58 protein-coding genes (2 of these 58 cut by a window edge) are annotated in these 54376 nt (G+C 71.8%); 32 read left to right on the top strand and 26 right to left on the bottom strand.

The window, feature by feature from the left end; all coding sequences use genetic code 11:
• Together DFJ67_RS31245 and DFJ67_RS31240 are read right to left on the bottom strand one after the other, a co-directional pair.
• Positions 1–51 carry the 5' end (the start) of an alpha/beta hydrolase gene (locus DFJ67_RS31245; protein ID WP_147315672.1) on the bottom strand. 1077 nt of this gene lie to the left of the window's left edge, so only the first 51 of its 1128 coding nucleotides appear in the window; the start codon lies at positions 49–51; its stop codon lies beyond the left edge, outside the window.
• Between the two features lie 83 nt (positions 52–134).
• A complete protein-coding gene (locus DFJ67_RS31240) occupies positions 135–359 on the bottom strand; it encodes a hypothetical protein (RefSeq protein ID WP_147315671.1) in 225 nt (74 codons plus the stop codon).
• Positions 360–525: 166 nt separating this feature from the next.
• On the opposite strand from DFJ67_RS31240, the gene DFJ67_RS31235 reads away from it, so the two are divergent.
• Together DFJ67_RS31235 and DFJ67_RS31230 are read left to right on the top strand one after the other, a co-directional pair.
• A complete protein-coding gene (locus DFJ67_RS31235; RefSeq protein ID WP_116071657.1) occupies positions 526–2061 on the top strand; it encodes an alkaline phosphatase D family protein in 1536 nt (511 codons plus the stop codon).
• 88 nt (positions 2062–2149) lie between these two features.
• Entirely contained in the window at positions 2150–2986 is an 837-nt protein-coding gene (locus DFJ67_RS31230) for an alpha/beta hydrolase (protein ID WP_116071655.1), read from the top strand.
• On the opposite strand, the gene DFJ67_RS31225 is transcribed toward DFJ67_RS31230, so the two are convergent.
• Entirely contained in the window at positions 2983–3822 is an 840-nt protein-coding gene (locus tag DFJ67_RS31225; RefSeq protein ID WP_116071653.1) for an aldo/keto reductase, read from the bottom strand. The two genes, DFJ67_RS31230 and DFJ67_RS31225, sit on opposite strands and share 4 nt — an antisense overlap.
• Positions 3823–3867: 45 nt before the next feature.
• Between DFJ67_RS31225 and DFJ67_RS31220 the strand changes: the two genes are divergently transcribed.
• Positions 3868–4242 carry a VOC family protein gene (locus DFJ67_RS31220; RefSeq protein WP_116071651.1) on the top strand — a complete coding sequence of 125 codons (375 nt, stop codon included), beginning with the start codon at positions 3868–3870 and terminating at the stop codon, positions 4240–4242.
• On the opposite strand, the gene DFJ67_RS31215 is transcribed toward DFJ67_RS31220, so the two are convergent.
• Positions 4243–4923 carry a TetR/AcrR family transcriptional regulator gene (locus DFJ67_RS31215; protein WP_203783143.1) on the bottom strand — a complete coding sequence of 227 codons (681 nt, stop codon included), beginning with the start codon at positions 4921–4923 and terminating at the stop codon, positions 4243–4245.
• Between the two features lie 55 nt (positions 4924–4978).
• Between DFJ67_RS31215 and DFJ67_RS31210 the strand changes: the two genes are divergently transcribed.
• Positions 4979–5989: an aldo/keto reductase gene (locus DFJ67_RS31210; RefSeq protein WP_116076849.1), complete on the top strand. Its 1011-nt coding sequence runs from the start codon at positions 4979–4981 to the stop codon at positions 5987–5989.
• Between the two features lie 22 nt (positions 5990–6011).
• Positions 6012–6482: a PPOX class F420-dependent oxidoreductase gene (locus DFJ67_RS31205; RefSeq protein WP_116071647.1), complete on the top strand. Its 471-nt coding sequence runs from the start codon at positions 6012–6014 to the stop codon at positions 6480–6482.
• Here DFJ67_RS31205 and DFJ67_RS31200 read toward each other — a convergent pair.
• Positions 6479–7423, bottom strand: a complete 945-nt coding sequence (locus DFJ67_RS31200) for a sigma-70 family RNA polymerase sigma factor (RefSeq protein ID WP_116071645.1) — start codon at positions 7421–7423, stop codon at positions 6479–6481. The two genes, DFJ67_RS31205 and DFJ67_RS31200, sit on opposite strands and share 4 nt — an antisense overlap.
• A gap of 123 nt (positions 7424–7546) precedes the next feature.
• Here DFJ67_RS31200 and DFJ67_RS31195 point away from each other — a divergent pair, with 123 nt between their 5' ends.
• On the top strand, positions 7547–8122 hold the full coding sequence (locus DFJ67_RS31195; protein WP_116071643.1) for a dihydrofolate reductase family protein: 576 nt from the start codon (positions 7547–7549) through the stop codon (positions 8120–8122).
• Here DFJ67_RS31195 and DFJ67_RS31190 read toward each other — a convergent pair.
• Positions 8100–8804, bottom strand: coding sequence for a phosphatase PAP2 family protein (locus DFJ67_RS31190; RefSeq protein ID WP_170216066.1), 705 nt, complete (start codon positions 8802–8804; stop codon positions 8100–8102). The two genes, DFJ67_RS31195 and DFJ67_RS31190, sit on opposite strands and share 23 nt — an antisense overlap.
• A gap of 79 nt (positions 8805–8883) precedes the next feature.
• Here DFJ67_RS31190 and DFJ67_RS42980 point away from each other — a divergent pair, with 79 nt between their 5' ends.
• Complete coding sequence (locus tag DFJ67_RS42980) at positions 8884–9054, top strand: hypothetical protein (RefSeq protein ID WP_170216065.1); 171 nt, start codon at positions 8884–8886, stop codon at positions 9052–9054.
• On the opposite strand, the gene DFJ67_RS31185 is transcribed toward DFJ67_RS42980, so the two are convergent.
• On the bottom strand, positions 9051–9914 hold the full coding sequence (locus DFJ67_RS31185; RefSeq protein WP_116071639.1) for a LysR family transcriptional regulator: 864 nt from the start codon (positions 9912–9914) through the stop codon (positions 9051–9053). The genes DFJ67_RS42980 and DFJ67_RS31185 overlap by 4 nt on opposite strands.
• A gap of 89 nt (positions 9915–10003) precedes the next feature.
• Between DFJ67_RS31185 and DFJ67_RS31180 the strand changes: the two genes are divergently transcribed.
• A complete protein-coding gene (locus tag DFJ67_RS31180; RefSeq protein ID WP_239096984.1) occupies positions 10004–10900 on the top strand; it encodes a DMT family transporter in 897 nt (298 codons plus the stop codon).
• On the opposite strand, the gene DFJ67_RS31175 is transcribed toward DFJ67_RS31180, so the two are convergent.
• From DFJ67_RS31175 to DFJ67_RS31150, 6 genes are all read right to left on the bottom strand, one after another.
• On the bottom strand, positions 10897–11355 hold the full coding sequence (locus DFJ67_RS31175) for a nitroreductase/quinone reductase family protein (protein ID WP_116071635.1): 459 nt from the start codon (positions 11353–11355) through the stop codon (positions 10897–10899). The genes DFJ67_RS31180 and DFJ67_RS31175 overlap by 4 nt on opposite strands.
• Positions 11356–11405: 50 nt before the next feature.
• Positions 11406–13583: an MMPL family transporter gene (locus DFJ67_RS31170; protein WP_116071633.1), complete on the bottom strand. Its 2178-nt coding sequence runs from the start codon at positions 13581–13583 to the stop codon at positions 11406–11408.
• 85 nt (positions 13584–13668) lie between these two features.
• A complete protein-coding gene (locus tag DFJ67_RS31165; RefSeq protein WP_116071631.1) occupies positions 13669–14427 on the bottom strand; it encodes a YaaA family protein in 759 nt (252 codons plus the stop codon).
• A 65-nt stretch (positions 14428–14492) separates the two neighbouring features.
• Positions 14493–16727 (bottom strand): FtsX-like permease family protein, encoded by a 2235-nt coding sequence (locus tag DFJ67_RS31160; protein WP_116071629.1) that lies wholly within the window; start codon positions 16725–16727, stop codon positions 14493–14495.
• Positions 16724–17389, bottom strand: coding sequence for an ABC transporter ATP-binding protein (locus DFJ67_RS31155; protein WP_116076847.1), 666 nt, complete (start codon positions 17387–17389; stop codon positions 16724–16726). The genes DFJ67_RS31160 and DFJ67_RS31155 overlap by 4 nt, the downstream gene beginning before the upstream one ends.
• Positions 17390–17409: 20 nt before the next feature.
• A complete protein-coding gene (locus tag DFJ67_RS31150) occupies positions 17410–17931 on the bottom strand; it encodes a PadR family transcriptional regulator (protein ID WP_116071627.1) in 522 nt (173 codons plus the stop codon).
• 103 nt (positions 17932–18034) lie between these two features.
• Between DFJ67_RS31150 and DFJ67_RS31145 the strand changes: the two genes are divergently transcribed.
• The 3 genes from DFJ67_RS31145 to DFJ67_RS31135 all read left to right on the top strand — a co-directional run bounded on the left by DFJ67_RS31145 (position 18035) and on the right by DFJ67_RS31135 (position 20898).
• Positions 18035–18397 (top strand): BlaI/MecI/CopY family transcriptional regulator, encoded by a 363-nt coding sequence (locus DFJ67_RS31145; RefSeq protein WP_116071625.1) that lies wholly within the window; start codon positions 18035–18037, stop codon positions 18395–18397.
• Positions 18394–19317, top strand: coding sequence for a M56 family metallopeptidase (locus tag DFJ67_RS31140; RefSeq protein ID WP_116071623.1), 924 nt, complete (start codon positions 18394–18396; stop codon positions 19315–19317). The genes DFJ67_RS31145 and DFJ67_RS31140 overlap by 4 nt, the downstream gene beginning before the upstream one ends.
• A 120-nt stretch (positions 19318–19437) precedes the next feature.
• Positions 19438–20898, top strand: coding sequence for a CehA/McbA family metallohydrolase domain-containing protein (locus tag DFJ67_RS31135; protein ID WP_116071621.1), 1461 nt, complete (start codon positions 19438–19440; stop codon positions 20896–20898).
• 38 nt (positions 20899–20936) lie between these two features.
• Here DFJ67_RS31135 and DFJ67_RS31130 read toward each other — a convergent pair whose 3' ends face one another.
• Both DFJ67_RS31130 and DFJ67_RS42975 read right to left on the bottom strand, forming a co-directional pair.
• The gene (locus DFJ67_RS31130) at positions 20937–22499 is read right to left on the bottom strand and encodes a glycosyltransferase 87 family protein (protein WP_116071619.1); all 1563 of its coding nucleotides are present in this window, start codon (positions 22497–22499) and stop codon (positions 20937–20939) included.
• 10 nt (positions 22500–22509) lie between these two features.
• Positions 22510–22659, bottom strand: coding sequence for a hypothetical protein (locus tag DFJ67_RS42975; RefSeq protein WP_170216064.1), 150 nt, complete (start codon positions 22657–22659; stop codon positions 22510–22512).
• A gap of 388 nt (positions 22660–23047) precedes the next feature.
• Between DFJ67_RS42975 and DFJ67_RS31125 the strand changes: the two genes are divergently transcribed.
• From DFJ67_RS31125 to DFJ67_RS31105, 5 genes are all read left to right on the top strand, one after another.
• Complete coding sequence (locus tag DFJ67_RS31125) at positions 23048–24496, top strand: dihydroxyacetone kinase subunit DhaK (RefSeq protein WP_203783148.1); 1449 nt, start codon at positions 23048–23050, stop codon at positions 24494–24496.
• 8 nt (positions 24497–24504) lie between these two features.
• A complete protein-coding gene (locus DFJ67_RS31120) occupies positions 24505–25125 on the top strand; it encodes a DAK2 domain-containing protein (RefSeq protein WP_116076846.1) in 621 nt (206 codons plus the stop codon).
• Positions 25126–25318: 193 nt separating this feature from the next.
• On the top strand, positions 25319–26002 hold the full coding sequence (locus tag DFJ67_RS31115) for an RNA polymerase sigma factor (protein ID WP_308442477.1): 684 nt from the start codon (positions 25319–25321) through the stop codon (positions 26000–26002).
• Positions 25995–26573 carry a hypothetical protein gene (locus DFJ67_RS31110; RefSeq protein WP_116071613.1) on the top strand — a complete coding sequence of 193 codons (579 nt, stop codon included), beginning with the start codon at positions 25995–25997 and terminating at the stop codon, positions 26571–26573. The genes DFJ67_RS31115 and DFJ67_RS31110 overlap by 8 nt, the downstream gene beginning before the upstream one ends.
• 21 nt (positions 26574–26594) lie before the next feature.
• Positions 26595–27203, top strand: a complete 609-nt coding sequence (locus tag DFJ67_RS31105) for a TMEM175 family protein (RefSeq protein ID WP_116071611.1) — start codon at positions 26595–26597, stop codon at positions 27201–27203.
• Here DFJ67_RS31105 and DFJ67_RS31100 read toward each other — a convergent pair.
• Positions 27157–27975: a class I SAM-dependent methyltransferase gene (locus DFJ67_RS31100; protein ID WP_116071609.1), complete on the bottom strand. Its 819-nt coding sequence runs from the start codon at positions 27973–27975 to the stop codon at positions 27157–27159. The genes DFJ67_RS31105 and DFJ67_RS31100 overlap by 47 nt on opposite strands.
• A 19-nt stretch (positions 27976–27994) precedes the next feature.
• Positions 27995–28912 (bottom strand): LysR family transcriptional regulator, encoded by a 918-nt coding sequence (locus DFJ67_RS31095; RefSeq protein WP_116071607.1) that lies wholly within the window; start codon positions 28910–28912, stop codon positions 27995–27997.
• A gap of 70 nt (positions 28913–28982) precedes the next feature.
• On the opposite strand from DFJ67_RS31095, the gene DFJ67_RS31090 reads away from it, so the two are divergent.
• Genes DFJ67_RS31090 through DFJ67_RS31080 form a run of 3 tightly spaced genes read left to right on the top strand, consistent with a single transcriptional unit; the run spans position 28983 to position 30684 of the window.
• Positions 28983–29867: a DMT family transporter gene (locus DFJ67_RS31090; protein ID WP_116071605.1), complete on the top strand. Its 885-nt coding sequence runs from the start codon at positions 28983–28985 to the stop codon at positions 29865–29867.
• An 11-nt stretch (positions 29868–29878) separates the two neighbouring features.
• Positions 29879–30424, top strand: coding sequence for a hypothetical protein (locus DFJ67_RS31085; RefSeq protein WP_116071603.1), 546 nt, complete (start codon positions 29879–29881; stop codon positions 30422–30424).
• Complete coding sequence (locus DFJ67_RS31080) at positions 30421–30684, top strand: hypothetical protein (RefSeq protein ID WP_116071601.1); 264 nt, start codon at positions 30421–30423, stop codon at positions 30682–30684. The genes DFJ67_RS31085 and DFJ67_RS31080 overlap by 4 nt, the downstream gene beginning before the upstream one ends.
• A gap of 3 nt (positions 30685–30687) precedes the next feature.
• Here the strand turns inward: DFJ67_RS31080 and DFJ67_RS31075 are convergent, their stop codons facing one another.
• Positions 30688–31506 carry a cyclase family protein gene (locus tag DFJ67_RS31075; protein WP_203783150.1) on the bottom strand — a complete coding sequence of 273 codons (819 nt, stop codon included), beginning with the start codon at positions 31504–31506 and terminating at the stop codon, positions 30688–30690.
• A 188-nt stretch (positions 31507–31694) separates the two neighbouring features.
• Between DFJ67_RS31075 and DFJ67_RS31070 the strand changes: the two genes are divergently transcribed.
• Positions 31695–34403 carry a cellulose-binding domain-containing protein gene (locus DFJ67_RS31070; protein WP_116071597.1) on the top strand — a complete coding sequence of 903 codons (2709 nt, stop codon included), beginning with the start codon at positions 31695–31697 and terminating at the stop codon, positions 34401–34403.
• A gap of 46 nt (positions 34404–34449) precedes the next feature.
• Here DFJ67_RS31070 and DFJ67_RS31065 read toward each other — a convergent pair whose 3' ends face one another.
• Positions 34450–36006: an alkaline phosphatase D family protein gene (locus tag DFJ67_RS31065; RefSeq protein ID WP_116071595.1), complete on the bottom strand. Its 1557-nt coding sequence runs from the start codon at positions 36004–36006 to the stop codon at positions 34450–34452.
• A 153-nt stretch (positions 36007–36159) separates the two neighbouring features.
• Between DFJ67_RS31065 and DFJ67_RS31060 the strand changes: the two genes are divergently transcribed.
• The 6 genes from DFJ67_RS31060 (at position 36160) to arfA (ending at position 42811) form a co-directional block, all read left to right on the top strand.
• Entirely contained in the window at positions 36160–37410 is a 1251-nt protein-coding gene (locus DFJ67_RS31060) for an ArsB/NhaD family transporter (protein WP_116071593.1), read from the top strand.
• Positions 37407–37946 (top strand): universal stress protein, encoded by a 540-nt coding sequence (locus DFJ67_RS31055; RefSeq protein ID WP_116071591.1) that lies wholly within the window; start codon positions 37407–37409, stop codon positions 37944–37946. The genes DFJ67_RS31060 and DFJ67_RS31055 overlap by 4 nt, the downstream gene beginning before the upstream one ends.
• Positions 37947–38086: 140 nt before the next feature.
• A complete protein-coding gene (locus tag DFJ67_RS31050) occupies positions 38087–39406 on the top strand; it encodes an ABC transporter substrate-binding protein (protein ID WP_116071589.1) in 1320 nt (439 codons plus the stop codon).
• A 28-nt stretch (positions 39407–39434) separates the two neighbouring features.
• A complete protein-coding gene (locus tag DFJ67_RS31045; protein ID WP_239096985.1) occupies positions 39435–40382 on the top strand; it encodes a carbohydrate ABC transporter permease in 948 nt (315 codons plus the stop codon).
• 2 nt (positions 40383–40384) lie between these two features.
• Positions 40385–41248: a carbohydrate ABC transporter permease gene (locus tag DFJ67_RS31040; RefSeq protein WP_116071587.1), complete on the top strand. Its 864-nt coding sequence runs from the start codon at positions 40385–40387 to the stop codon at positions 41246–41248.
• Between the two features lie 60 nt (positions 41249–41308).
• Positions 41309–42811, top strand: coding sequence for an arabinosylfuranosidase ArfA (arfA, locus tag DFJ67_RS31035; RefSeq protein ID WP_116071585.1), 1503 nt, complete (start codon positions 41309–41311; stop codon positions 42809–42811).
• Here arfA and DFJ67_RS31030 read toward each other — a convergent pair.
• From DFJ67_RS31030 to DFJ67_RS31020, 3 genes are all read right to left on the bottom strand, one after another.
• Positions 42798–43190, bottom strand: coding sequence for a GNAT family N-acetyltransferase (locus tag DFJ67_RS31030; protein ID WP_116071583.1), 393 nt, complete (start codon positions 43188–43190; stop codon positions 42798–42800). The genes arfA and DFJ67_RS31030 overlap by 14 nt on opposite strands.
• Positions 43191–43587: 397 nt before the next feature.
• Positions 43588–44601, bottom strand: coding sequence for a LysR substrate-binding domain-containing protein (locus DFJ67_RS31025; RefSeq protein ID WP_116071581.1), 1014 nt, complete (start codon positions 44599–44601; stop codon positions 43588–43590).
• Between the two features lie 221 nt (positions 44602–44822).
• Positions 44823–45626, bottom strand: a complete 804-nt coding sequence (locus DFJ67_RS31020; RefSeq protein ID WP_116071579.1) for an SDR family NAD(P)-dependent oxidoreductase — start codon at positions 45624–45626, stop codon at positions 44823–44825.
• A gap of 84 nt (positions 45627–45710) precedes the next feature.
• On the opposite strand from DFJ67_RS31020, the gene DFJ67_RS31015 reads away from it, so the two are divergent.
• From DFJ67_RS31015 to DFJ67_RS31000, 4 genes are read left to right on the top strand one after another with little or no spacing between them, the layout of a single operon-like run.
• Positions 45711–46307, top strand: coding sequence for a class I SAM-dependent methyltransferase (locus tag DFJ67_RS31015; RefSeq protein ID WP_116071577.1), 597 nt, complete (start codon positions 45711–45713; stop codon positions 46305–46307).
• A 13-nt stretch (positions 46308–46320) separates the two neighbouring features.
• The gene (locus tag DFJ67_RS31010; protein ID WP_116071575.1) at positions 46321–47136 is read left to right on the top strand and encodes an alpha/beta hydrolase; all 816 of its coding nucleotides are present in this window, start codon (positions 46321–46323) and stop codon (positions 47134–47136) included.
• 21 nt (positions 47137–47157) lie between these two features.
• Positions 47158–48102, top strand: coding sequence for an NAD-dependent epimerase/dehydratase family protein (locus tag DFJ67_RS31005; protein WP_116071573.1), 945 nt, complete (start codon positions 47158–47160; stop codon positions 48100–48102).
• Positions 48102–48455, top strand: coding sequence for a nuclear transport factor 2 family protein (locus tag DFJ67_RS31000; protein ID WP_116071571.1), 354 nt, complete (start codon positions 48102–48104; stop codon positions 48453–48455). The genes DFJ67_RS31005 and DFJ67_RS31000 overlap by 1 nt, the downstream gene beginning before the upstream one ends.
• On the opposite strand, the gene DFJ67_RS30995 is transcribed toward DFJ67_RS31000, so the two are convergent.
• The 4 genes from DFJ67_RS30995 to DFJ67_RS30980 are packed head-to-tail and all read right to left on the bottom strand — an operon-like array spanning position 48418 to position 52323.
• Positions 48418–48888 carry a MarR family winged helix-turn-helix transcriptional regulator gene (locus DFJ67_RS30995; protein ID WP_116071569.1) on the bottom strand — a complete coding sequence of 157 codons (471 nt, stop codon included), beginning with the start codon at positions 48886–48888 and terminating at the stop codon, positions 48418–48420. The genes DFJ67_RS31000 and DFJ67_RS30995 overlap by 38 nt on opposite strands.
• Positions 48878–49222, bottom strand: coding sequence for a VOC family protein (locus DFJ67_RS30990; RefSeq protein ID WP_116071567.1), 345 nt, complete (start codon positions 49220–49222; stop codon positions 48878–48880). Before DFJ67_RS30990 ends, DFJ67_RS30995 begins: the two co-directional genes overlap by 11 nt.
• A 34-nt stretch (positions 49223–49256) precedes the next feature.
• Positions 49257–50903: a RecQ family ATP-dependent DNA helicase gene (locus tag DFJ67_RS30985; protein WP_116071565.1), complete on the bottom strand. Its 1647-nt coding sequence runs from the start codon at positions 50901–50903 to the stop codon at positions 49257–49259.
• A 10-nt stretch (positions 50904–50913) separates the two neighbouring features.
• Positions 50914–52323 (bottom strand): short-chain fatty acyl-CoA regulator family protein, encoded by a 1410-nt coding sequence (locus tag DFJ67_RS30980; RefSeq protein ID WP_116076842.1) that lies wholly within the window; start codon positions 52321–52323, stop codon positions 50914–50916.
• 172 nt (positions 52324–52495) lie between these two features.
• Between DFJ67_RS30980 and aceA the strand changes: the two genes are divergently transcribed.
• A complete protein-coding gene (aceA, locus tag DFJ67_RS30975; RefSeq protein ID WP_116071563.1) occupies positions 52496–53761 on the top strand; it encodes an isocitrate lyase in 1266 nt (421 codons plus the stop codon).
• Positions 53761–54376 carry the 5' end (the start) of a malate synthase A gene (gene aceB / locus DFJ67_RS30970; RefSeq protein WP_116071561.1) on the top strand. It continues 926 nt past the right edge of the window, so only the first 616 of its 1542 coding nucleotides appear in the window; its start codon is at positions 53761–53763; its stop codon lies off the right edge, out of view. Before aceA ends, aceB begins: the two co-directional genes overlap by 1 nt.

Below are 54376 nucleotides of genomic sequence, written 5' to 3'. Positions count from 1 at the left end.
CGCGGCCGCCAACGCGCCGCCGACGATCCGCCGCCGGGTCACCGCCGCCATCACCACATCGGCAACATCATCACAAAACCGAAGATCATGCGACGGTACGGTGACCGACGTCCCACCGCTCGCCCGGAGGCGGATCAGTAGCGCCGGCGGCGCAGCAGCACCACGGCGCCGCTGGTGACGATCACGGCGAGGGCGGTCAGCGCGACCATCGGCACGTGCTCCCACAGGTCGCTGTCGGGTCGGACGGCGACCCGGGGGTGGCCGTCGGCCGACGGCGCGAAGAACAGCACAGTGACCGCGACCACCGCGATCGCGATGGCGCCCGCCCGCAGCAACCGGCGGATGACCATGGAACGCATGGATCGACGTTAACGGCGCCGGGCCGGGATCAACGCCGAATTAACGGCTATCTAATCCAGACTTGCGAATGTTCTATTCCACGCCGTCATCGCGCGGCCACCCGGCGGTCGCCCGGGGCCGGTAGGCAGGGCACGAACAGTTGATCCCCATCGGAGGGAGCACGACGTGGCATCGCAGAACTGGAGCCGCCGGGGCCTGCTCGGCGCCGCCGCCGCACTCGGCACCACCGCCGCGCTCGGCGGCGCGCCGGCCGTCGCGGGCACACCCACCCTCGCCCGCCGCCGCCCGGTGCTGACACACGGTGTGCAGACCGGCGACGCCGTCGGCGGCGCGGCCAACGTGTGGACCCGCGCCGACCGGGCCGGCCGGCTGCTGGTCGACGTCAGCGACCGCCCCGACCTGCGGCACGCCCGCACCGTCGCCGGGCCGCTGCTGGGGCCCGACACCGACTTCACCGGCCGGGTGCGGCTGCGCGGCCTGCGCGAGGGCCGCAAGACCTACTACCGGGTCCGCGTGGTCGGCGAGCGCGGTGTCGCGAGCGAGCCGATCACCGGGTCGCTGACCGTTCCCGGTGGCCACGACGGCATCCGGTTCGTCTGGACCGGCGACATCGCGGGCCAGGGCTGGGGCATCAACCCCGACCTCGGCGGCATGCGGATCTTCGAGGCGATGCGCCGGGTGCGCCCCGACTTCTACCTGTGCAGCGGCGACACGGTCTACGCCGACGGCCCGCTGGTCGAGTCGGTGCCGCTGGCCGACGGGCGGGTGTGGCGCAACCTGGTCACGCCCGAGAAGAGCAAGGTCGCCGAGACCCTGGCGGAATACCGCGGCCAGTTCGCCTACAACCTGCTCGACGCCAACGTGCGCCGGTTCTTCGCCGAGGTGCCGCAGCTCAACCAGTGGGACGACCACGAGGTGACCAACAACTGGTACCCCGGTGAGCTCCTCGACGACGCCCGCTACACCGAGAAGCGGGTCGACGTGCTCGCCGCGCGCAGCCGCCAGGCCTTCTACGAGTGGACGCCGATCACGCCCGGGCCGGTCTACCGGAAGGTCTCCTACGGCCCGCTGCTCGACATCTTCGTGCTCGACATGCGCACCTTCAAAGACGTCAACGACGGCAACGTGTACGCGGACCCGCGCCGCGGCCTGCTCGGCGAGGCCCAGCGCCGGTGGCTGACCGAGGGGCTGCGCCGGTCGACGGCGACCTGGAAGGTGATCGCCAACGACCTGCCGCTCGGCCTGGTCGTGCCCGACGGCGCGACCGCGCAGGAAGGCGTCGCGCAGGGCGACAACGGCGCGCCGCTCGGCCGCGAACTCGAGTTCGCCAGCATCCTGCGCGACGCCCACCGCCACCGGGTGAGCGGCATCGTGCTGCTCACCGCCGACGTGCACTACACGGCCGCACACCACTACGACCCGGCCCGGGCCGCGATCGGCGACTTCACCCCCTTCTGGGAGTTCGTCTCCGGCCCCGCCAACGCCGGCGCGTTCGGCCCCAACGCGCTCGACGGCACGTTCGGCCCGACCGCCGCCTTCGTGCACGCGCCACCGGAGGCCAACACCTCGCCGCTGGACGGTTTCCAGCACTTCGGCGAGGTAAGCATCGACGGCCGCAGCCGCGAGCTGACCGTCAAGCTGCGCGACCTCGACGGCAGTGTGTTGTGGGCCACAACCCTTACGCCGCCTTGGCGTTTCTGACCTCTTCTCGATCGGGCGAAGCGAGAGCAGACTCAGGCGCGGCGACCGTGCTCTCCGGTCGCCGCGCCCCACCACAGGAGGACCGCACATGTCCGACGCTTCCGATCTCCAGCAGATCACCGACGCCAACGCCAGCGGCCGCAAGCCGGTCGTCTTCGTCCACGGGTTGTGGCTGCTGCCCAGCAGCTGGGACCGGTGGGCGGCGCTGTTCGCCGAGGCCGGTTACGCCCCGGTCGCACCCGGTTGGCCCGACGACCCCGACACCGTCGAAGAGGCCAACGCCCACCCCGAGGTGATGGCCAACAAGAGCGTCGGCCAGGTCGCCGACCACTTCTGCGACCTGATCGGCAAGCTCGACCAGAAGCCGGCCATCATCGGTCACTCCTTCGGCGGCCTGCTCGCCCAGATCAGCGCGGGCCGCGGCCTGTCGGCGGCGACGGTCGCGATCGACCCGGCGCCGTTCCGCGGCGTGCTGCCGCTGCCGATCTCGGCGCTGCGCTCGGCCTCACCGGTGCTCAGCAACCCGGCCAACTACCACCGCGCGGTGCCGCTGACCTACGAGCAGTTCCGCTACGCGTTCGCCAACGCGGTGAGCGAGGAAGAGGCCCGCGAGCTCTACGCGGAATACGCCGTGCCGGCACCGGGCGAGCCGCTGTTCCAGGCCGCGGTGGCCAACTTCAACCCGTGGACCGAGGTCGCGGTCGACACCGAGACCCCCGAACGCGGCCCGCTGCTGGTCATCTCCGGCGAGAAGGACCACACGGTCCCGCACGCCATCGCCCACGCGTCCTACGAGCGGCAGGCCCGCAACAAGGCCGCGGTGACCGAGTTCGTCGAGATCAAGGGCCGCGGCCACGCCCTGACCATCGACAGCGGCTGGCGCGAGGTCGCCGACACCGCCCTCGCCTTCGTGCAGCGCTTCTAGAACTCTTCCCAGGTCTTCGGGTCCTGCTTGACGGGCGCGCCGACGTCGAGGGCGGTGATCGCCGCGACGTCGGCGGGCTCGAGGGAAAACTCGAAGATGTCGGCGTTGAGCCGCTGGCGGTCCGGGTTGCTCGAGTGCGGCGTCGTGGTGATGTCGCGCTCGATCAGCCAGCGGAGCACCACCTGCGACGGCGCGACGCCGAGCCGGTCGGCGATGCCGGTCACGGTCGGGTGCTCGAGGATGCCCCCGTTGCGCTCCAGCGGCCGCCACGCCTGCACGACCGTGCCGCCACGGGACACCGCCTCGACCACGTCGACCTGGGCGTGCGTCGGCGAGACCTGGATCTGGTCGACCGCGGGCTGCACCCCGGTCGCCGCGACGATGGCGGCGATGTGGTCGTCGAGGAAGTTGGAGACGCCGACCGAGCGGATCAGGCCCTCCTGCTGGAGCGCGACCATCTCCACGTACGACTCGACGTAGCGGCCCAGCAGCGGCAATGGCCAGTGGATCAGGTAGAGGTCGACGTAGTCGAGGCCGAGCCGCTCCAGCGAGGCGGAGAAGCCCTCCCGCACGTAGGGCTTGCCCTGGTCGCGGCCCGCCAGCTTGGTGGTGACGAAGAAGTCCTCGCGCGGCAGGCCGCTCTCCCGGATGGCCGCGCCGACCGCGTCCTCGTTGCCGTATCTGCTCGCGGTGTCGATCAGCCGGTAGCCCAGCTCGATCGCGGCGAGGATCGAGTCCGTCAACTGGCGCCCCTGCAACGGCCAGGTGCCCAGGCCCAGCCAGGGCATCTGGTAGCCGTCGTTGAGCGTACGCGTCGGAATAGAGATCTTGGCCATGCCCGCCAGCTTAGGCTGTGGCCTCCGGGACGAAAGGATGGCGCCATGGCACAGCCTGTCGTGCACTTCGAGATCATCGGAACGGACCCCTCGGGGTTGCGAGACTACTACGGCAACCTGTTCGGCTGGCGGTTCGACACCAGCAACCCGGTCGTCGAGGAGGTCTCCGTCCCCGACGACTACGGATTCGTCCAGCCGGAGGGCGACGGGATCCCCGGTGGCGTCGGCGGTGGGCCCGGTTACCCGGCCCAGACCGTGTTCTACGTCTTCGTGCCCAACGTCGAGGAGGCGTTGCTGGCCGCCGAGCGGCTCGGCGGCACCCGGCGGATGGGCCCGAGCCGGCGGCCCGACGGCGGCCTGGTCGTCGGCCACTTCACCGACCCGGAGGGCAACCTGATGGGGCTGGCCGGCCCGGAGTGATCAGGGGGCGATCCGGTCCAGCCACTCGCCGAGCAGCACCCGCTCGGCCGGGCTGAACCGGTCGGCGACGGCCGGCAGCGCGGCCTTGAGCGCGACCGCCGGCGACCCGACCCCGTCGCTGGTCGGCGCCGCCAGCACCGCGGCCAGGACCGCGTCGCGCAGGTTGTGCGAGAGCGCGCGGTGCTGCTCGAGCGTGCCGGTGCCCTGTGCGGCGATCAGCGCGAGGGTGGCGCCGACGCTGGCCGCGTACACCATCGGGGTCGCGGTTTCGACCGGCACCCGCAGCCGGCCGGCGGCCGCGACCCGGCGCAGGATGCCGGCGAGCAGGTCGTGCCCCTCGCCGCTGATCGCCGAGGGCTGGCTGGGCCGGGAGTCGCTGAAGATCAGCTTGTAGAGGGCCGGGTTGGCCAGCCCGAACTCGACGTGCAGGTCCCAGCCGGCGACCAGGTCGGCCAGCGGGTCGTCATATTTCTCGCCGGAGCGCTTCTGCTCCAAATAGCTGGCCCACGCCCCGTCGGCGACCGCCGCGAACAGGCCGGCCATGTCACCGAACTGCCGGTAGATGGTCTGGGCCTGGACGCCCGCCGCCGCGCTGACCGCCCGCGTCGAGACGGCCTCGCGACCACCGCTGGCCAGGAGGTGGGCCGCCGCGGCGAGGATCCGTTCCCGGGGTGTTGTCACCGCCACATGTTAGCACCGATCACGTTCTGGCGTGAGCGGTGCTAACGTGGCCGGCATGACGACAATCGGCACACGCAAGTTGGGTACGACCGGACCGGTCGTCGGCGCGCTCGGCCTGGGCGCGATGGGCATGTCTGACATGTACGGCCCGGCCGACGAAACCGAAAGTATCGCTACGATCCACGCCGCTCTGGACTCCGGGCTGAACCTGATCGACACCGCCGACTTCTACGGCTCCGGACACAACGAGATGCTGATCTCCCGCGCGCTGCGCGGCCGGCGCCGCGAAGACGTCGTGCTCAGCGTCAAGTTCGGCAGCCGGAAGAACCCGGACGGCTCGTTCCAGCCGGTCCCCTACGACGTGTCGGCGTCGGCCGTGCGCGACCGCCTGGCCCAGTCGCTGCGCCGGCTGGAGACCGACTACATCGACATCTACCGGCCGTCGCGCCTCAACCCCGACATCCCCATCGAGGAGACCGTCGGCGCACTGCGCGACATGCAGGAGGCCGGCTACATCCGCCACATCGGACTGTCCGAAGTGGGCGCCTCCACGATCCGGCGGGCAGCGGCGGTGGCGCCGATCAGCGACCTCCAGATCGAATACTCGCTGCTGTCCCGTGGCCCGGAGCAGGAGATCATCCCGACGTTGCGCGAGCTCGGCATCGGCCTGACCGCCTATGGCGTGCTGTCCCGCGGGCTGCTCAGCGGCCAGTGGACGGTCAACCAGGAGCTCGGCGCGCGCGACTTCCGCTCGGCGCTCCCCCGGTTCAGCGGCGACAACCTGGCCGCCAACCTGCGCCTGGTCGAGGAGCTCGCCCGGGTCGCCGCGGACCTCGGCGCGACCACCAGCCAGGTCGCGATCGCGTGGGTCGCCGCTCAGGGCGCCGACGTGGTGCCGCTGGTCGGTGCCCGCCGTCGGGACCGCCTCGCCGAGTCGCTCGGTGCGGCCGAGCTGACCCTCTCCCCCGAGGTGCTCGCCCGGATCGAGGCCGCGGTTCCGGCCGGTGCCGCCGCCGGCGGCCGCTACATGGACCAGCAGCTCCACTTGCTGGACAGCGAGCGCTGAGCGGCCCGGGTAACCTGATCGGGTGCCCAAGATCGCAACCGCCGACCGGGTCGACCGCGACCAGCTCATCGAGTTCGTCCGCACCCGGCACCGGCTCACCCTGGTGACCTTCCGCCGCGACGGCCGTCCGCAACTGTCCCCGGTTTCGGGCGGCGTCGACGGCGCGGGCCGGATCGTGATCTCCACTTATCCGGACCGCGCCAAGGCGGTCAACCTGCGCCGCAACCCGGCCGCCAGCGTGCTGGTCCACTCCGACGACTGGAACGACCCCTACGTCCAGGTCGACGGCACGGCCGAGGTGCTCGACATGCCGGCGGCGGAGACCGAGGACGCGCTGGTCGACTACTTCCGCTGCATCGCCGGCGAACACCCGGACTGGGCGGAATACCGCGAGGCGATGCGCCGGCAGGGCAAGTCGCTGATCCGCGTCACGATCGACACCTGGGGCCCGATCGCGACCGGCGGCTTCCCGCCGGACCGCGCGCCGGCCTAGATCGACCTCGGCATCCCGAACCTCGCCAGGATGCCGCTCTCGAAGCGGGTCAGCGCGCTGATCCGGCCGCCGTCGACAGTGAGCACGTAAAGGCCGGTGCCGTGGCTGACCCCGTCGGGGCCGTGCACGTAGGCACCGAACGCCGGCTGCCCGTTGGCCCGGGTCGGCACGAGGTCGAACCGGCGGCCGGCCCCGAAGATGGCGGCGCAGAAGCGGGCGACGGCGTCGCGGCCCTCGTACTCGAAAGGCATCGGCGGCATCGACATGAAGACGTCGTCGGTGAGCAGCGCCACCAGCGCCTCGACGTCTGCCGACTGCCAGGCGTCGACGAACTGGGCCACGACGGCTTCCTCGGCGGCCGGCGCGGTGGCGACCGGCGGCGCCGGAAGGGCGGCACGGGCCCGCTTGAGCGCGCTCTTCACCGACTCGACGCTGCGGTCGAGCATCTCGGCCACCTCGGCGGCGTGGAAGCCGAGCACGTCACGCAGGATCAGCACGGCGACCTGCCGCGGCGGCAACGTCTGTAGCGCGGTCACGAAGGCCAGCGAGACCGATTCCGACTGCTCGTAGCGGTCCTCCGGCCCGAGCAGCACGTCGGGGATCGGTTCCAGCCAGACCACCTCACCGAGGCGGGTCGGCTCGGGCCGTTCGACGTTGGGCACGTCCCACTCCTTGGCCGGGCGCCGGCTGGCCGACCGGCGCGCGTTGAGGCACCGGTTGGTGGCGATCCGGTAGAGCCACGTGCGCAGCGAGGCGCGGCCTTCGTACCCGTGGAGGCTTTGCCAGGCCGCCAGCAGCGTCTCCTGAAGGATGTCCTCGGCGTCCTGTATCGACCCGAGCATCCGGTAGCAGTGCACCAGCAGTTCGCGCCGGTAGGGCTCGGTCAGCTCCTGGAACGCCTCTCCGCTCCCGGCCCGCGCCCGCGTGATCGCGTCTGTCATGTCTTCACCCTCTCGCTTCTCCCTGTGTCGACACCGGCCGAGGCGGAAAGGGGGCGCCCCTTTCGCGGCCGGTGCGGTGTCGGTATCGGTGACAGCAACTCACCGTGCGAGGAGAGACCAGCCATGGCAAAGATCATCATCAGCCAGAACATCACGCTCGACGGCGTCGTGCAGGACCCGACCGGCGAGGGCGACTTCGACCGCGGCGGCTGGTTCAACGGAATCAGCGACGCCGACCGGACCGCATGGGCCGCGGCCGAATACGAGGAGGCGCTGGCCGCCTCGGCGATGCTGCTGGGCCGGCGCAGCTACGACTACTTCGCCACCCGCTGGGCGGACCGACCCGGCGACTGGGCCGACCGCCTCCGGGAACTGCCCAAATACGTCATCTCCACAACCCTGCAAGACCCGCAATGGCCCCACACCACGGTCCTCCCGAGCGGCGACGCGCTGACCGCGACGAAGGAACTGAAGGAAACCCTCAACGGCGAGATCGTGGTGTACGCCAGCCTGCCGCTGGCGCGAACCCTGATCGAGAACGACCTGGCCGACGAGGTGCGCCTGATGGTCTACCCAACCGTGCTGGGCGCCGGCGACCGCCTGTTCGGCGAGACCAGCAGCGCCAAGCCGATGCGCCTGGTCGACGCCCGCACGGTCGGCGACAGCCTCGCCTTCCTCACCTATCGACTCGGCGCCTAGCTACCGCTCGACGGCCCTCGGCGGGGTGGGGGCCGTCGAGCGGGGGCCGTCGAGCGGGGTCGTCGAGCTGGAGCCGGCGCAGCACGAGCCAGAGTGCCGCGCCGAGGAGGACGCCGGCCACGCTGTCGGTGAGCCAGTGGAAGCCGAGGTAGGTGATCGCGGCGAAGACGATCACCACGGGGGTGATCAGGATGGCGCGGCGGACGACAGTGGACAGCGGGCGGCGGAGGGCGCGCTCGATCAGCAGCACCAGGATCGGATACCAGATCAGGGTGTTGACGGCGTGGCCGGACGGATAGGACCAGCCGGCGTCGTTGGCGAACAGCTCGACCGCGTCGGGCCACGGTGCGTGCGGCGCGGAGCGGTCGGCGGCAATCTTCAGCGGGACGACCACCACGTAGCTGGTCGCGGCCGTGACGAGGACCAGCAGGACCGGGCGCAGGGTGCGGTCGCGGGCCGCCAGCACGCCCGCGACCACGATCAGGATCGCGGCGAGCAGGTTGGCCGAACCGAGGAAGTAGAGAGTCTTGGCAACCAGCCGCGCGGGCTCGGGGCGGTGCGCGTCGCTCCAGTCGCGGACGGCCACGTCGACGTCGAGGAACACGCCCGCGGCCAACGCCCAGGTCAGCACCGCGAAACCGGCGACCAGCGCCAATGCCGTGCGCCACCCGGGCCGGCTCATCCACCAGAGGGTAGCCATCGACGGCCGTGCGCACTGTCCCGTGGCATGGGTCGGCCGGGCGGCGGGTACAGAGAGGTGCATGAAGCCGAGTTGGACGATCTACCCAGTCGTCGCCGCGGTGACGGCGATTCTGCTGGCCATGGTGGTCCGGGACAGTCTGGGGCCGGGCGGCGCCTGGGTGTTCTTCATCGTGCCGCTGCTGGCCGTGGTCGCGGTCGCCACGGTGTTCCGGCGGACCCGCCGCGGTTAGGCGACCAGGGCCTCGAGCAACGCCCGGAGGGCGGGCTGGGTCAGCGAGCCCTCGCGTACCGCCGCGTAGATCGTCCTGGTCGGCTCCGGACGGCGGACCCGGCGGACGGCGACGCCCGGGTGGCGGGCGCACAGGCCGAGTCGCGGGATCAGGCTGACGCCGAGGCCGGCCGCCACGAAACCCTGTGCCGTGGCGTAGTCCTCCGACGTCGCCACGATGTCCGGGGTGAAGCCCGCCGCGGCGCAGGCCGCGATGATCGGTTCCCGGCACGGGCCCGGCGGCTCGCTGCCCACCCACGGTTCCACCGCGAGGTCGGCCAGGTCGACCACCCGGCGCGCGGCGAGCGGGTGGCCGGTCGGCAGCACCGCCTGGTAGGCGTCCTCGCGCAACCGCACGAGACTGACCCCGGGGCGGCTTTCGGCGCCCGGGTGGCGGACCACGACGGCCAGGTCGACCTCACCCTGCTCCACCAACGGTTCCGGGTCCTCGAGATCGCTCAGCTTGGGGTCGATCGCCACGCCCGGGTGCGCGCGGCGGGCCCGGGCCAGGGCCGGCGCCAGCATCGTCGGGCCGATCGAGGCGAAATAGCGGACCGCCAGCCGGCCCGTCCGCCCAGCCCGCAGGTCGGCCAGCGCGGTCTCGGCCTCGGCGACATGCTGGCTGATCACGGCCGCGTGGCCCGTCAGCAGCCGGCCGGCCGCCGTGGGGCGGACGCCTCGGCCGACCCGCTCCAGCAGGGCGATCCCCGCCTCCTTCTCCAGCGCGGCCACCTGCTGGCTGACCGCCGACGGGGTGAAGCCCAGGTGGGCGGCCGCGGCCGTCACCGAACCGCTGGATACCACCGCCCGAAGGACCTGCATGCGACGCATATCAAGCATGTAGCAGAACTTAACGGATGTGCAGAACTCTTCGCTTGTCCTTCCAGGTCGGCCAGGGCAGCGTGCAGGCCGTGGACAGAACGTTGCGGGTGGGCGTGCTCGCCCTGTTGTGGGGATCGACCTTCCTCTGGATCGAGCTCGCGCTCGACGCGCTGACGCCGGTGCAGGTCACCCTCAGCCGGTGCCTGCTCGGCTCGGCCGCCCTCCTGGTCACCTGCTGGGCCACCGGCAAGCGACTGCCGCGCGGCCGGGCGGTCTGGGGTCACATCGTGGTGGCCGCGTTCTTCTGCAACGCCTTGCCGTTCGCCATGTTCAGCGTCGGCCAGCAGACCATCGACTCGGGCGTAGCCGGCGTGCTGAATGCGACGACGCCACTGTGGACACTGCTGATCCGCGCCGAGCGGGGCCTGCCGCCGGTCCGGCTGCTCGGTGTCGGGCTCGGCTTCGCGGGCGTCGTGCTGATCTTCGCGCCCTGGCAGAGCACCGGGACCATCGGTTGGGGCGCGCTCGCGATCGTCGTCGCGGCGGCGAGCTATGCGGTCGGCTTCGCCTACATGGGCCGCAACCTCGTCGGCCGGGGCATCCCCACGATCTCCCTGTCCGCCGCGCAACTTCTGGCGGCGACCGGCCTGACCGCGCTGACCCTGCCGGCGGGTGGCCTGACGCCGCTACACCTCGGCCCGGCACGGCTGATCGGGGTGCTGATCCTGGGCGTCGCCGCGACCGGGGTGACCTTCCACCTCACCTACCGGATCATCGCCGCCGAGGGCGCCACCAACGCCGCGACCGTCGGCTACCTGCTGCCGGTAGTCTCGGTGGCGCTGGGTGTCGTCGTGCTCGGCGAGGATTTCAGCTTCCGGATCGCCGCGGGCATGGCGATCGTGCTGATCGGGGTCGCCCTCACCCGCTGGGCGAAGCGGCCCCCTGCGGCCGGCAGCACCCTCGCCCCTGCGAGCGGGACCGGCTAGCCAGCGGCGACCGGTTCCAGGATCACGACCGCGGTCTCGCGGGAGCGCAGCGACGCGTACCCGTCGAGGTCCTTGTCGATCGTCCGCCAGCGGTCCCAGAGGCGGGCGCGTTCGTCGTCGACCGCCGGCCGGGCCCGGACCTGCCGTGACCCACCCTTGACCTCGACACGGGCCTCCGGGTTGGCCAGGAGGTTGAGCCACCAGGCCGGCTCCGCGTCGCCCCAGCCGTTCATCGCGAGCGTGACCAGGTTGGGCCCGTCCTCGAAATAGCCGACGATCACGCTCCGCTGCTGGCCGCTGCGCCGACCGGTGGTGGTCAGCCGCAGCGCGCCCCAGCGGTTGGGGCGGGGCCGCCACAGGCCCAGCCGGCCACCGCCGAGGCGGTAGATGCCGCGGTGCACCGACCAGGCCGTCCGGACGAACCAGCGCGGCGGAACCTTCACCCGAGCGGCCATCGCGACACCTCCGCGCCTCAGCGTGGCGCACCCGCGCAAGCAGCGAGCCGCTAGTGACGCAGGCCCAACCGGCTGTGCAGGCGGGCCAGCGGGCGCGGCGACCACCAGTTCCACCGGCCGAGCATGGTCATCGTCGCCGGCACCAGGACGCAGCGGACCAGGGTCGCGTCGACCGCCACCGCGACCGCCAGGCCCAGGCCGATCTGTTGCACCGTGCCGATCCGGCCGGTCAGGAAGCAGCTGAACACGATGACCATGAGCAGCGCGGCCGAGGTGATGATGCGGCCCGACCGTTGCAGGCCGCGGCGCACGGCCAGGTCGTTGGGCACGCCCTGGTCGACCTGTTCCTTGATCCGGGCGAGCAGGAACACCTCGTAGTCCATCGACAGGCCGAACGCGAACGCGAACACCGTCACCAGCACGAACGGGCTGATCCCGCCGACCACGTGGGTGTGCAGCAGGCCGGACAGCACGCCGTGCTCGAAGACCGCGCTCAGCACGCCGAAGGTGGCGCCGAGCGAGACCACGTTCATCACGACCGCCTTGACCGGCACGACCAGCGAACCGGTCATCGCCCAGAGCAGCACGACCATGGCGATCAAGGTCAACGCGATGGCGTACGGCAGCCGCGACAACAGCAGGCCGTTGAGATCTTTGTGGATCGCGGCGATGCCGGTGACCCACGAGTCGACCCCGGCGGGCCGGTCGGCCCGGGCCGCCGACACCAGGCGCAGCGCCGCGTCGCCCTCGGCGTCGCCGACCGCGTCGATGTCGACGGTCGCCACGCCCGGTGCGATCTGGTCGGCCTGCCGCACGCCGGCGATGTCCGCCGACGGCAGCGACCGGGCCCACGCTTCGAGCGTGGCGGCGTCGGTGCGGGCGACCACGGTGATCGCCGGCTGGTCGGGCTGGCCGAACTCGGTGGCCAGCGTGTCGATCACCCGGACCGACTCGAGCGAGCGGGGCAGGCCGTCGAGGTCTTCCACCTTGATCTTCATGGTCAGCAGCGGGAAGCCGGCGGCGATCAGCACCAGCGCGGTGGCCAGGGCGGTGACCAGCGGCCGGCGCTGCACACCCCGGGCCAGGCCCCAGAAGAAGCCTCCGTCGGAGGATCCCGCGGCGACCTGCCGCTTCGACGGCTTGATCCGGCGCCGGAACAGGCCGACCAGGGCCGCGGTGAAGGTCAGCGACATCAGCAGGGCGACCAGCGCGACGGACACGCCCGCGGCACCCATCGCGGACAGGCCGGTGACACCGAACACCAGCATCCCGGCCAGGGCGGCGGCGACCGTCAGGGCCGAGAACAGGATGGTGCGGCCGGCCGTCGCCCAGGCCGCGCCGATCGCATCGAGCGGCTCGCGGCCGGCGGCCAACTCGTCGCGGTAGCGGGCGACCAGCAACAGTCCATAGTCGACGGACAGGCCGAGGCCCATCAGCGTCACCACGGTGACCGCGTTCTGGTCGAGCGTGGTGATGGTGGAGAAGAAGAGCAGCACGGAGAACGAGCCGGCGATCGAGACGATCGCGCCGAGCACCGGGACCAGGGCGGCGAGCAGGCCGCCGAACACGAAGATCAGCACGAGCAGGGTGATCGGCAGGGAGAGCTGCTCGGCGAACGACAGGTCTTTCTGGGCCTGTTCGTTGGCCTGCTTGTTGACCAGGCGGCCACCGCCGACCTCGACCGTCGCGTCCGGCTGGCCGGCCGCGACCAGGGCCGGACCGAGGGTACGGAGTTCGGCCTCCACGGCGTCGGTGGCGGTGTCGAGCGCGTCGCCGGACAGCTCGCCGAGCCGCGCCTGCACCAGCAGGCCGCGGCCGTCCTTCGCCCGCAGCGCGGCGGCCGCGGGGCTGTCGGCGAACGGCGTGACCACGCCGGTCACCCCGGCGACCCCGCCGACCCGGGCGGCACCGTCGGTCACGGCAGCGCGTACCCCCGGTGCGTTGGGGTCAATGCCCCTGACCACCGCGACGATCGCACCGGACGACGTGGACGCGTCGGCGATGACGTCGCTGCCCGCGACCGACTCGAGCGACGACGGGCCCTGGCTGTCGTCGAGGCCGGCGAACACGGGACCGGCCGCGAACCCGCCGGCCACGACGGCGACCAGCCAGAGGCCGACCACCGCCCAGCGGTGCCGGAAGCACCAGCGGCCGAGCCGGCCGAGCAGCGTTGTGCGGGCCGGTGCCGGCGCCACCTCGGTGCGGACCGCCGGAGTCGTCTGCGTCATACCGGAGATCCTGCCGCTGGGTTCACCCGCGCCGCCTCCGGGGTCCGCCCGGACCGGACCCCGACGGGGAAGTTGGGGGGAATGGTCACGTTAGCCGGATGGACAGACCCTTGCCGCCGAACTCTTCGCACACGTACGCCGGCTCCCGCGCGCTGCCCAACCCCGGCTCGTGCCGGTAGCCGATGTCGTCGAACTCGTGCAGCTCCTTGGCCCCGGTGGTGATCAGCCAGCGGGCGAACGCGCCGCGGGCGATCTTCGCGTGGACGACGATGAACTTCGGTTCGCCGGACTTCGGGTCGAGGGTGAGGAACTTCGGCGTGACGATCCGCTCCGGGTCGACGAACTTGGTGACGGTCCTGCTGTATTCCGCCGCGGCCAGGTTGACGATCTGCCCGCGGGCCGGGAGCTGCTCGGCGATCGCGCTGCCCCAGAACTGGTAGAGGTTGCCGCTGGGCAGGCGATAACCCATTTCCAGCCGGTAGGGGCGGATGCCGTCGAACGGCCGCAGGATGCCGTAGAGGCCCGACAGGATGCGCAGGTGCGTGTCGGCGTAGCGGCGCTGTGCGGCGGTGAACGAGTCGACCTGGAGCCCGCTGTAGATGTCGCCGACGAAGCACTCGGCGGCCGGCGCGACGCCGTCGGTGCCCCAGTCGGCGTATTGCTGCCGGGTCTTCTCCGCCAGCTCGGCCGAGACGGTCATCATCTTCGCCAGCTTCGCCGCCGGCACTGCCCGCAGCTCGTCGACCAGTTCGCGCGCCTTGTCGATCAGCACGGGAGTGCCGGTCGCCTTATGTCCGGTGCTCGGCACCCGCATGGTCTTCGAGCTGTGCATCAGGATGATCACAAGCCCATTTTGCCTGGTACGGGTGGCGGCCGGCACCCGGGTGCCGGCCGCCGCGCCCCCGTTGGCTATTCGTTGCGGGCCGTCTCCGGGCCGGTGATCCGGCGCAGCAGGGGCAGGGTCGCCGCGATGATCGCGAGCGACGCCGCCAGCCCGCCGGCCACGATCAGGTAGTAACCCGCGCCCGGGGCGTGCAGCGAATAGTCGAGCTGGGCCCGCAGGAACAGCGCGGCCGCGAGGAAGCCCGTCCCGATCGCCACCGCGGCGACGACCAGGAGCGGCACCGCGCTCTCCAGGCCGACCACGGCCCGCAGCATCCGGATCCGCACGCCGGTCAGCCGCAGCACGCTGAACGGCCGTTTGCGGTCGCTCAGGCCGGCGATCACGCTGACCGCCAGGCTGCATCCGGCGATTGGCAGGCTGGCCAGGATCACCACGTCGGCGAGCCGCTGGAACTGCACCAGGGTGCGGGCCGAGTCGGCCTCCCACTCCGCCTCGGTGGCCGGGAAGCGGCCCCACGGGTTCATTTCCGCGAGCGCCGTGCGGGCCCGTTCCTTGGCGGCGGCCGACCCGTCGGTCTCCACCACGACCGAGAGCAGCCGCAGCGAGCCGAGATCGGTGATGGTCGACGCGGGCCAGACCCGCTCGTCGGGCGTCGTGCCCGGTTCGCGCGGCCCGATCAGGTCGGACCAGACCGCCGCGGTCGCGGCACCGGACGGGCAGCGGCCGAACTCGGGCGTCCTGGCCAGGTCGGCGCAGCTGATCAGGCCGGGGCCCTGCGGGTTGTGGGAATCGCCGGAGATCTCCCGCAGGTTCTCCCGCACCGTGATCACCGCTGTGACGCCGGGGATGGCGGACAGGCCGGCGGGGATGTCCGCTATGGATGGTGCCGGCGTGCCCGGGACCAGGCTGTCGGGCCAGAAGGTCTGCGAGAGCGACGTGGCCGCGACCGAGTCACCGGCCGGCGTGGTGCGCTCGGCCACGTAGGAGGTGATCGCGCCGCTGGCGGCGGTCATCACGAACAGGGCGACCACCAGGCCGCTGACGGCCCGGAAGGCGGCCATCGGGTCGTCGCTGAGCCGCCGGCCGGCGATCAGCGCGGCGGGTCGCTGGGCCCGCTGCGCCACCAGTCTTGCCGCGCGCATGGTCAGCCAGGGTCCGGCCAGCACCAGACCGATCACGATCAGCACCGCGCCGGCGATGTAGGCGAAGGTCTGGCCGTTGGTGGTCTCCGGCTTGCGGCCGACGAACCAGGCCAGTTCGGCGATGCCGGCGACCAGCGGGATCACTCGCCAGGCGCGCGGCGGCTTCGGGGTGACCCGGCGGGACACGCCGAGGGGCGAGATCCGCACCCGGCGGAGCGCGAGCCGCGCGGCGACCGCGGCGCCGATCGGGATGCCGAGGCCGACCGCGAGCACGTCGACCAGGCTCAGTCCCAGGTCGTCGGGGAAGAACGTGGCGCCGGTGAACGGGATCGCCGCGAGCCCCGGTCGCAGGGCGACGAAGACGCCGAAGCCGAGCAGCATGCCGGCGACCGCGGCGACCGTCGACTCCACGGTGGCCAGCACGGAGACCTGTCGTGGGGTGGCGCCGATCAGCCGCATGGCCGCGAAGCGTTGCTCGCGCCGGGCGGCGGAGAGCCGGGTCGCGGTGCCGATGAAGATGAGCACCGGGAAGATCAGCGCCGCCGCGATCACCGACAGCGTGACGGTGAACATCGTGTTGTTGAGGCCGACGACGCAGCGGGAGCAGTTGGCCGGGTCGGTGGTCAGGATCCGGCTGACCTTCGCGGCGGCCGGCTGGTCGGCCAACGCGTCGAGCGGCTGACCGACAATGACCAGCAGGCTGTCGGGCGACGGCAACGCCGCGTCGCCGACCACGCCGACCTCCCGGCCGGGGAAACGGTCGCCGAGTTCGGCGGCCGGCGTCGTCTTCAGCAGGTCGTGCAGCGCCGGCGAGGCGTAGAACTCACCCGGGCCGGGCAGGGCCGCGATGCCGGGCGGAACCGGGGCGGCCGGGCCGGTCGCGGCGACGTCGATCCGGCCCAGTTGCTCGCCGTGGAAGTAGTCTTCCCGGGCCAGCCACCAGACCGGGTCGACACCCGCGACGGCGACCGTGGTCGACGGGTCGGCGCCGGTGTTGAGCCAGGCGTAGCGCAGGTTCTGCGTCTTGGTGGCGTTGATGCCGGCCAGGGTGGCCAGCAGCAGGCCGGTGCCGAGTGCCACCGCCACGGCGACGACGACCAGCCGCACGGCCGCCTCGCGGCCACCGGCGACGGCGAGCCGCAGACCGAGCCGGATCACGACAGCACCGGCGCGGTGACCTTGCCGTCGCGGACGATGACCTCGCGGTCGGCGTACGCGGCGACCCGGGCCTCGTGGGTGACGACCACGACCGTGGTGCCCTGCTCGCGGGCCGAGGCGACCAGCAGGTCAAGCACGTGCTCGCCGGTGAGCGAGTCGAGCGAACCCGTCGGCTCGTCGGCGAACAGCACCCGCGGCCGCGCGACCAGCCCCCGGGCCAGCGCGACCCGCTGCGCCTGGCCGCCGGACAGCTCGCCGGAGCGGCGCTGTTGCAGGCCTTCGAGGTCGAGCCGGCCGAACCAGCCACTGGCCTCGGCCACCGCGGCCCGCCGCCGGGTGCCGGCCAAGAGCAATGGCAGCGCCACGTTCTCCACCGCGGTCAACTCGGGGACGAGTTGGCCGAACTGGAAGACGAAGCCGAACTCGTCGCGGCGCAGCGCGCTGCGGGCGCTCTCGTCGAGCGTGTCGACCCGGCGGCCGGCGATGTGGATCTCGCCGGCGTCGGGCACCAGGATGCCGGCCAGGCAGTGCAGCAGGGTCGACTTGCCGGAGCCGCTCGGGCCCATCACGGCTAGCACCTCGCCGGCGTCGACGGTGAGCGTGGCGCCGCGCAGGGCCGGCGTCTCGCCGAACGAGAGCGCGACCTCCCGCGCTTCGATCATCGGGCCGCTCGTCGCGCCGGTCACCGGGCCACCGCCTTGGCCAGGCCGTCGAGCCGCGCCACCGTGGTGTCGATCCAGCGCAGGTCGGCCTCCAGGTGGAACAGGCCGTGGTCGGCCAGCAGCGCGTCGACCAGGTTGCCGGCGCGCTTGATCTCGGTCAGCTCACGCATCCGGGCCAGGTGCGCACGGCGCTGGGTGTCGAGATATTCCTCCGCCGGGCGGCCCAGCATCAGCGCCAGCACCACCTTGGCGAACAGCACGGTCTGGAGGTGCGGCTCCGGCTCGAGCGGCTCGATCAGCCAGGCGTTGACCTCGGACGCGCCGGTCTCGGTGATGACGTAGCGCTTGCGCTCCGGCCCGTCGCCGGGCTCGACCGCGATCACCACCTTGCCGTCGCGGGCGAGGCGGGAGAGCGTCGCGTAGACCTGCCCGAACGGCAGCGGCTTGCCGCGACCGAAGAAGGCGTCGTAGTCGCGCTTGAGGTCGTAGCCGTGGCTGGGCTCGCGCTCCAACAGGCCGAGCAGCGTGAGAGGAACACTCATGCGGAGCACCATACACCACATGTATACGCTGAGCGTATACATCGGGCGTGCATCGCCGATTCGACACCTCGCGGCAAGCTGGCGGACACCATGGACAGCCAGAATGCCCAGCGTGCGGGCGTTCGGTGAGCTGGAGGCGGCGGTCATGGACCGGCTGTGGGCGCGGGCCGAGCCGGCGTCGGTGCGGGAGGTCTGGTCGGACCTGCGGCCCGAGCGCGAGCTGGCCTACAACACCGTGCTCACCGTCGTCGACAACCTGCACCGCAAGGGCTGGCTGCGCCGCGAGCGCGACGGCCGGGCCTACCGTTACATCCCGCTGTCGAGCCGCGGCGACTACGGCGCGCGGCTGATGCGCGACGCGATGGCCGAGAGCGGCGACCCGGCGTCGGCGCTCGCCGGTTTCGTCCGCCAGCTCACCCCCGAGGAGGGTGCCGAGCTGCTCCGGATGTTGCACGAGTCGGCGTGATCGCCGCGAATCTGCTGGCCCTCACGCTGCTCATCGGGTTCGCCGGCGGGCGCTGGCTGCCGGCGGCGGCCTGGGCGCGCCAGGCACCCCGGCTCGCGATCGCCGCCTGGTGCGTCCTGCTCGGCACCGTCGGCGCGGGCATCCTGGCGGTCGGCGTCACCGTGCTGCTGCCGGCGCCACCGGTGGTCTGCGCGCTGCTGTTCTGGTGCGTGCACCCGGACTCCCCCGCCACCGCCCTCGCCCTGCGGGTCGCCGGTGACATGGTCGCGCTCGGCCTGGCCGGCACGCTGCTGACCGCGCTCGTCCGCGCCGGCTGGTTGCTGCGGGCCCAGGTGCGCTCCCGGCGCCGGCACCGCGCGATGCTCACGCTGGCCGGCCGCCCCGACGCCGCTCTCGGCGGCACGGTCATCGAGCATCCGCGGGCGGCCGCCTACCTGGCGCCCGACCGCCGGGTGGTGGTCACCAGCGGCGCCCTCGAGGAGCTGAGCCCGGCGCAACTCGGCGCGGTGCTGGCGCACGAGCACGCGCACGCCGGCGGCCGGCACCAGGTGCTGCTCGACGCGGTCCGGCTGGCCGCGCGGGCGCTGCCCGGCCTGCGCCTGACCCGGGTCGCGCAACAACAGATCGGCCGGCTGGTCGAGCTGCGGGCCGACGACGTCGCGGCCCGCACCCATGGCCGGCGGGCGCTGGCGGCGGCGCTGGTCACCATGGCCGGTGCGACACCGCCTGGTCTCGTCGCGGCACACGGCGGTGACGTGGCCGAACGGTTGCGCCGGCTGCTCGTACCCCCGAAGCGTCTTGGTCCTTGGCGTTCGGCCGCGATCGTCGCCGCGCTGCTGGTGGTGGCCGCGCTGCCGGTGGTCGGCCTGGCGCTCGACGGCTGGTGGCCGGGCCTCGTGCGGTGCGTCTGGATCGGGTAGGTCGATCTCCTATCGAGGTTAGGAGTTCGCGGCGGGTGCGCGGCGCGTTCACCGCCGGTTCATGGGCGCCTCCGAGGCTCAGACCCGCACGCCGAGCACCGAAACAGGGAAGGCCTCTCCATGTCCAATGCCGAATCCGGCTACTCGCGCCGGCAGCTCGTCAAATACGCGGGGGTCGGCGCGACCATCGTCGCCGCCGCCCCGTTGATCGGTGCCACCGCCGCCGAAGCCACCTCGAAGGGTTCGTCGAACGCCCGCGCGTGGCGCGCCGGTGACCACCACATCCACTCGGAGTACAGCGGCGAGTTCGACACCTCGACCAACCCGCCGACCTTCCACAAGGGCGCGGACGCGGTCTACCCGATCGTCACCAACGCCATCATGGCGAAGAACTTCGGCCTCACCTGGGCGATGTGCACCGACCATGGTGGACCGACGCACTCGAAGGTCAACCTGGAGCAGGCCTACCCCGACCTGCTGCGCTCGCGCAAGCTCGTACCCGAGGTGTTGCAGTTCTGGGGTATGGAGTTCGACACGCCGCAGATGGACCACCACACGCTGATGATCCCGCGGCACGACGACGAGGCGAAGCTGCTCTTCGAGCTGGAGAGCCGGTTCAACAAGTTCGACGCGTTCCCGACCGACCCGTCGCGCGACACCGAGGCGAAGTTCGTCGAGTTCCTGAAGTCTGCCGCGTCGCACCGGCAGAAGCCGATCGTCATCGCTCACCACGCGGCCCGTTCGGCCAGCGGCCTGGGCGTCTACGGCCAGGACACCCCGCGCGAGTTCCGCGCCGGCAACAACGCCGCGCCGGATGTCTACATCGGATTCGAGGGCGCGCCGGGCCACCAGGCCGGCCCGCTCAACGGCGGCGCCCGCGGCGGTTACGGCAGCCACCCGACCTACGGCGGCTTCGACCAGATGACCGCCCGCGTCGGCGGCCTGTGGGACTCGCTGCTCGGCGAGGGCCGCAAGTGGTGGATCACCGCCACCTCGGACTCACACGTCCACTGGACCCGCGGCGGCTCCGACTTCTGGCCGGGCGAATACAGCAAGACCTACGTGTACGCCCGCCAGGACTACGCCGACATCATGGACGCGCTGCGCGACGGCCGCATCTGGGTCGTCACCGGCGACCTGATCAGCGCGCTGGATGTCACCGCGTCGAACCGCGGCAAGTCCGCCAACGTCGGCGAGGAGCTGACGGTCAGCCGCCGCAACCGCAACGACGTCGACATCGAGATCCGCTTCCGCGAGCTCCAGGGCGTCAACGGCAACGGCGACCGCCCGGCCGTCCGCCGCGTCGACCTGATCGTCGGGCGGATCACCGGCCTGGCCGCCGACGTCAACGCCGACACCAACGCCACGACGAAGGTGGTCGCGCGCTTCGGCCGGTCGGACTGGCACCGCGACGGCAAGGACTTCGTCATCAAGCACACGATCAAAAACGTCGAGGGCGACCTGTACGCGCGGGTCCGCGGCACCAGCACCGACGAGCTCGAGCCGGCGGCCGACGGCCTGGAGAGCCCGTGGGACGACCTGTGGTTCTACTCGAACCCGGTGTTCGTGAACGTGCGCTGACCACGCACCCCTGACAGGCGTGCCGCCTGGCCGGCCCGTCACCCCCCTTCATCGGGGTGGCGGGCCGGCGTCAGACGTGTGTAGCTGGCGATCTCGTGGCCGGCCGGGTCGTAGGCGACCAGCTTGCCGTGCGTCAGGCTCGCGGACCTGAACGAGAAGACCCGACCATCCGGGTACGGCGCCAGCAGCGGGATCTCCCGTGGCCGGCCGCCCGGCGCGGAGCGGTATTCGAGGCGGGCGACGGCCGGGCCGACCACGCCGTTGACGCGGACCTTGGTCTTCTCCGCGACGACGCCGAAGCGGATCGACTGGTCGCCGATGAAGGCCGCACAGCTCACCTGGTCGCGGCAGACGTAGAAGTAGCGCGGGTTGGCGGTGTCGTCGATCCGGTAGGCCTTGAACGTCGGATCGGCCGAGGCCGGCAGTGGCTGCACGGCGACGACCGCGATCGCGGCCGCGGCGGCGCCGGCCAGGGTCCACCGCCGGGCGCTGCGATGCTGGGCCACCACGGCCCCGAAGCCGAGCGCGCAGACACCGACGGTGCCGAGCGCGCGGGCGTTCTCCAGCACGAACTGCACGCCCGGGGTGAACGAGACGCCGGCCAGCACGACACCGAGCGAGAGCACCATCGCCGTCAGCAGCGCGGCGCCGGCCGCCCGGTGCACTGCGCCGCGGGTGCCGATCAGCAGCATCGCGGCGAGCACCGGCCAGAGCTGGTGGTGGGTCCAGGACACGGGCGAGGCGGCAACCGTGGCGCAGCCGACGAGGACGGCGGCCTTGGTCGAGTGGCCCTCGGTTGCGAGCCGGCGCGCCCGCAGCAGCGCCACCACGCAGAGCACGGCGACCAGGGCCGCCCAGACCAGCGGGAGCGCGCCGGGCGCGAGGCCGATCCGCAGCAGCATGCCCTGCACCGACTGGTTGCCGAGCGAGGCGAGGTTGCCGATCCGCCCGGTCTCGAACATCGCCCCGGTCCAGTAGGTCCAACTCGCCGACGGCAGCACCAGCGCCCCGACCGCCGCGGCGGCCACGAACGTGCCGGCCGCGCGCCCGGCGTCACGGTAACGCCCGGCGGCGAGGAAGTAGAGCACGAACAGCAGCGGGGTGAGCTTGATGGCCGCGGCGAGGCCGACCAGGCAGCCCCGGTAGCGGGCCGGAGTGAGCCCCAGGGCGTCGACCAACGCGAGCAGCACGACGAACACACTCACCTGACCGAACCGCAGGTTGCTCTGCGCGGGCGCGGACAGCAACAGTCCACACGCGACAGCGGCGACGAGGTCCGGCCGCCCACGCCCAACCGCGGCGGCGATCGCGGCCAGCGCGCCGACGGTGGCCACCATCCAGAAGACCTGAAGCAGCCCTTCGGGGACGAACGCGATCGGACCGAGCACCAACGCGGCGAAGGGCGGGTAGGTGAACGGCCCCCCGTTCGCCGCGACGTAGTCGTAGAGCGGGTGGCCGCCGCGCAGATGCTGGATCGCGCCGTAGTAGATGTGCAGGTCGGAAAGCCGGTCAGGCCGGCGCCACACAAGCGCGCAGGACACCACGGCGACCACCCCGAACAGGACCCAGAGCAATGCTGCCCGCCGGCCGCCAGTTCCCATGAGGACAAACCTACGGTGTCACCGCCACGAGGCGGACCGCCGTTTGGTCGACCACCGACCGGATGACCTGCTCCGGCCGCAAGGTGGCGGTGACCCGACTGACGTCGTCGCGGCGTCGATGGCCGCGCTCGACGGAGCTCGCCCGGGTGGATCCCGTCACCCGCGCGCGTGTCACACCTCCACTCGACCGGCGGCGCCGGCTCGAGCAGCGCGGCCAGCACGCGGTCGCCGGCCTTGGGAGCCGCGAGCCGCGGCGCGTGCCAAGGTGCACTTCCGTTGTGAATGATGGCGCGTTTATCGCCTTGGGCGCGTTTGCCGCTTGGCGGATTGCCTTTTCGGATTGGCGCGTCCGGTCGGATACACACTGGCCGCCGAGGTAGGCCTGGTTTGCGCGACTGCATCTTTTCCGCGCGGCGCAATGCCACGTCTGCGGCCGGCGTCCTCGACGCTATTGCCGCCGGCTGGATCAATCCCTTTTCCTGTCCCACGGGTTTATCGGTTGCGTTCTTCACGCCGAGGCGCTGGCTTGCTGAGGATTCGGGGCTTGCGTGAGGCTCGCAGCCGTTGCCGCGCAGGCGGCGCAGGCGTTCCGCGTGGCGCCGGGTCAGGCCCCAGGCGCGATGGCGCTCGTGCTCCCGGCGGAATTCTTCACCCGCGGGCGAATAACTGCGCGACGCAGTGCGATCTCGCATGGCGGCCAGCTGTGTCGTGGTAAACAATTGGAGCTGCCGCATGCATCAATTATCGCCTATCCCACGCGAGAAATCCGCCCCGTCCACGGCTTTCGATTATGCAAAATCTGCGGCCAATGCCCCCGCAAGGGCGGTCGGGCACGTGGGTGCCTTCGTGCGAGGTTTGGCACGGGACATCACCGCCGTGGGCGGGCGAACGAGCGGACGATCCCCCGCCGCCGTCGCATGATGGGGGGATACGGCTGGCGCGCACCGGTGACCGATACCCACCAGGAATCGAGAAGACCGATGGCGGAACCTTTCTATGCTTCCAAGACCGAGTACGTTGACCGCTCCCTGCTCGGGTTCGCGCGGGATCAAGCCGGCGTGGTCGAACTGAACACCGATCCGATCTATGTCCGCGCGGTCGATCCTGATCCGCGCCGGCAAGTTGGGCTGCTCTCCGGCGGAGGGTCCGGGCACGAGCCGATGCATGCCGGCCTGGTCGGGCGCGGGATGCTCGACGCGGCGGCGCCCGGGCGGGTGTTCGCATCACCGCACAACCGTCAGGTGTACGAAGGCAGCCGTGCCGTTGCCGGTCCTGCCGGGGTGTTGCACATCGTCAAGAACTACACCGGTGACCGGATCAACTTCGGGATCGCGGCCGAGCGGCTGCGGCACGACGGGATTCCGGTCGCGCGGGTGCTGGTCGACGACGACGTTGCCACCGAGAGTCAGCAGACCGCGACCGGGCGGCGTGGCACCGGGGCCACCGTGCTGGTCGAGAAGCTCCTCGGTGCGGCCGCCGACCAGGGCGCCGCCCTCGACGAGCTGGTCGCGCTCGGCGAGACCATCGTCGGGCGGTCGCGCAGCATCGCGGTCGCGTCGTTGGCGCAGACCTCGCCGGTGACCGGCAAGCCGGGCTTCGAGCTCGAAGAGGGCGAGCTCGAATACGGCGTGGGCATCCACGGCGAACGCGCCCAGCACACGATCCAACGGCCGCCGCTCGAGGAACTGGTCGGACGGATGGTCGACGACGTGGTCAATCACCTGCCGGCCGGCACGGCGGTGTTCCTGTTCGTCAACGGGCTGGGCGGCACCACCTACATCGAGCTCTACAACGTGTTCGCCGAGGCGGTTGACGCGCTGGCCACCCGCGACATCACGGTGGAGCGCAGCCTGGTCGGCCCGTACACGCCGGCTCTGGACATGAAGGGCTTCTCGATCACGATGACGATGCTGGAGCCCGACGTCGAGTCGCGTCCGTCCGGCGGATGGACCGCGTTGTTCGACGCGCCCGCCTGGACCGCCGGATACCGGAAGTGAGGCCGGCCATGCTGATGAACCTCTACCTGGAGGCCGCCGACCAGGCCTACGGCGAGCTGACCCGCCTCGACCAGGTCGCCGGCGACGGTGACTACGGCGACAACCTGCGCGAGGGCCTGCGCGGCGCGGTCACCCGGATCCCGGCCGACGCCGACCTGGCCACCGAGTTCGAGGTGACCGCCACCTACTTCCTCGACGAGGTGGGCGGCACCAGCGGGCCGCTGATCGGGCTGCTGTTCAACGACGTCGGCAGCAGCCTCGACGGGGCCGGCGACGACGACGCGGCGCTGGTCACCGGGCTCGACGCGGGCACCGCGGCGGTGTCCCGGGTCGGCGAGGCCAAGGTCGGTGACCGCACCATGCTCGACTGTCTCGGCCCGACGCTCGACGACCTGCATGCCGCGCGCCCGCCGCTGGACTGGACGGTGGTCGCCAACCAGGCGTTCGACCACGCGCGGGCGACCGCCGACCTGAGTCCCCGGATGGGCCGGGCCTCCTACGTCGGCGAACGCGCCGTCGGCACGCCGGACGCCGGTGCGATGGGCATGGCGCTGCTGTTCTGGGCCCTCGCCGTCTATCGCGACCCGACCAGCCGCGGCCAGCTACCCGACCCCGCGCACCTGATGTGACACCCGGCGCCCCGGCGGCGCTGTTGGTGTCGTGGGAGGCCGCGCACAATCTGGCACCGGGATGAGCGGACCGGCGTCGGTCCGGCGGTGGGGCACTGCCGGGTCCCTCGGGTTGTGCGCTGGCCACCCGGGTGGAATCGTCACCTCCCGTGCCGTCCCACCGCGTTCCACGCTGCCCCGGTGTGCCGTGGTCGTGACGTCCCGGCACCCGGCACCGCAGCCCGACGAAGACGGCCGGCCCACAGACCCGCTGACCACCGACCCTGCCGCCACAGACCCGCTGGCCACCGACCCTGCCGCCACAGACCCGCTGGCCACCGACCCTGCCGCCGCAGACCCGCTGGCCACCGACCCGCTCGCCGCCGCCCTGGCCGGCGACGAAACGGCCTTCCGCGCGGTCTACCGGCTGGTGCATCCGGGGCTGCTGCGCTATCTGCGGGTGCTCGTCGGCGCCGACGCCGACGACGTCGCCTCCGAGACCTGGTTGCAGGTCTGCCGCGACCTGCCGTCGTTCAGCGGCGACCTGGCGGGCTTCCGCGCCTGGTGCGCGACCGTCGGCCGGCATCGCGCGCTCGACCACCTGCGCCGCACCCGGCGCCGGCCGGAGACGATGGCCGCCGAGGCGCAACTCGCCGTCCTCGCCGATCCGGCCGACACGGCCGCCGACGCGACCGACGCACTGGCCACCGAGCGGGCGCTGGCGCTGATCGCGACCCTCCCCCGCGACCAGGCGGAGGCGGTGCTGCTGCGGGTGGTGGTCGGCCTCGACGCGGCATCCGCCGGGCGGGTGCTGGGCAAGCGGGCCGGAGCCGTGCGCACGGCGGCCTACCGCGGGCTGCGCAAACTCGCCGAGACGCTGGAGCACCACCATGCCTGACCGCTTCAGCGAGAGCGACGCCGATGTCGACGCGATGCTCGACGGCGGGCCGCTGCCGCCCGCCCTGGCCGCGCTGAGGGCACCCGCCCATCCGGCGGAGCTACGCGGTGAGGACGCCGCGGTCGCGGCGTTCCGGGCCGCGCGGGTGGCGACTCCGCCGCGCCGGACCGCCCGGCTGATCCGCCGGGCGCTCACGGTGAAGGTGCTGGTCGCCGGCGCGGTGCTGGCCGGCAGCGGCCTCGCCGTCGCGGCCGCGACCGGCACCCTCCCCGGCCCCTTCCCGATCGCACCTTCAGCCACGGACCCGGCGGAACCCGGCCGCGTGGTCCACGACCCGACCCGGGTGCCACACACCCGGCCGCCGGCACCGCACCGAACAGGGCCGCCGCCGGCCACGGGCGGCCCGAGCGGCCCGAGCAACGGAAACGGCAACGGCAACGGCAACGGCAACGGCAACGGCTGGGGCCAGGGCCACGGCACCGGCAAGCCCTCGAAGGAGCCCAGCAAGCCGCCGAAAGAGCCGAAGCCACCCAAGCCGCCGAAGGACAAACCGCCGAAGCCCCCGAAATAGCACTACCGCGATAATGATCACGTGAGTGAGACCAGGCGGACAGAGGCGTTCAGCGACGGCGTGCTGGCGATCGCCATCACGTTGCTCGTGCTCGACCTGCGGGTGCCGGTGCGCGGCGCGCTAGAGGGGTCGCTCGCCGAGGCGCTCGGGCACGAGTGGCCGACCTACGCCGCGTATGTGACCAGCTTCCTGCTCATCGGCATTATCTGGGTCAACCATCACGCGGTGTTCGAGTTGCTCGGTGCGGTCGACCGGATCGCGCTCTTCCTCAACCTGCTGCTGTTGATGACGGTCGCGGCGATCCCGTTCGCCACCTCGTTGTTCGCCGAATATCTCACCGCCGGCGGCGCCGCGGCGCGCACCGCCGCCCTGGTCTACTCCGGACTGTTCCTGCTCATGTCGGTGACGTTCGCGCTGCTCTACGCCTACGTGGCTCGGCGCCCGGCGCTGCTCGCGGCCAGCGTCGACCCGGTGGCGATGCGGGCGTCGATCGTCCGGTTCAGCGTGGTCGGGCTCGCCCTCTACTCGCTGACGATGGTCATCGCCGTGTTCAGCGCGCCGGCGACGCTCGTGGCGCACATCGTCATCGCGCTGTACTACTGCTTCCGGCAGACCCGCGCGGTGAGCTGAGGATCTCGCCGTGCACCATGGAGAACCAGCCGTCGTCGGCGGCGGACCAGGTGCGCCAGGCGTCGGCCATCCGGGTCAGGTCGGCGCGGTCGGCCAGGCCCAGCTCTACCGCCCGGTCGGCCAGCGCCGATCCGGTCACCCGGTCGGCCCACGAGCCACCCCACCAGGCGCGGTCCTCCGGCGTCGCGAAGCACCACGTCGACGTCGTCGCGACCGGGTCGAGACCGGCGGCCCGGGCCCACGAGAACAGCCGTCGGCCGGCGTCGGGCTCGCCGCCGTTGGCGCGGGCCACCGCCCGGTAGAGCTCGCGAAACTCGATCAGCTCCGGCAGCACCGGCCACCAGGTGAACGTCTCGTAGTCGCCGTCGCGCGCCGCGACCACGCCACCCGGGCGGCAGACCCGGGCCATCTCGCGTAGCGCGGTGACCGGGTCGGCGACGTGTTGCAGCACCTGGTGTGCGTGCACCACGTCGAAGCTGTCGTCGGGGAAGCTGAGCGCGTGCACGTCGTCGACGGCGAACTCGATGCGCACGCCGCGTTCGTCGGCGGCCGCCCGGGCCAGGTCGAGAGCCGCGGCCACGTTCTCCACGGCGGTGACCGAGCCGACGCGAGCGGCCAGGTCGGCGGTGATCGTGCCGGGCCCGCAGCCCACGTCGAGCAGCTTCGCGGAAGGGGTCAGCGAGGGCAGCAGGTAGGCGGCGGAGTTTTCGGCGGTGCGCCAGCGGTGGGTGCGCAGCACCGACTCGTGGTGACCATGGGTGTAGACGACCATGCGGTCGACCGTACGCCGGTCATCCCGGGATTCGGGAGATGGGTCTTACTTCCTGGGACAGCGCCTCGACCAGCGCGCGGGTCAGCGGGTCGCGGGAACGGCGCCGCGCGGTCGCCACGCCGATCCGCCGGGACGGGCGCGGCGGCTCCAGCGGCACCATCGCGAGCCCGTCGGCGTCGGCGATGAGCGCGGTGCCCGGCACCAGGCTGACCCCGACGCCGACGCGCACCAGCGCCTGCGCGAACACGTAGTCGGTGCCGCGGCAGGCCACCTCGATCTCGAAGCCAGCCAGCGCCGCGTAGTGGTCGATCATGTCGGTGGCCGACAGGCAGCCCTGCACCCAGCGCTCACCGGCGAGGTCGGCCAGCGCGAGCGACTCGCGCCCGGCCAGCCGGTGACCGGCGGGCAGCACGATCCACATCGGATCGTCGAGCAGCGGGGTCCAGGTGAGCCCGGAGCGGTCGTCGGGCGAAACCGGCGGCGGCCCGTCGAAGTGGTAGGTCAGCGCGAGGTCGGCCGCACCGGACCGCACCTGGAGCAGGCTCTCGTCGGGCTCGGCCTCCAGCACCGTCAGCGTCACCTCGGGGTGGCTGGCGGAGAACCGGATGAGCGCGCCCGGCAGCAACCGCTGGCCGCCGCTGGCGAACGTCGCGATGGTCAGCCGCGGGCCGGCGGAGCTGAGCCGGGCGATCTCCCGCTCGGCGCAGTCGAGCTCGGCGGCGATCGTGTCGGCGGCGTCGACCAGCACCCGGCCGGCGTCGGTGATCTCGATGCCGCGGGTGCTGCGGCAGACCACGGCGGTTCCGAGCGACCGCTCCAGCGCGCTGATCTGCTGGGACACGGCCGACGGGGTGAGCCGCAGCACGGTCGCCGCGCGGTTGAAGCTGCCCTGCCGGGCGACCTCGCGGAACACCCGGAGCCGGTGCACGTCGATCATCAGTTTTCCTTAACACGAGCATCGTAAATCGTAACTACCGCTAATCACGGTACGGGTCGACGCTCGTCTTGTGAACAGACGAGCCTGGATCCTCTTCGCCCTGGTCGCCGTGCTCTGGGGCATCCCGTACCTGCTGATCAAGATCGCCATCGACGACCTGTCGCCGATCGTCGTGGTCGCCGGTCGGGTCGCCATCGCGGCTCTCGTGCTGGTCCCGGTGGCGGCGATGCAGGGCACCCTGCCGGCGCTGCGCGGCCACCTCAAAGCCGTGGTGACGCTGGGCGTCATCCACATCGTCGGCCCGTTCCTGCTGATCACCTACGGCGAGGTGCACATCAGCTCGTCGCTGACCGGTCTGCTGATCGCGATCGAGCCGGTGCTGATCGCCCTGCTGATGGTGCGCGCCGAGCCGCTGACCCCGATCCGCGTCGCCGGCCTCGCGCTCGGCCTGGTCGGCGTCGGCGTGCTGGTCGGGCTCGACGTCTCCGGCGACCGCTGGGGCCTGCTCGGCGCCGGCATGATCCTGCTGGCCACGTTGCTCTACGCGATGGCGACCGTCTTCGTGCAGCGGCGCGCGTCCGACATCCCGCCGACCGCTCTCGTCGCCGGCACGACCACGGTCAGCACCGTGCTGCTCGTCCCGTTCGCCGCGTTCGCGCTGCCGACCGCGCCGGTCAGCGGCGGTGCCTGGGCCGCGCTGCTGGCGCTGGGCCTGCTCTGCACCGCGGCCGCGCTGCTCGCCTTCTACCGGCTGATCGGCGAGGCCGGCCCGAGCCGCGCCGGCCTGGTCACCTACGCCAACCCGGTGGTCGCGGTGCTGCTCGGTGTCGCGATCCTCGACGAGCCGCTGCGGGCCAGCACCGTGCTCGGCTTCCTGCTGATCGTCGCCGGCTGCTGGCTGTCCACCCGCCCCACCGTCCCGGCCGCCGTGGACACCCCCGTACACGCGCAGTAGTTTGATCGATCATGAGAGCCCAGACCCGTCGCGACGCCGGTTTCACCGCGCTCTTCCTCGGCTTCTTCGCGTCGGCCTGGTTCGGCTGGGCCCAGGCCGGCGGCGAGTCCGGTTGGCTCACCGCCGGCAGCATCTTCTCGGTGGTGGTCGCCGCCATCGGCCTGGTGACCGGTTTGCGCGCGCCGGGCGAGGGCTCCGCGATGAGGGACCGGACCGCCAGCCGACGGTACGGGATCATCGTCGGCATCGAGTTCGCCGTGATCTTCGCCGGCGCCGCCCTGCTCGGCGGCCTGGGTCAGGAGGACTACATCCCGGTCTGGGTCGCGTTCGTGGTCGGCGTGCACTTCGTGCCGCTCGCGCCAGTGCTCGGCGACCCGCTGCTGCGTCCGCTGGCCGTCGCGACCTGCCTGGTGGCGCTGGCCGGCCTGATCACCGGGCTGGCGTCGGCGGTCAGCCCGCCGCTCGTGGTCGGCGTGGCCGAGGGCCTGCTGCTGCTCGGCTACTCGGTGCAGGCCCTGGCCCGTGGCGCACGCCGGCCGGCACAATCGTCCGTGTGACCAAATGGGAGTACGCCCGCCTCGAATACCGGGCCGCCGGCACCTACGGCGAAGACCAGTTCATGGACTGGAACGCGTCATTCCACCACTCCGGTGGTTCCCAGCGCTGGGGCACCGACGAACGGTTCGACGACATGCGCCACCTCAACCGGGCGGGCGCCGCGGGCTGGCAGGCCTACAACCGCAGCGCGACGCACTACCCCAACGAGCCACACCGTCTCTACGGCGTCACCTACTCCCTGCGCCGCGAGGTCGAATAGCCGTCACCACGTCGCGAACACCCGGGCCTGGCCGCCGGAGCCGCCTTCGTAGGGGATCAGCCCGCACGTGACAGTCGCGCCGTGGCGCGGCAGCCGGCGGAGGTTGGCGACGTTCTCCACCCCGTAGCGGTCGGCGCCGAGCAGCGCCAGGTGGGTGTCGAAGGTGGCCGAGATGCCCGGGTCGATGCTGAGCGTGTCGACGCCGAGGCTGCCGATCCCGCGGCGGCGCAGCAACCACTCGCAGGCGTCGACGCTGAAGCCGGGGAAATGCAGCGTGCCAGCCGCGTCGGTGCCGCGGTAGGCGTCGGGGTCGCCGACCTTGGCACCCCAGCCGGAATACATCAGCACGGCCGCGCCGCGCGGGATCCGCTCGTAGCGGCGCTCGTAGGCGAGCAGGTCGTCGACGGTCACCGTGGCGTCGGGGTCACGCGCCGCCCGGCGGGCGATGTCGATCACGACGGCCGGTGCGACGAGCTCGTCGATCCGGATCTCGGTGGACAGCCGGCCGCCCTCGATGAAGTGGCCGGGCGCGTCGACGTGCGTGCCGTAGTGCTCGAGGATCCGCCATTCCTGCATGTAGTAGCCGGCTTCGGGGATCGACACGAAGGTCCGCCGGGCCGGCTCCTCCCCCGGCGTGAAGGCGGGGAACGTGGTGGTCAGCGGGTAGGTCAGGTCGGCGAGCCCACGCCCGTGCCGGGGCGAGGCCTGTGCCGCTGATGGTGCGAGGACCGCTCCGGCGGCGACCAACGCGCCGCCGAACAGGGCCGCCCTGCGGGAAACGGCCGGCGTGGTCTGTCGTGGACACTCAGGCGTCGTACACATGCCGACCATCACACCATTGACAGCCCCCGATAGCACGTGTGAACCTCGGCGGCGAGGCCGAGTGCGGGAAGCCGGGCCGGTGCGGCGCCAGGGCAGGTGCGCCGCGCGTCCGTTCCGCTCCCACGCGCCCGTCGGCTGGTTGCGGCCTCCTCCGCTGTGCGCGACAACGCACACCGAGAGGCAGAGACATGCGCTCATCCCGCACCTGGGGGCCGGCCCTCGCCGCGACCATACTGGCCGCGGCGGCCGCCCTCACCTTCGTCGGGCCACAGGCGGCGCTCGTGCCGACCGCGGCCGCGACCGACGCGTACGCCTGGAAGAATGTTCGGATCGACGGTGGCGGCTTCGTCTCCGGGATCGTGTTCAACCCCGGGCAGCGCGACCTGATCTACGCGCGCACCGACATCGGTGGCGCCTACCGCTGGAATGCCGCCGGCAGTGCCTGGGTGCCGCTGCTCGACTGGGTCGGTTGGGACCGCTGGGGCTGGAACGGCGTGCTCAGCATGGCCGCCGACCCGGTGCAGACCAACCGGGTTTACGCCGCCGTCGGCATGTATACCAACAGTTGGGACCCCAACAACGGGGCGATTCTGCGCTCCACCGACCGGGGTGCCTCCTGGCAGGCCTTCAACCTGCCGTTCAAGGTGGGCGGCAACATGCCCGGGCGCGGCCAGGGCGAGCGGCTCGCCGTCGACCCCAACGACAGCCGGATCGTCTACTTCGGCGCCGAAGGAGGCAACGGGCTCTGGCGCAGCACCGACTACGGCGTCACGTGGGCCCGGGTGACCGCGTTTCACAACGCCGGCAACTACGCGCAGGATCCTTCGGACCCCAACGGCTACCTGACCGGCAACCAGGGTGTCACCTGGGTCGACTTCGACCAGTCGACCGGCGCGACCGGCACCGCGACCCGCACCATCTACGTCGGCGTGGCCGACAAGCAGAACCCGGTCTATCGCAGCACCGACGCCGGCGTGACCTGGCAACGGATCCCCGACCAGCCGACGGGTTTCCTGGCACACAAGGCGGTTGTCGACCCGACCGGCGGCTTCCTCTACATCGCGACCAGCGACACCGGCGGCCCCTACGACGGCGGCAAGGGCGACGTCTGGAAACTATCCCGGGCGACGGGCGCGTGGACCCGGATCAGCCCGGTGCCGTCGACCAGCGCCGACGACTATTTTGGCTACAGTGGACTGACCATCGACCGGCAGAACCCGGGCACGCTGATCGTCGCCACGCAGATCTCCTGGTGGCCCGACGTGATCTTCTTCCGCACCCGCGACGGCGGCGCCACCTGGTCCCGGGTATGGGACTTCAACGGCTATCCCAACCGGGTCAACCGCTACACGATGGACATCTCCGCCAACCCGTGGCTCGACTTCAACACCGCGCCCTCGCAGCCTGAGCAGACGCCGAAGCTCGGCTGGATGACCGAGTCGCTGGAGATCGACCCGTTCGACGCCAACCGCATGCTCTACGGCACCGGCGCGACCCTCTACGCCACCACCAACCTCACCGCCTGGGACAGCGCGAGCGGCACGTTCACGGTCCGGCCGATGGCCCGTGGAATCGAAGAGACCGCCGTGCTCGACCTGGCCAGCCCGCCGTCGGGTGCGCCGCTGATCAGTGCGCTCGGCGACATCGGCGGCTTCCGCCACGACGACCTGGCGGCGGTCCCGCCGAACTTCCACGACACGCCGAACCTGGGCAGCAACACGAGCCTGGACTTCGCCGAGGCCAACCCGTCGGTGATGGTCCGCGTCGGCAACGGCGACCGGGCGGCCAACCCCAACCTCAACCGGATCGGCGTCTCCACCGACGGCGGCCGCACCTGGTATCAAGGCCAGGAGCCGGGCGGCGTCACCGGCGGCGGCACGGTGGCGATCGCGACCGACGCCAGTGCCGTGGTGTGGAGCCCGCAGGGCACCGGCGTGCAGTTCTCGACGACCCGGGGCAGTTCGTGGAGCCCGTCGTCCGGGATCCCGACCGGCGCGATCGTCGAGGCGAGCAGAACCAACCCACAACGCTTCTTCGGGTACGCCGCCGGCCGCGTCTACGCCAGCGCCGACGGCGGGCGCACCTTCACCGCCGGCGCGTCGGGCCTGCCGGACGGCGCCAAGTTGAAGACGGTCGGCGCCGACGTGTGGGTGGCCGGAACGGGCGGCCTCTACCGCTCGTCCGACAACGGCGCGACTTTTACCCGGGTGTCCACAGTGTCCGCCGCGGTCAACGTCGGCTTCGGCAAGGCGGCACCGGGCCGGTCCTACCCGGCGATCTTCCTGGTCGGCACCGTCGACGGCGTGGCCGGCGTGTTCCGCTCCGACGACACCGGCGGCACCTGGGTGCGGATCAACGACGCGCAACACCAGTACGGCAACGCGGGCGAGGCCCTCACCGGCGACCCGCGCGTCTTCGGCCGGGTCTACCTGGGCACCAACGGCCGCGGCATCCTGGTCGCCGACCGCACCGGCCCGGAGCCGACCGCCGGCCCGACGAGCTCTCCGACGGCGAGCCCGACCAGTTCGCCCACGGCCGGTCCGACCCCGACCCCGACCGCGACGCCGACGACCGGGCCGACTCCGACCGCCGGCCCAGGCGGTTGTGCCGCCACCTACCGGGTGACCGGCTCGTGGCCGGGCGGCTTCCAGGGTGAGGTCGCGGTGCGCAACACCGGCAGCACCGCGACCGCCGGCTGGGCGGTGACCTGGACCTATCCGAGCGGCACCCAGATCACCCAGCTCTGGGGCGGCGACTACACCGCGTCGGGCACGGCGGTGACCGTGCGCAACACGGCGTGGAACGGCACCCTCGCACCGAACGCCAGCACCACGTTCGGCTTCCTCGGCACCGGCACCGCGGCCATCCCGGCCACGGTGACCTGCCAACGAAGCTGACCGTGCGGGGTGCGCCGCCGTCCCGGGCGGCGCACCCCGGTGGTCGCTAGGCCGGCTCGGCGTGGACGCCGGGGCGGCCCTCCTCGACGACGAAGCTGGCGATCGTCGACACGGCCGCGTCGGGCGTGCTGACCTGCGGCACCGCGCGGTAGTCGCTGCGCCAGGTGTGGTTGTCGACCGTGCAGCGGACGTAGCCGCGGCGGGCGTCGTAGAACTTCATGTGCGGGTTCGAGGCCAGCCACTCCGTGCCGCGGGTGTCCATCGGTGCGCCGTCGCCGCCCGACGTCACAGAGGTGCCGAGGAACTCGACGCCGACCGTACGCGATGCCGGGTCGTCGAAGTTCTGTTTGAGGTCGGCCACCATGCTGCAGTGCGCGTCGCCGGTGATGACGACCATGTTCTCCACCCGGCGGCGCGCGACGCCGTCGAAGAGGCGTTGGCGGGCCGGCTCGTAGCCGTTCCAGTTGTCGTTGGGCAGCAGCTCACCCGGGCCCGGGTCGCGGTCGGCCTTGGCCATCACGGTCTGCTGGGCCACGATGTTCCAGGTGCCGGCCGAGTGGCTGAGGCCGTCGATCAGCCAGCGCTCCTGCTCGGCGCCGAGCATCGACCGGGCCGGGTCGTCGAGGGCGACCGGGTCGGTGACCTGGTCGGAGCGATACTGGCGGCCGTCGAGCAGGTTGAACTCGGCCAGCCGGCCGTAGCGCAGGCGGCGGTAGATCCGCATGTCGGCACCGCGCGGCACGGCCGAGCGGCGCAGCGGCATGTGCTCGTAGTACGCCTGGTAGGCGGCGGCCCGGCGGCGCAGGAACGACTCCGGGTCCTGGGCCGCGTCCTCCGAGATGTCGTCGGCGTAGTTGTTCTCCACCTCGTGGTCGTCCCAGGTCACCGCCCACGGGAAGCGGGCGTGCGCGAGTTGGAGGTCGGCGTCGGTCTTGTACTGCGCGTGCCGGATCCGGTAGTCGGCCAGCGAGAAGATCTCGGTGGCCGGCAGGTGGGCCCGGCCGAGGGTGCCGGCCGCCGGGCCCTCGTAGATGTAGTCGCCCAGGTGCACGACCAGGTCGAGGTCCTCGGCCGCCAGGTGCTGGTAGGCGGTGAAGTAGCCGGTCGGGTAGTTCGAGCAGGAGACGAACGCGAACGCGAGCTCGCGGGGCCGGCTGTGTGCGGACGGCGCGGTCCGGGTGCGGCCGACCGGGCTGACCGCGTTGCCGGTGCGGAACCGGAAGAAATACTCGCGGTCGGCGCGCAGGCCGTGCACCTCGGCGTGCACCGCGTGGCCGAGTTCGGGGGTGGCCCGCTCGACGCCGCGCTTGACCACGTGACGGAAGCGGGCGTCCTCCGCGACCTCCCAGGTGACCGCGACGACGTGCCGGGTCATCCCGCCGAGGCCGTCGGCGGCCAGCGGCTCGGGCGCGAGGCGGGTCCAGAGGACGACACCGTCGGGCAGCGGGTCACCCGAGGCGACGCCCAGAGTGAAGGGGTCGAGCTGGTGTTTCGGGTCCGCCAGGGCCGGAGCGGCGCTGACGCCGGCGACGGTCGCGGCGAGTCCGACGCCACTGGCGCCGGCAAGCGTGAGGAGTTGACGACGGTCGATACGGGGTTGCATGGCAGGCTTCGCCTTCCGATCGGACAACGCGTACCCCATTGATGATCACGATTTAGGTGTGTGCCGGGTTGCGACCGGTTGAGCGTCGGTTGACCAGTTGCCGGCGCGCCGTCGCGGGGCGCGGGCCCGGGTGCGCCCGTACCCTGGCGCTTTGTGTCGACCGTGTGGGCCGTGCTGCTGCTGGCCGTGGTGCTGGCGTTCGCGGTGGTCCGCCCGCGCGGGCTGCCGGAGGCGACCGCCGCGGTGCCGGCCGCCGCGATCGCGATCGGCGGCGGGCTGGTGCCGTGGGCGGCGGCCCGCGACGAAATGATCATGCTGGGTCCCACCGTCGGCTTCCTCGCGGCGATCCTGGCGCTGGCCCACCTGGCCGACTCCTGGGGCGTGTTCGCGTTCGCCGGCGGGCTGGCCGCCCGGGCCTCGCGGGGCAGCCCGACCCGGCTGCTGACCGTCGTGTTCGCGATCGCCGCCGCGGTCACCGCGGTGCTCAGCCTCGACGCTACGGTCGTGCTGCTCACGCCCGTCGTGTTCGCGACCGCGGCGGCGGCCGGCGTGCGGGCCCGGCCGCAGGTCTACGCGTGCACCCACCTGGCCAACGCCGGGTCGCTGCTGCTGCCGGTGGCCAACCTGACCAACCTGCTCGCGTTCGGCGCGACCGGACTCACCTTCCTCGGCTTCGCGGGCATGATGGCGCTGCCCTGGCTGGCCGTGCTGGCGGTCGAGTACGCGGTGTTCCGGTGGTTCTTCGCCGGCGACCTGGCGACCCCGGCCCGGCCCGTGCCGGTCGAGCCGGCGCCGGCACCGCGCTTCGCGCTGGCCGTGCTGGCGCTGACCCTGGCCGGCTTCGCCGCCGCCGAGCCGATGGGAGTGGCGCCGGCCTGGATCGCGGCCGGCGGCGCCGTCGTTCTGGCAGTGCCTCTCGTGGTACGCGCACCGCGCCGCGCCCGGGCCGCCTGGGCGATCGTGCTGGAGACCAACCCGCTGTTCTGCTTCTTCGTGTTCGCGCTCGGCGTGGTGGTGCTGGCGCTGCGCCAGCACGGCCTGGACGACCTGATCACCGCGCTGACGCCGCACAGCGCCGACCTGCTCGGCCTGCTGGCCGTGGCCGGCCTGGCCGCGCTGCTGGCCAACCTGGTCAACAACGTGCCGGCCACGCTGGTGCTGGTGCCGGTGGTGGCGCACTCCCCCGGCCTGGTGCTGGCCGCTTTGATCGGGGTCAACGTCGGCCCGAACCTGACCTACGTCGGCTCGCTGGCCACGCTGCTCTGGCGGCGGATCCTGCACGCCCGCGACGAGCCACCGGCCACGGGGGCGTTCCTGCGGCTCGGCGCGATCTCGGTGCCGGCGTGTCTGCTCGCGGCGGTTGTCGCGCTATGGGTGGCTCTGAAACTATCCACAGTGTTATGAAGGTGGTCGTCTGGTTGGCCGAGGGCACCTGGCAGGCGTGCGTCGACGCCGCCGCCGAGGTGGCGCCCCCGTCCGCGTCGATCACCCTGCTGCACGTCACCGACCCGGCGCTGGCCGACGACGTGTCCGACGCGTTCGCCGGGCTGGTCGGTCGCGGTTCGCGCGGGCCCGATCCGGGCGCCGCGATCAGCGCCGCCGCCGCGCGCTCCGAGGAGGCGATGCTGGCGGCCGCCGCGGCCCGGCTCGACCGCGCGTCGTCGCCGGTGCGCCGGCACGGCCGGCTGGAGCGCGAGGTGGTCGCCGCGGCCGAGGGCGCCGACCTGCTGGTGGTGGCCCGCGACGGTCCGGTCACCCGGCTCGGGCCGCGCAGCCTCAACCCGCCGACCCGGTTCGTCGTCGACCACGCGCCGTGCGCGGTGCTGCTGGTCTGGCCGACCGCTCCGCCGGCCGTCGACACGATCCCGCCGCCGCCGCACAAGGCAGCGCCGCCACACAAGGCCGCGCCGCCGAAGAAGGCGCCGCCGCCGCCGCACTGACTGAGCGGTCGGTGCCGCAGGTGACGATCTTTCGCGATTCTCACCCGGGCGATCTGTGATTGCGAAGATCAACCGATGGACTGTCCGTCCGTGCGGCAGCGAGGCTCAGTCAACGCGCCGGCTCGGAAGGGACGGGAGCCATGACCAAGAATCTCAGCCGCCGACAGCTACTCGCGGTCGCCGGACTGGGTGCGACCGCGGCGCTCACCGGTTGCTCCTCGGTCGCCGCGGGGCTGAGCACCTCGCGGGAAACCGGAACGCTCGACTTCTGGAATCTGTTCGGCGGCGGCGACGGCGTACGCATGCAGCAGATGCTCGATGGTTATCGGGCCGAACACGCCGACGTCGAACTCGCCGCCGTCACGCTGGCCTGGGGAAACCCCTACTACACGAAGCTGTCGCTGGCCACGCTCGGCGACCGCCCGCCCGAGGTCGCCATCTCGCACCTGACCCGGATGAAGAACCTGGTCCGAGCCGACCTGCTCGAAGAACTGCGCCCCGACGACCTGGCCAGGCACGGGATGACCCCGGACAAGTTCAACCAGCGGGCCTGGGAGGCGGCGCTGGTCGACGGCAAGGCCTACTGCATCCCGATCGACACGCACCCGTTCGTGATGTTCTACAACACCGACATCTGCCAGCAGGCCGGCCTGCTCGACTCGGCCGGCAAGCTCACGCCGTTGGACAGCGAGGCGGCTTTCACCGACGCGATGAAGAAGGCGAAGGCGGTCACCGGCGAGTTCGGCGGCGCGCTGGCGTTCGTCTCCGAGACGTCGACGCCGTGGCGGATGTTCCAGTCGTTCTACTCGCAACTCGGCGGGCAGATGCTGGCCGACGACGGCACCAAGGTGGTGATCGACGAGGCGAAGGCGACCCAGGTGCTCACGTTCATGCGGAGCCTCACCCGAGACGGGCTGTTCCCCAACCCCATCGACTATCAGGGCTCGATCGCGATGTTCGCCAACGGCCAGACCGCTTTCCTGTTCCAGGGCGAGTGGGAGATCACCACGTTCCAGACGGCCAAGATGCCGTTCAGCATGACGCTGTTCCCCAACGTGTTCGGGGGAAGCAACTACGCGGTGCAGGCCGACTCACATACGTTCGTGCTGCCCCGCCAGCCCAGCCACGACGCGGCGCGGCTCGACCGGTCGCTCACCTTCGTCCGGTCCATGTTGGACCAGAGCAAGACCTGGACGGAGGGTGGCCACGTCCCGTTGTGGCTGCCGTTCGCCGAGGGCGCCGAATACGCGCAGATGAGCCCGCAGTCCAACTACGCGTCGGCTGCTGACGCGGCCGCGTACGACGCCGAGGGCTGGTATTCGGGTTCCGGGTCGAACTTCGAGATCATCACCGGCTCGGCGATCGGCGACGTCCTGTCCGGCGCCGCGTCACCGCAACAGGCCATCGCCCAGATGCGTGGCAGCCTCGAGCAGCTCGCAGGCACCCCGTCACCGCTGTAGCACCCTCCGTGCGTCGTGGGAGGCACCCGTGTCCACGCAGACATCCGACCAGACCGACACCGACGCCCGCCGGGGCATCGCGCCGACGGCTCCACGCCGGCGCGCGGCGCCGCAGGGCCGGGCGGCATCGGCGTTTCTCGCTCCGTTCGCCGTCCTCTATCTGCTCTTCATCATCGGCCCGGCGCTCTACGGGCTGGTGCTGAGCTTCACCGACGCCAGCCTGGTCAAGCCGGGCCTCAACGGCGCCGCCGGCTTGCGCAACTACGCGGAAGCGTTGAGTAGCAGCGACTTCTGGTCGTCGCTCTGGCACACGCTGTGGTTCACGATCCTGACCACGCCGCCGTTGGTGATCCTCGGGTTCGTGCTGGCCCTGCTGGCCAACCGGGTCGCCCGTGGCCGGTGGTTCTTCCGGCTGGCCTTCTTCGCGCCCTACATCCTGCCGTCCGCGGTCGTCGCGCTGATCTGGATGTGGCTCTACACACCGGCGCTGGGTCTGCTCGACACGGCGCTGGCCAAGGTGGGCATGACCGCGCCGAGCTGGCTGGGCGACGCCGCCTGGGCGATGCCGTCGCTGGCCATCACCACCGTCTGGTGGACGCTCGGCTTCAACTTCATCCTCTACCTCGCCGGGCTCCAGGAGATACCCCGCGACCTCTACGAGGCGGCCGCGATGGATGGGGCCGGGCCGTGGCAGCAGGTCCGCCGGATCACCATCCCGATGCTCGGCCGGACCACCACGCTGGTCGCGGTGTTGCAGGTGATCGCGTCGCTCAAGGTCTTCGACCAGATGTATCTGATGACCAGCGGCGGGCCCAACTTCGCCACCCGCTCAATCCTGCAACTCGTCTACGACGAGGGCTTCACCAACTATCGCGTCGGCTACGCCGCGGCCGTGTCGATGCTGTTCTTCCTCGTGGTCCTCGCGGTGTCGGCCGTCTGGTTCACGCTCGTGCGCCGGCAGGAGAAGGTGGTGTGACGATGGCGACTCTTACCGCGTCCGACGGTCTGACCATGGATCGGATCCATCGCCGCGAGAAGCTGTTCAACCGGATCTGCGCCGGCGTGCTGATCGCCTTCGCGCTGATCTGGCTCGTCCCGTTGCTGTGGGCGGTCGACACGGCCGTCAAGCCCAACGCGGAGACGACGCGCACGACGTGGCTGATCGACAACCCGACGCTCGACGCGTTCACCCGCACGCTGCGCGACACCGACATGTGGAGTTGGTACGGCGCCTCGTTCATCGTCTCCAGCCTCGCCGCGATCGGCACCGTGCTGGTGGCCAGCATGGCCGCGTTCGCCCTGTCCCGCATGCGGTTCCGCTACAAGAACATCGTGTTCTGGGCGATTCTGGCCGGCATCATGATCCCGGGCCAGGTGCTGATCGTGCCGTGGTTCCGCGAGTTCGACGCGCTGCGGCTGCTCAACACCTACTGGGCGGTGATCCTGCCGCAGATCCCGGCCGCGATCGCGGTGTTCATCTTCAAGCAGTTCTTCGACGGGCTGCCGCGCGACCTCGAGGAGGCGGCCCGGATGGACGGCGCCAGCTTCTTCCGGGTCTACCGCCGGATCGTGCTGCCGCTGGCCCGCCCGGCGGTGGCGGCCGTCGCCATCTTCACGTTCGTGACGACCTGGAACGACCTGCTCTGGCCGTTGCTGGTGCTGAGCAACCCTGACCTGATGACGGTGCCGGTCGGCCTCGCGACGGTCCAGGGCGCGTTCGGCATCCGGTACGCGGACACGATGGCATCGGCGATCCTCGGCGCGATCCCGCTGGTGGCCGTGTTCCTGCTCTTCCAGCGCCAGATCGTGCAGGGCATCGCGGGTTCCGGTCTCAAGGGCTGACCTCGCGCACCGCGCATCAGGCATCAGGCATCTGACATCTGACATCGTCCAGGAGGTTTCGTGCAGTTCGCATCGCTCACCGTCGACCCGGCGTTCCGCATCGGCGAGGTCGATCCGCGCCTCTACGGCAGCTTCGTCGAGCACCTCGGCCGGTGCGTCTACGAGGGGATCCACGAGCCGGGCCACCCGGAGGCCGACGAACACGGCTTCCGGCGCGACGTGGCGGCGCTGACCCGGGAGCTGGGCGTGCCGATCGTGCGTTATCCGGGCGGCAACTTCGTCTCCGGTTACCACTGGGAAGACGGCATCGGCCCGGTCGCTGACCGGCCGACCAGGATCGATCTCGCCTGGCGCACGATCGAGCCCAATCATGTCGGCGTCGACGAGTTCCAGCGGTGGGCCGGGTCGGTCGGCGCGGAAACGATGATGGCGGTGAACCTCGGGACCCGCGGCATCGACGCGGCCCGCAACCTCGTCGAATACTGCAACCATCCGTCCGGCACCTACTGGTCCGACCGCCGGCGGGCCAACGGCGCGGCTGACCCGTACGCCATCAAGGTCTGGTGCCTGGGCAACGAGATGGACGGGCCGTGGCAGATCGGCCACAAGACGGCTGTCGAGTATGGACGGTTGGCGGCCGAGACGGGCAAGGCGATGCGGCTGGTCGACCCGTCGATCGAGCTGGTGGCGTGCGGCAGTTCGTCGCTGGCGATGCCGACGTTCGGCTCGTGGGAGGCGACGGTGCTGGCGGAGACCTACGAGGTGGCCGACTACGTCTCGATGCACGCCTACTACCAGGAGCGCGACGGTGACCGCGACAGCTTCCTCGCGTCGGCGGTCGACATGGACGCGTTCATCGACGCGGTGGTCGCGACGGCCGACCACGTGCGGGCGGTGGGCCGGCACCGCAAGCGGATCAACATTTCGTTCGACGAGTGGAACGTCTGGTATCAGACCCGGTTCGCCGGTGAGAAGAACCTCGACATCGAGCAGACGCCCCGGCTGATCGAAGACGTCTACTCGGTGACCGACGCGGTGGTCGTCGGCGATCTGCTGATCAGCCTGCTCCGGCACGCCGACCGGGTGCGGATCGGCTGCCAGGCCCAGTTGGTCAACGTGATCGGCCTGATCATGACCGAGCCCGGCGGCCCGGCGTGGCGGCAGAGCAGCTACCACCCGTTCGCACTCACATCTCGCCACGGACGCGGCACGGTGTTGCGATTGGAGCCAACCAGTCCCGTATACGAGACCGCCGCCCACGGCCCGGTCCCAGTGCTGGACGCGGTGGCGGTCCAGGGCGAAGATTCCGTGGTCCTGTTCGCCGTCAACCGCGACCAGCGGCAGGAGCTGACGCTCGACGTCGACCTGCGGGCGCTGCCGTCGCTGGCCGTGGCGGAGCACGTGGCCCTGTTCGACGACGACCCCGACGCGGTCAACGACGCGACCAACCCCGACCGGGTGACGCCCCGCCGCCTCGACCCGCCCAAGGCCGACGGCGGCCGCGTCCAGGCGGTGCTGCCGCCGCTGTCCTGGAACATGATCCGGTTGACTACAGCGCGATGAGGCCGGCCCGGGTCGGGATGAACCCGCACGCGTCGTAGAAGGGCTGGAGCGCGGGCTCGAAGTCGACATGCAACCAGGCGCAACCGGCGGCCCGGGCCCCGTCGGTGGCGGCCGCGACCAGCGCGGCGCCGACCCCCTGCCGCCGGGCGGTGGACGCGACGACGGTGTCCAGGACGAACGCGTGCGTGGCACCGTCCCACGCCACGTTGACGAAGCCGACCAGCGTGCCGCCGGCCCGCGCACAGACCCACCCGAGACTGTGCCGGTTGACCCGGTCCCACCAGTCCTCTGGCGTGGCCGGTTGCCCGAACCCCTCGGCGTGCAACGCCGCGACCTCGGCGCTGTCGAAGTCGCCGCGCCAGCGGTAGGTAACCGTCATCGCAGTCGCCTCGCGAGGCCGAACCGCAGACCGGCCTCGCCCCGCCACGGGGACGTGATCGCCATCATTTCTCCCCTCATCGGGTAGACGCGTGGTCCGCTCCTGGAACCAAGACTGCCACCGCGATCAGCTCGCCATACCCGACGCACGAACGCTCCGGCCACGCTGTCGCCCGGCCGCCACCACGAACAACCCCCACACCCGGCGCCAGGCCGCCTGACCGCGCTCGGGCTGACCGCCACCACGAACAACCCGCCACACCCAGCGCCAGGCCACCCGGCCACGCTCGGGCTGACCGCCACCACGAACAACGCGCCATGCCGACCGGCGGCCGCCGCCACACTGAGCCGCGCGCGGAGCGCTCGCACCGTCCCGCGAGCTGATAGGTCGCGAGCGGTCAGCTTGCCAGGTTGACGCGCGACTCGCGGGGGTCGCGCCAGCCCTCCCGCCGGGACAGCTCCCGCGCGATGGCGACCAGCGCCAGCACCGCCCGGGCCGGCTGCTCCGCTCGCCAGAGCACCGACCACGGATAGCGCGGGACCACCGGTGCGAGGGGCCGCCACCGGGCCGGCGCCGCCAGGTCGGCGGTCGAGGCCGGCGCGCACATCACGCAGCAACCACCGACCACCAGGTCCACGGCGGCGCGCAGGTTCAGCGCGCTGCCGCAGAACGCCGCCGGCACGAACCCGGCCGTGCGGCAGATCTCGGCCACGAACTCGGCCAGCTCCGGCGCCCGGGACTCGTCGGGCATCAGCAGGGTCTCCCCCGCCAGCGCGGACACCGGCACGACCGGCAGCCGGGCCAGCCGGTGACCGTCGGGCACCAGCACGCCGAGCGGGTCGAGCCGGAACAGTTCCGAGGCGATCTGTGGCGGGGCCGCGCAGCTACGGCCGATGCCGACGTCCAAGCGGCCGTCGGCGAGCATCCGGCACTGCTCGGGCACGCCCACCTGGACCTGGTGGACCTCCAGTTCCGGGTAGCGGGCGCGGAGTGTCCGCAGCACCGGCCGGGCCGCCTCGTAGCCCTCGTCGAGCAGACCGACCCGCAGCGCCGGCGGTGCCGATGTCAGGCCCTGGGCCAGGCCGGCCGCCCGGTCGACGTGCTCGATGATCTGGCGCGCTTCCAGCAGGAAACGCGAGCCGGCCGCGGTCAGTTCGATGTGTCGGGTGGTGCGGTGCACCAGCACCACGCCGAGGGTGCGTTCGAGCCGCTGGACCTGCTGGCTCAGCGCCGACTGCACGATGTGCTCGCGGGCGGCGGCGCGGCCGAAGTGGAGTTCCTCGGCCAACGAGATGAAGTAGCGCAATTGGCGCAGCTCGATGCGCGCCGCGGCGACGGCGTCCGGGACGCCGGAGGTCGGTCGGTTGTCGATTCGGCGAGGGAAGGCGGGGGATGCGCCCAACTCGGCCATGTCGGCGCGCCTCTCTGCATATGAACATGAATGTTAGCGCTAACAATTCATGGCATGAACGGGCGATGTCAAGCGTGTGACGGGAAAGATGAAACGGTTCAGCGGGTCGAGCTCTGCCGGACCACCAGCTCGGCCGGCACGACCGCCCGGCGCTCAAGCGGCCGCCCGGCCGCCACCTGCTCGACCAGCTACGGAGCACCGCCGGTGCGCGGAATCGACGTTCAGCGCGGGTCGACGCCGATGGGTGCGAGGAGGTCGGCCGTGCGGTCGAGCAGTTCCCGCTGGATCGCCGGAGCCTCGGCCGTGGGATTGGGCCGGGTCGGCTCGCGTTCGTCGAAGTAGCGGCCGTTGATCGACCCGGGCAGTCGGGCGACGTGCAGGATGTTGTCGGCGCCGCGCTCGGGTGCCGCGCCCTGGATCGAGAACATGTCGTTGAGCAGGCGCGACCGGATGACGCCCGGGTGCACGCTCGCCGCCTCCGCCGTCCCGCCGTCGAGCCGGCCGGCCAGCCAGCAGGTGAAGGTCACGATCGCGAGCTTCGACCGGGCGTACGCGCCGACCGCCGAGTAGCCGCCGCTGGCCAGGCCGAGATCGTCGAGGCCGAGGTCGGCGGTCAGGTGTGTGGCGCTGGCGATGTTGAGCACCCGACCCAGGCGCGCGCGCAGCGTCGTGCAGAGCACCACCGTCGACAGGTAGTTGGTCTGCAGCGTCGCCTCGATGCCGTCGGCGGTGCGCTCACGCCGTTGCGGGCCGGGCCGGGCGGCATTGTTGATCAGCAGGTCGACGTGGGATGCCGCCACCTTGATGTCGGCCGCGAGGCCCGACACCTGGTCGAGGTGGCCGTAGTCGGCCTGGAGGTAGGTGACCCGGCCCGCGAGGCCGTCGAGCAGCCCGGCCACCTCGGCGCGCGTCTGGAGGCCGTGCAGGATCAGGTGGCCGACGTGGCCCGCGAGCTTGAGCGCGGTGGCGCGGCCGATGCCGTCGGTGGCACCGGTCAACACCACGGTGCGATCGGTCAGGTCCATCAACGATCAATCTAGCGCGGAACGTTTTTGCCGTTCTGGCAAAGAAGATTGCCACCCTGCTGGGGACGGGTGCACGTTGACGCGATGGATGAGCAGTTCTGGAACGAGTTGTACGGCAGTCGCGAGCAGCTGTTCAGCGGCAGACCCAACGGGGTGCTGGTCGCCGAGGTGACCGACCTGCCGCCGGGGCGGGCCCTCGACGTGGGGTGCGGTGAGGGCGGCGACGCGCTGTGGCTGGCCGCGCGCGGCTGGCAGGTCACCGGGATCGACATCTCGCGGACCGCGCTGTCCCGCGCGGCCGCCGCGGACCGCACCGGTCGCGCGGTGTGGACCCGCGTCGACCTGACCCGCGAGGCTCCCCCGGCCGGGCCGTTCGACCTGGTCTCCGCGCAGTATGTCCCGCTGCCGCATCAGCCGGACCACGCCGCGGTGCGCGCCCTGCTGTCCGCCGTCGCGCCCGGCGGCACGCTGCTCGTCGCCGGGCACGACCTGGCCGACCTGCGGCCGGGCGACGCGCCCGGGTTCGACCCGGCCGACTTCTACCAGCCCGACGAGATCGCCCGGCTGCTCGGCGACGACTGGAAAATCGTGACCAACGAGAGCCGGCTGCGCACCGCACCCGCGCCCGAAGGCACCGCGCACGTCCGCGATATCGTCCTGCGGGCCCAACGCCTACGGTGAGAGAGACGCGCCGATGACCGTTCCCGACCTGTCGACCCTGCGGGCCCGCCGGCCACCGGCCGACCGGCCGAAAGGGCCCGCGCTGGCCCACATCGACGACCGCGACGGGCCCGGCGGGCTGCGGCTGCGCCACTACCGGCCGCGGGAGGAAGCGCGGCCGCTCGTGGTGTTCGTCCACGGTGGCGGGTTCGTCATGTGCGACCTCGACTCGCATGACCGCACCTGCCGGCGGATCGCCGACGCGTGCGACGTGGAGGTGCTGGCCGTCGACTACCGGCGCGCGCCGGAGCACCCCTATCCCGCGGCCATCGACGACGTCGTCGCGGTGCTGCGCTGGGCCGCGCCGGTCGCGGTGGCCGGTGACAGTGCCGGCGGCTATCTGGCCACCATGGCCTGCCTGCGGCTGCGTGACGCGGGCGAGCGTCTGCCGGCCGCGCAGATCCTGGTCTGCCCCAACACCGATTTGACGCTTTCGCAGCCCAGCATCGTGGAGAAGGGCACTGGCCACGGGCTCGACGCCGACTTCCTGGAGTGGGTCGTCGCGCAGTGGACGCCCGACCCGGCCGACCGGGCGCCGGCCAGCCCGCTGCTCGCGGCCGACCTGCGTGGCCTGCCGGCGGCCGTGATCGTGACCGCGGAGCATGACGCGCTGCGCGACGAGGGCGACGCCTACGCCCGGCGGCTGGCCGACGCGGGCGTCCGGGTCCGGCACCGCCAGGAGCCGGGCCTCGAACACGGGTTCATCCAGAACATGGACCTGACCTCCGCCGCCGCGGCCGCGGCGGCTGACCGGTTGTTCGCCGACATCAGGGCCTTGACAACCGGGTAGGTCTAGAGTGGACGATGCGGCGTGCGGATTCTTGTGGTCGGTGGCAGTGGTCTGATCGGCGCCCATGTCGTCGACGTGTTGCGCGAGCGCGGGCACGGGGTGACGACCGCGGCGCGCACCGCGCGACCGGGCGTCGACCACACGCTCGACGTCACGTCGGCGTCACTCGACGAGCTCGCGCTGTTGCTCGCCGGCCACGACGGCGTCGTCTACGCCACCCGCACCGACGAGCAGCGGCCGGTTCCCAAGCCCATCTACCCGCGCTTCCGCCAGGACATGGTCGAGCCGGTGGTGCGGTTGTTCACCGCGGCGCGCGACCAGGGCCTCACCCGCGGCGTGGTGCTGGGCTCCTACTACACCTACTTCGACCGGCTCCGTCCACAGTGGCGCCTGACAGACCGGCACGCCTACATCCGGTGCCGGGCCGAGCAGGCGGCCGAGGGACGGGCGGCGGCTGGGCCGGACCTGCCGGTCGCCGTGGTCGAGTTGCCCTTCGTCTTCGGCCGGGCCGGCGACGTGCTGCCCAACTGGTCGGGCCCGCTGGAGCGGTGGGCCCGGTCGCGTTCGCCGCTGCTGGTCCCGGCCGGCGGAAGCGCCGCGATCTCCGCGCGCAGCGTCGCCGAGATCACCGTCGACGCGCTCGAACAGGCCCGCGGCGACGACATCCCGGTGGCCGACGAGAACCTCACCTGGCACGAGATGCTCACCCGCATCAGCGAGGCGGTCGGCCGGCGCCGCCGGGTTGGTCGCCTGCCCGGCGCCGTCGTGCGCGCCGCGCTGGGGTCGGGCAGCCTGTTGCAGGCCTTGGCCCGCAAGGAATCGGGCGTCAACCACCGCTATCTCGCCGGTCTCATGCTCGCCGAACTGTTCGTCGAACCGACCACCGGCCGGCCGCTGGGCCCGGCGCTGCGCGAAACGTTCGCGAACCCGCCCGACGCTCCCGCCGCCGGTGCGAAGGTGGGGTGATGGACGATCCCGAGCAGTTCATGCGCGGGGTGCTGGGCATGTGGACCCAGACCGACGCGAAGGCCAGGCTGGCCGCCATCGAGGAGCATTTCGACCCGGGCGCCCGGTTGCGCGACGAGAACGGCGACCTGGTCGGCTACGGCGCGATCGACGACTACAGCGGCAGCCTGCGCAACCGCTATCCGGACGCGCGGTTCACCCTGGTCAGCACCGACGCGATGGCCGACGCGGTGCGCACGATCTGGACCCTGGGCCCGCCGGACCGGCCCGACCTGGTGACCGGCATGGACTTCGCGATCCTCGACCACGACCGGATCACCCGCCTGTACGCGTTTGTGGACGAGCCGGAGTAACCAGGCTTTCGCGCAGACTCGCCAGCAGCGTCAGGGTGGTCGCGAGAGCGGCCGGGTCGAGGGTCTGCTCCAGGTCGCGGGCCCAGGCGGCCCGGCGCGGCTCGATCTCGGCCAGCGCGGCAAGGCCGGCACCGGTCAGCGTGAACAGCGGCGCCCGGGCGTCGCCGGGGTTCGGTGACCGGGCGACCAGGCCGGCGTGCTCCAGCCGTTCCATCCCCTCACGGGCGCTCTGCCGGCGCAGGCCGCGCCGCCGGGCCACCGCCGCGATCGTCGCCGGGGCGTCCTGCAACGCCCCGAGCAGCAGCCAGCGGGCGGCGGTCAGGCCGAGGTCGGCGACCAGCGCGTCGCCCTGCGCGGTGAACCCGCCGGAGACCGCGATCACGGCGTCGACGAGGCGGGTGACCGCGTCGCCGGGCTGCGGCTCAGCCGGCATCGACCAGGCAGACCAGGTGCCCGTCGGGGTCGCGGACCACGGCCATCCGCTCGCCCCAGGGCTGCGCGGCCGGCGGGTCGACGACCGCTCCCCCGCCCGCCGACCAGCGGGCGACGACGTCGTCGAGACCGGCCACCACGAAGGACGCGGCGACCGAGGTGTCGCTCGGCGCGGAGGCGCGTTCGTGCAGGAGCACCGAGAGGCCGTCGCCGGCGGTGAGCGTCGCGAGGCCGCCGCCGGAGGCGGCCACCGGGAGACCGAGCAGATCGCCGTAGAAGGTCAGCGCCCGGGGCAGCGAGCCGGTCGAGACCACGACGCGGAACAGGTGGGTCATGCCCTCGACTATAACGACAGGTCCCTGTCAAACGCTACTCGATAGTCAGGATGCCGTTCTCGAGCACCGCCGGGGTCAGGTGGCGGTAGCCAAGGGTGTCGAACGCGACGGTCAACTCGTGGTCGTCGCGGCTCAGCAGCGTCCCCTCGCCCCACAGCTTGTGCCGGACCCGGACAGCGTCGTGGTCGGGCTCGTGGCGGCGCCCGACGTTGGCCTTCGACGGTTGGGCCTTGACGGCCGCGGCGGCCTCGTCGTTGTCGCACGAGCCGCACGGCGGTTCGTAATGCTCGCCGAAGTAGCCGAGCAGGTCGGCGCGACGGCAGCGGACGGTCTCCGCGTACTCGCGGGCGGCCTCGATCCGGGACTGGAGGATCGACTGCTGGCGGCCACCTTCCTTGGTCACCAACGCGAACGTGTCAGGTGGCAGCCGGTCGGGCTTGACCATCCCGTCGCTGCCGTCCGGCTCGAGGAAACCGAGTTCCTCCAACTCCTCGACCACCCGCAGCACCTGCTGGCGGCTGACCCCGCTGCTCTCGACCACCGAGGCGACGCCGACCCGGCCGGGCGCGGCCTCGATCGCGTCGATGATCTTGTGCAGGGTGGCCGGCGACATCCGGGAACGCGCGGCCAGCAGCCGTGGGATGCGGATCGTCCGCTGGTCGTAGACCACCACCGCCCGGGCCGGCTGCCCGTCACGGCCGGCGCGGCCGATCTCCTGGTAGTACTCGTCGAGGCTGCCCGGCACGCCCGCGTGCACGACCGTGCGTACATCCGGCTTGTCGATGCCCATCCCGAACGCGCTGGTCGCCACCACCACGTCGATCCGCCCGGCGAGAAAGTCGTCCTGCACCTGCGCGCGCCGGGCCGCCGGCAGCCCCGCGTGGTAGGGCGCGGCCTGGTAGGCGTCGAGCCCGAGCCGGTCGGCCAACGCCTCGCAGCGGGCGTGGGTCAGCGCGTACACCAGTGCGGGTGCGTCGTTGGCCAGCACCACCTCGACGGTGCGGTCGTCGATCGCCTGGTCTTCCGGGAGGCCGTGCCGGGTGCGCCGGACCGCGAGGTGGATGTTGGGCCGGTCAAAATCGGTGACCACGATCTTCGGTGTACGCATCTTCAGCTCGCGGGCGATGTCGGCCTGCACCGGCGGCGCCGCGGTGGCCGTCAGCGCCAGCATCGGCGGGCCGCCCAGCGACTCGACGATCGACGGCAGCCGCAGGTATTCCGGTCGGAAGTCGCGGCCCCACTGGCTGACCAGGTGTGCCTCGTCGACCGTGAAGAGCGTGACGCCCGAGATCGCGGCGATCGACTCCTCGTTGGCAAGCTGTTCGGGGCCGAGCATCACGAAGTCGACCTGCCCGGCGCGCAGCCCCTCCAGGGCCGCCCGCCGCTCGCCGACGTGCTGCGACGAGTTGAGCATGACCACCCGCACCGGCTCACCGGAGGGCTTCGACTTCCTGGACAGCCCGGCCAACTGGTCACGTTGGAGCGCGATCAGCGGCGAGACCACCACGGTCAGCCCGCCCAGCACCAGCCCGCACACCTGGTAGATGGCACTCTTGCCGCTGCCGGTCGGGAGCACGGCCAGCGTGTCGCGGCCCGCGGCGGCCGACTCAGCGGCAGCCCGCTGGCCTGGTCGCAAATCGAACCCGAACACCGCCTGCGCGACGCGGTCGATCTCTTCCATCCACCCGAGGCTACGTCAGCCCGTCGGCGGCGGAGCCCATTAGCGGGTAGGGGATGAACGTGCTGCGGTTTTCGTCAAGATCGAGCCGGCGGCCGATCGGGGCGGCGGCGCGCTGCGGGCAGGTCAGCCGCTCGCAGGTGCGGCAGCCCGGGCCGATCGGGGTGGCGCCGTCGACCGAGTCGAGGTCGACCCCGGCGGAGTAGACCAGCCGCCCGGCGTGCCGGATCTCGCAGCCCAGCCCGATCGCGAACGCCTTGCCCGGCTGGCCGTAGCCGGCGTGCTGGTGGATGACCGTGCGGGCGATCCACAGATAGCGCTGGCCGTCGGGCATCTCGGCGATCTGGGTGATCACCCGGCCCGGCGCGTTGAACGCCTCGTAGACGTTCCAGAGTGGACACGTGCCGCCCGAACGGGAGAACGGGAAGCCGGTCGCCGACTGCCGCTTGGACATGTTGCCCGCGCGGTCGACCCGGACGAACGAGAACGGCACCCCGCGCGCCTTGGGCCGCTGGAGGGTGGACAGCCGGTGGCAGACGCTCTCCCAGCCCATCCCGAAGTGCTCGGTCAGCAGGCCGATGTCGTAGCGCATCCGCTCGGCCGTCGCGAGGAACACCCCGTAGGGCAGGATCAGCGCGGCGGCGAAATAGTTGGCCAGCCCGACCCGGGTGAGAATCTGCGTCTGGATGTCGTCGAACTTCTCTTCCTCGATGATTTCGTCGATGATGTCGGCGAACTCCAGCATGCCGATCTGGGCGCCCAGCCGAATTGCCTGTTGGCCTGGTCGCAATGACATCGACAAATGCAACGTGCGGGTCTGGGGATAATAGCGGTGCAGGTCGCCACCGAGCCGGTCGTGGTCTTCGCGGACGATCCGCACCCCGTGCACCTCGGCCAGCCGGGCGCGCAGCGTCTCGATCATCTCGCCGCGCCGGATGCCGATCCGCCCCGCCAGCTCCTCGGCCGCCTCGTCGAGCGCCGGCACGTAGTTCTGCCGCCGGTAGAAGAAGTCGCTGACCTGGTCGTGCGGGCTGCGGCCGGCGACCACGTCGCGGTCACCGGCCACCTCGGCGAGCTGCTCGTCGGTCTGCCGGTAGCGCCGGTAGAGGTCGATCACCGCCTCGGCGACCTCCGGCAGCTTGGTGGCGAGCTCGGTGAGGTCGTGCAGGCTGGCCCGGGTCGGCAGGGCCTCGCGCAGGTCGCCGATCAGCCGCGGGGTGTCGTGCGGCGCGAAGAAGGCGGGGTCGACACCGAACACCTCGGTGATCCGCATCAGCACCGGAACGGTCAACGGCCGCGTGTCGTGCTCGATCTGGTTGAGATAGCTCGGCGAGATGCCGAGTTGCCGCGCGAGATCGATCTGGGACACCGCCCGGTCTTCGCGGAGCCGGCGCAGTCTGGCACCGGCAAAGGTCTTGCCCATGCGCACCACCTCCACCATCCGTCGCGATGTTAGCACGTTGCTAAATAGCCTTTCGCAACTTCGCAAAACCGCGCCCGGACTTTTCAATAATTGGCTCGTTCCGTGCCTCGCGAGTCCTTTTGGAACTGTGCGACGGTGACCGCCAGAGGCTTTTCGACTTAAGGAGTCGGCGATGACCATATCGGCGGAGCAGTTGCGGCAGGAGTGGGCGACCGCGCCGCGCTGGCGCGGTGTGGAGCGCACCTACAGCGCGGACGACGTGGTCCGGCTGCGTGGGGCGATCCAGGAAGAGCACACGCTGGCCCGCCGGGGTGCCGAACGACTCTGGTCCCTGCTGCACGACGAAGACTATGTGCACGCGCTCGGCGCGCTCACCGGCAACCAGGCGGTGCAGATGGTGCGGGCGGGGCTCAAGGCCATTTACCTGTCCGGCTGGCAGGTCGCGGCCGACGCCAACCTGGCCGGCCAGACCTACCCGGACCAGAGCCTCTACCCGGCCAACTCGGTGCCCGCCGTGGTCCGCCGGATCAACAACGCGCTGCTCCGGGCCGCGCAGATCACCACCGCCGAGGGCGAGACCGACGTCGAGTGGCTGGCGCCGATCGTCGCCGACGCGGAGGCCGGGTTCGGCGGCGTGCTCAACGCCTACGAGCTGATGTCCGCGATGATCACCGCGGGTGCGGCCGGCGTGCACTGGGAAGACCAGCTCGCGTCCGAGAAGAAGTGCGGCCACCTGGGCGGCAAGGTGCTGATCCCGACCGGCCACCACATCCGCACTCTGGAAGCGGCCCGGCTGGCCGCCGACGTCGCGGGCGTGCCGAGCCTGATCGTGGCCCGCACCGACGCGCACGCCGCCAACCTGCTCACCACCGACATCGACGAGCGCGACCAGCGGTTCCTGACCGGTGAGCGCACCGCCGAGGGCTTCTACCGGGTGCACGCGGGCATCGAGCCGTGCATCGCGCGCGGCCTGGCGTACGCACCGCACAGCGATCTGATCTGGATGGAGACCAGCACACCCGACCTGGAGGAGGCGCGGTCGTTCGCCGAGGCGATCAAGTCGCGCTATCCCGACCAGTTGCTGGCCTACAACTGCTCGCCGTCGTTCAACTGGCGCAAGCATCTCGACGACGCGACGATCGCCAAGTTCCAGCGGGAGCTGGGCCACATGGGGTACGCGTTCCAGTTCATCACCCTGGCCGGCTTCCACGCGCTCAACTACTCGATGTTCGACCTGGCCCGCGGCTACGCGAGCGATGGCATGCCGGCCTATGTGGAGTTGCAGGAGAAGGAGTTCGCCGCCGAGGAGCACGGCTACACCGCCGTCAAGCACCAGCGCGAGGTCGGCACCGGCTACTTCGACCTGATCAGCACGGTGCTCAACCCGGCCGGCGAGACGACCGCGCTGCGCGGTTCAACCGAGGAGGAACAGTTCTGATGAGGATCGAGGTCCTGGGCAACGGGTACGACGAGATCCTTGACCCGAAGGCGCTCGACTTCCTGGTCGCGCTCGACAGCGAGTTCGCCGGCCGCCGGGTGGCGCTCCTGGACACCCGGCGGGCCCGGCGTGCCCGTTACGCGGCCGGCCAGCTCCCGGGTTTCCTGCCCGAGACGGCCCACATCCGCAACGACCCGAGCTGGCGCGTGGCCCCGCCGGCAGCGGGCCTGGTCGACCGGCGGGTGGAGATCACCGGTCCGCCCGACCGGAAGATGACCGTCAACGCGCTCAACTCCGGCGCCAAGGTGTGGCTCGCCGACTTCGAAGACGCGCTGGCACCGACCTGGGACAACCTGATGGGCGGCCAGGCCAACCTGATCGCGGCCCTCGACGGTGAGCTCGACTTCACCGACGCCGCGTCGGGCAAGCGCTACGCCGTCGGCACCGACCCGGCCACCATCGTGGTCCGGCCGCGCGGCTGGCACCTGGCGGAGAAGCACATCGTGGTCGACGGCCGGCCGATCTCGGCGAGCCTGGTCGACTTCGGCCTGCACTTCTTCCACTGCGCGCAGCGGCAGATCGACGCCGGCAAGGGACCCTACTTCTACCTGCCCA

This window comes from Asanoa ferruginea (genome assembly GCF_003387075.1).
Lineage (GTDB): Bacteria > Actinomycetota > Actinomycetes > Mycobacteriales > Micromonosporaceae > Asanoa > Asanoa ferruginea.
This window is presented reverse-complemented; position numbering and strand designations above follow the sequence as displayed.

What these genes read in the sequence shown, in the direction of transcription:
- DFJ67_RS31240 (WP_147315671.1), bottom strand. Translation starts at nt 359, where the DNA reads ATGCGTTCCATGGTCATCCGCCGGTTGCTGCGGGCGGGCGCCATCGCG.
- DFJ67_RS31230 (WP_116071655.1), top strand. Translation starts at nt 2,150, where the DNA reads ATGTCCGACGCTTCCGATCTCCAGCAGATCACCGACGCCAACGCCAGC.
- DFJ67_RS31225 (WP_116071653.1), bottom strand. Translation starts at nt 3,822, where the DNA reads ATGGCCAAGATCTCTATTCCGACGCGTACGCTCAACGACGGCTACCAG.
- DFJ67_RS31220 (WP_116071651.1), top strand. Translation starts at nt 3,868, where the DNA reads ATGGCACAGCCTGTCGTGCACTTCGAGATCATCGGAACGGACCCCTCG.
- DFJ67_RS31210 (WP_116076849.1), top strand. Translation starts at nt 4,979, where the DNA reads ATGACGACAATCGGCACACGCAAGTTGGGTACGACCGGACCGGTCGTC.
- DFJ67_RS31200 (WP_116071645.1), bottom strand. Translation starts at nt 7,423, where the DNA reads ATGACAGACGCGATCACGCGGGCGCGGGCCGGGAGCGGAGAGGCGTTC.
- DFJ67_RS31195 (WP_116071643.1), top strand. Translation starts at nt 7,547, where the DNA reads ATGGCAAAGATCATCATCAGCCAGAACATCACGCTCGACGGCGTCGTG.
- DFJ67_RS31190 (WP_170216066.1), bottom strand. Translation starts at nt 8,804, where the DNA reads ATGAGCCGGCCCGGGTGGCGCACGGCATTGGCGCTGGTCGCCGGTTTC.
- DFJ67_RS42980 (WP_170216065.1), top strand. Translation starts at nt 8,884, where the DNA reads ATGAAGCCGAGTTGGACGATCTACCCAGTCGTCGCCGCGGTGACGGCG.
- DFJ67_RS31185 (WP_116071639.1), bottom strand. Translation starts at nt 9,914, where the DNA reads ATGCAGGTCCTTCGGGCGGTGGTATCCAGCGGTTCGGTGACGGCCGCG.
- DFJ67_RS31175 (WP_116071635.1), bottom strand. Translation starts at nt 11,355, where the DNA reads ATGGCCGCTCGGGTGAAGGTTCCGCCGCGCTGGTTCGTCCGGACGGCC.
- DFJ67_RS31170 (WP_116071633.1), bottom strand. Translation starts at nt 13,583, where the DNA reads ATGACGCAGACGACTCCGGCGGTCCGCACCGAGGTGGCGCCGGCACCG.
- DFJ67_RS31155 (WP_116076847.1), bottom strand. Translation starts at nt 17,389, where the DNA reads ATGATCGAAGCGCGGGAGGTCGCGCTCTCGTTCGGCGAGACGCCGGCC.
- DFJ67_RS31150 (WP_116071627.1), bottom strand. Translation starts at nt 17,931, where the DNA reads ATGAGTGTTCCTCTCACGCTGCTCGGCCTGTTGGAGCGCGAGCCCAGC.
- DFJ67_RS31145 (WP_116071625.1), top strand. Translation starts at nt 18,035, where the DNA reads ATGCCCAGCGTGCGGGCGTTCGGTGAGCTGGAGGCGGCGGTCATGGAC.
- DFJ67_RS31135 (WP_116071621.1), top strand. Translation starts at nt 19,438, where the DNA reads ATGTCCAATGCCGAATCCGGCTACTCGCGCCGGCAGCTCGTCAAATAC.
- DFJ67_RS31130 (WP_116071619.1), bottom strand. Translation starts at nt 22,499, where the DNA reads ATGGGAACTGGCGGCCGGCGGGCAGCATTGCTCTGGGTCCTGTTCGGG.
- DFJ67_RS31120 (WP_116076846.1), top strand. Translation starts at nt 24,505, where the DNA reads ATGCTGATGAACCTCTACCTGGAGGCCGCCGACCAGGCCTACGGCGAG.
- DFJ67_RS31110 (WP_116071613.1), top strand. Translation starts at nt 25,995, where the DNA reads ATGCCTGACCGCTTCAGCGAGAGCGACGCCGATGTCGACGCGATGCTC.
- DFJ67_RS31100 (WP_116071609.1), bottom strand. Translation starts at nt 27,975, where the DNA reads ATGGTCGTCTACACCCATGGTCACCACGAGTCGGTGCTGCGCACCCAC.
- DFJ67_RS31095 (WP_116071607.1), bottom strand. Translation starts at nt 28,912, where the DNA reads ATGATCGACGTGCACCGGCTCCGGGTGTTCCGCGAGGTCGCCCGGCAG.
- DFJ67_RS31085 (WP_116071603.1), top strand. Translation starts at nt 29,879, where the DNA reads ATGAGAGCCCAGACCCGTCGCGACGCCGGTTTCACCGCGCTCTTCCTC.
- DFJ67_RS31075 (WP_203783150.1), bottom strand. Translation starts at nt 31,506, where the DNA reads ATGTGTACGACGCCTGAGTGTCCACGACAGACCACGCCGGCCGTTTCC.
- DFJ67_RS31070 (WP_116071597.1), top strand. Translation starts at nt 31,695, where the DNA reads ATGCGCTCATCCCGCACCTGGGGGCCGGCCCTCGCCGCGACCATACTG.
- DFJ67_RS31065 (WP_116071595.1), bottom strand. Translation starts at nt 36,006, where the DNA reads ATGCAACCCCGTATCGACCGTCGTCAACTCCTCACGCTTGCCGGCGCC.
- DFJ67_RS31055 (WP_116071591.1), top strand. Translation starts at nt 37,407, where the DNA reads ATGAAGGTGGTCGTCTGGTTGGCCGAGGGCACCTGGCAGGCGTGCGTC.
- DFJ67_RS31050 (WP_116071589.1), top strand. Translation starts at nt 38,087, where the DNA reads ATGACCAAGAATCTCAGCCGCCGACAGCTACTCGCGGTCGCCGGACTG.
- DFJ67_RS31040 (WP_116071587.1), top strand. Translation starts at nt 40,385, where the DNA reads ATGGCGACTCTTACCGCGTCCGACGGTCTGACCATGGATCGGATCCAT.
- DFJ67_RS31030 (WP_116071583.1), bottom strand. Translation starts at nt 43,190, where the DNA reads ATGACGGTTACCTACCGCTGGCGCGGCGACTTCGACAGCGCCGAGGTC.
- DFJ67_RS31025 (WP_116071581.1), bottom strand. Translation starts at nt 44,601, where the DNA reads ATGGCCGAGTTGGGCGCATCCCCCGCCTTCCCTCGCCGAATCGACAAC.
- DFJ67_RS31020 (WP_116071579.1), bottom strand. Translation starts at nt 45,626, where the DNA reads ATGGACCTGACCGATCGCACCGTGGTGTTGACCGGTGCCACCGACGGC.
- DFJ67_RS31015 (WP_116071577.1), top strand. Translation starts at nt 45,711, where the DNA reads ATGGATGAGCAGTTCTGGAACGAGTTGTACGGCAGTCGCGAGCAGCTG.
- DFJ67_RS31010 (WP_116071575.1), top strand. Translation starts at nt 46,321, where the DNA reads ATGACCGTTCCCGACCTGTCGACCCTGCGGGCCCGCCGGCCACCGGCC.
- DFJ67_RS31000 (WP_116071571.1), top strand. Translation starts at nt 48,102, where the DNA reads ATGGACGATCCCGAGCAGTTCATGCGCGGGGTGCTGGGCATGTGGACC.
- DFJ67_RS30995 (WP_116071569.1), bottom strand. Translation starts at nt 48,888, where the DNA reads ATGCCGGCTGAGCCGCAGCCCGGCGACGCGGTCACCCGCCTCGTCGAC.
- DFJ67_RS30990 (WP_116071567.1), bottom strand. Translation starts at nt 49,222, where the DNA reads ATGACCCACCTGTTCCGCGTCGTGGTCTCGACCGGCTCGCTGCCCCGG.
- DFJ67_RS30985 (WP_116071565.1), bottom strand. Translation starts at nt 50,903, where the DNA reads ATGGAAGAGATCGACCGCGTCGCGCAGGCGGTGTTCGGGTTCGATTTG.
- DFJ67_RS30980 (WP_116076842.1), bottom strand. Translation starts at nt 52,323, where the DNA reads ATGGGCAAGACCTTTGCCGGTGCCAGACTGCGCCGGCTCCGCGAAGAC.
- aceA (WP_116071563.1), top strand. Translation starts at nt 52,496, where the DNA reads ATGACCATATCGGCGGAGCAGTTGCGGCAGGAGTGGGCGACCGCGCCG.